The organism is Streptosporangium sp. OZ121 (assembly GCF_051918885.1).
In the GTDB taxonomy this organism is placed as follows: domain Bacteria; phylum Actinomycetota; class Actinomycetes; order Streptosporangiales; family Streptosporangiaceae; genus Streptosporangium.
Map to the genome: position 1 here is coordinate 56307 of NZ_JBPXMC010000021.1, position 56152 is coordinate 112458.

Sequence of the window (56152 nt, forward strand, 5' to 3'; positions counted from 1 at the left end):
CTGAACCGGCCGAGATAGTGCGACGGGGGGAACTCCGAGACCCCGACCAGGTCGTTGCGGCGGTGCCAGGCGTTCTCGAACCGGCCGAGCCAGAAGGCGAACGAGCCGCCGCCGTGCGCGAAGCACAGGCGCAGCGTCTCCGGCACCCGGTCGAGGACTCCGCCCAGGATCAGGGCCAGCACCGACAGGTGCGTCTCGGCCGGCATGCCGACCAGCCACCGCGCCATCCAGCGCTCCAGCCGGGGACCGCCCGCCATGTCCCAGGGGTGGACGAAGACGGGCGCGCCCACCGAGGCGCAGTGCTGGAGGAACTGGACGATCCCCTCGTCGTCGAGGTCGCGGTCGCCGACGTGGTTGCCGATCTCGACGCCCGCGTGCCCGGCGGCCAGGCACCGGTCCAGCTCGGCGCAGGCCAGGTCGGGGTCCTGGAGCGGCACCTGGCAGAACGGCACCAGCCGCTCGGAGGCGCAGATCTCCAGCGCCAGGTCGTTGAACACCCTCGCGACCCGCACGGCCTCGGCCGCCGGGCGCTCGTAGGAGAAGAAGACCGGCGTCGGCGAGACGACCTGGACGTCCACCCCGTCGGCGTCCATCCGCTCCAGGCGGACCGAGGGACTCCAGCAGTCGTCGGCGATCCGGCGGAACTCTCGGTCCCCGAGCAGGATCACGGCCTCCCGCTCGGAGTCGATCCTGAGCCGGGGCGCCCCCGGCCAGCCGAGCTCCGGCCAGCCCCTGGGGACGTGGTGCGTGTGGACGTCGATGATCAACGACTATCCCTTGCCGGGGTGGACGGTGCCGCAGTTCTCGCAGGTGCGCGCCTTCTCGTCGTCGTAGAACGCCTGGAAGATCGGCGGCAGGTCGGTCACGATGTCGCGGACCTGGAGCTCGACCTCGTGGACCACGCCACTGCACTCCGGGCAGTACCAGAGGAACCGCTCCAGCACGCCCTCCGGCCTGATCCGCTCCACCACCAGGCCGACCGACCCCTCCTCGGGGCGCTGCGGCGAGTGCGGCGTGTTCGCCGGGAGCAGCCACATCTGGCCCTCGCGCACGTGCACGGTCTCCGGCCCCTCGGGGGTCATCACGTTGACGTGCATGTTGCCGCGGATCTGGTAGAAGAGCTCCTCGTACGGGTCGATGTGGAAGTCGGTCCGCGCGTTCGGGCCGCCGACGACCATGACGATGAAGTCGCCGGCGCCCTCGAAGACCATCTTGTTGCCCACCGGTGGCTTGAGCAGGTGGGCGTGCTCGTCGATCCACGTGGTGAGGTCGATGGGCGGGATCACGGGCGCTCCTCCGGTCGGTGTGCCACGGCCTGAATCTCGATGAGCAGGTGCGGGTGGGGCAGTTGGTGGACGGCCACGGTGGTGCGCGCCGGGCCGGTCTCGTCGAAGTACTCCGCGTAGACCGCGTTGTACCCGCCGAAGTCGTTGATGTTCACCAGGTAGGTGGTGATCTGCACGAGATCGCTCAGGTCGGCCCCGGCCGCCCGGAGGATGTCGCCGATGTTCTCTATCACGGCCCTGGTCTGCTCGGCGATGTCGAGCGCCACCGTGCCGAACTCGTCGGCCTCGGCTCCGGCGATCGTGTTGTCGGGCCTGCGCGAGCTGGTCCCGGACACGTACAGGAAGTCTCCCGCCCGTTTGACGTGCGGGAACCTGCCCCGCGGCGTGGCCTTCCCCGCGATGACGAGCCCGTCGCTCATGATCCCTCCCCCGAAATCCTCGAAGTCCCTGGAGCCCCCGAAGCCCCCGAGGTCCCCGGAACCTCAGGAGCGGGTTCCGGTGCGGAGGCGGTGAACGAGACCGAGCCCAGGTGCTGGATCTCGGCCCGCACCCGCGCGCCGGGCCTGAGCGGCTCGGCCGGCGTGGCGGCACCGGCGAGGAGGACCCAGCCCGGCTCCAGGACCGTCCCCGCCCGGAGAGCCAGGCGCGCGGCCTCCGCGAGGGCCCGGCGCGGGTCGCCCAGGATCGCGCCGGTCGACCCGGCGTGGACCACGCGCCCGTCGATCTCCAGGACGACGCCCAGGTTCCAGCGCGACGAGTCGTACGGCTGCCAGGGGCCGACGGCGTACCCGGCGGCCGAGGTGTTGTCGGCGATCACGTCGGGCAGCGAGAACCTGAAGTCCTCGTAGCGCGAGTCGATGACCTCGACGCCGGTCGCGACGGCCGCGATGGCGCCCGGCGCGAGCGCGTCGCCCGGCGACGCGATGCGCCGCCCGACGAGGTAGACGACCTCCGGCTCCACCCTCGGATGGATGTATCTCGACATATCGGCATACGAGCCGTCGAGGATGGCCGACGACTCCGGAACCCGGCCGAAGATGACGTCGCGCACGCCCATCTGGCGGCGCTTGCCCTCGCTGGTGAAGCCCAGCTTCACCCCGGCGAGCCGGTCCCCCCGCTCCAGGCGGAGCCGGATCAGTTCCTCCTGGACCCGGTAGGCGTCGGCCACGCCGTAGTCCTGCTCGGGCCTCGGCACCGCGCGACCGGTGCGGGCGGCCTCATCCAGGACGGCGGCGAGCTTGTGGAGGTCGGTCATGACCGCTCCCCCTCTCGCGCCAGGCCCGGTCGCTCCCCCGCCCCCGCCAGGTCCGGTCGCGCCTCCGCCCGTGCCAGGTCCGGCTGCTCCCCTGCCCGTGCCAGGTCCGGCTGCTTCCCCGCCCCCGCCAGGTCCAGCGCGATGTCCACGATCATGTCCTCCTGGCCGCCCACCATCCGGCGGCGGCCCGCCTCGGTCAGGATGGTCCGGGTGTCGACCCCGTACCGCGCCGAGGCCGCCTCGGCGTGCCGCAGGAAGCTGGAGTAGACCCCCGCGTAGCCGAGCGTCAGCGTCTCCCTGTCCACCCGGACCGGCCGGTCCTGCAGCGGCCTGACCAGGTCGTCGGCCGCGTCCATCAGGGCGTGCAGGTCGCAGCCGTGCTCCCAGCCCATCAGGTCGGCCACCGCGGCGAACACCTCGATCGGGCAGTTGCCCGCGCCCGCGCCCATCCCGGCGAGGGAGGCGTCCACCCGGTAGGTGCCGTTCTCCACCGCGACGACCGAGTTGGCCACGCCCAGACCCAGGTTGTGGTGGGCGTGGATGCCGATCTCCGTACCCTCGCCGAGCACCGAGCGGTAGGCCCTGACCCGCTCCCTCACCCCGTCCATGGTCAACCGGCCGCCGGAGTCGGTCACGTAGACGCAGTGGGCGCCGTACGACTCCATGAGCGCGGCCTGCCGGGCCAGTTCCTCGGCCGGAGCCATGTGGGACATCATCAGGAACCCGGCCACGTCCATCCCGAGCTCGCGCGCGGTGGAGATGTGCTGGGCGGAGATGTCGGCCTCGGTGCAGTGGGTGGCGACCCTGACCGAGGTGACGCCGAGGGCGTGGGCGCGCCTGAGGTCGTGGATGGTGCCGATGCCGGGCAGCAGCAGGGTGGTCAGTCTCGCCCGCCGCACGACCCCGGCGACCGCCTCGATCCACTCGTCGTCGGTGTGCGCTCCCGCGCCGTAGTTGAAACTGCCCCCGGCGAGACCGTCGCCGTGCGCGATCTCGATGGCCGCCACCCCGGCGGCGTCGAGGGCCGCGGCGATCTCGGCGGCCTGGGCGGCGGTGTAGCGGTGCCGGACGGCGTGCATGCCGTCCCGCAGTGTCACGTCCTGCATGTACAGCCTCACGCGCCCACCTCCGCGTCCGTACGGGCGGCCCGGCCCGTACGGTCCCGGTCTTCCGCACGGCCCGCGTCCGCGGCCCGGTCCGGCGGCTCGGCCAGACGCTCGGCCGTGCGCAGCGCGGCGGAGGTCATGATGTCGAGGTTGCCCGCGTAGGCGGGCAGGTAGTGGGCGGCGCCCTCCACCTCCAGGAAGACGGTCACCTTGACGCCGCCGTCGCGGGTGCCGTCGGGCAGCGGTTCCCCGGCCGGGATCGTCTCGAACTGCACGTCCTGCTTGAGCCGGTAGCCGGGCACGTAGTCGTTGACCCGCGCCACCATCTCCAGCACGGCGCCCGCCACCTCCGCCACGGTCGTCTCGTCGCACTCGTCCACCAGGCAGTAGACCGTGTCACGCATGATCAGCGGCGGCTCGGCCGGGTTGAGGACGATGATCGCCTTGCCCCTCGCCGCCCCGCCGACCCGCTCGATCGCCCGGGAGGTCGTCTCGGTGAACTCGTCGATGTTGGCCCGGGTGCCGGGCCCCGCCGACCGGGAGGAGATCGAGGCGACGATCTCCGCGTACCGGACGGGCACCCTCGAGGCGACCGCCGCGACGATCGGGATGGTGGCCTGCCCGCCGCAGGTGACCATGTTGAGGTTCCGCTCGGCGAGGTGGGCGTCCAGGTTGACCGGGGGCACCACGTAGGGGCCGACGGCGGCGGGGGTGAGGTCGATGACGCGCTTGCCGTGCGCCCGGAGCACCCGGTCGTTGTGCCGGTGCGCGCCCGCGGAGGTCGCGTCGAGGACGAGGTCCACCTCGGCGAACCCGGGCAGCGCGACCAGACCCTCCACGCCCTCGTGGGTGGTGGCGATCCCCCTGCGGCGGGCGCGGGCCAGGCCGTCGGAGTCGGGGTCGATGCCCGCCATCGCGACGACCTCGACCTTCTCCGACAGCAGTGCCTTGAACATCAGGTCGGTGCCGATGTTCCCCGAACCGATGATGGCGATTTTCACGAGAGGACCGCCTTCCCGAGTCCCCCTGCGGTGTGAGCCGTCACGGCGGGGGCCTTCACGAGAACACCGTCCTGACCGAGCCGAGGCCCTCGATGTGGGCCTCGAACGCGTCGCCCGGCTCGACGTCGACCATCGGGCCGAGCGCGCCCGTGAGCACGACGTCCCCGGCGCGCAGCGGGAAGTCCGTGCCGCCCAGCGCGTCGGCCAGCCAGACCGCGGCGTTGAGCGGATGCCCGAGACAGGCCGCGCCCGCGCCGGTGGAGACCTCCTGGCCGCGCCGGTTCATGGTCATCCCGGCCAGGCGCAGGTCCAGGCCGCGCAGGCTCACCGGGGTGTTGCCGAGGACGAACGCGCCGCTGGAGGCGTTGTCGGCGATCGTGTCGACGAGCGTGATGTCCCACCCCGCGATGCGGCTGTCGACGATCTCGATCGCCGGCAGCGCGAAGTCGACCGCCCGGATGACGTCGGCGACCGTGAACGGGCCGCCCTCCAGGTCGTCCCCGAGGACCAGCGCGACCTCCGCCTCGACCCTGGGCTGCAGGAAACGGCCGGTCGGCACGGGCAGGCCGTCGAGATAGGCCATGTCGGCGAAGAGCATCCCGAAGTCCGGCCGGTCCACGCCGAGCTGGCGCTGGACCGCCGCGGAGGTCAGCCCGATCTTCCTGCCGACCAGCCTGCGGCCCTCGTCCAGCGCCCGCCTGGTGTTGATCTCCTGTACGGCGTACCCGGTCTCGGCGCTCCGGCTCGGCAGCGTCTCGCGCACCGGGGCGCACGGCTTGCCGCTCCTGGCCGCCTCCAGCAGCCGGTCGGCCGCCTCCGCGTGCACGTCGGTGGCCTCGCTCCACTCAGTCATGTCCAGGCTCCAGCTTGATGGTGATCGTGGTGGGCTCGGAGTAGAAGTCCAGCGAGCGCGTACCGCCCTCGCGGCCGATGCCGGACAGCTTCACCCCGCCGAAGGGGGTGCGCAGGTCACGCAGGTACCAGGTGTTGACCCAGACCAGCCCGGCCTCCAGCGACCTGGCGACCCGGTGGGCCCTGCTCAGGCGGGAGGTCCAGACGGTCGCCGCCAGGCCGTACTCGCTGTCGTTGGCCAGCCCGACCGCCTCGGCCTCGGTGTCGAACGGGGCGATGTGGCAGACCGGGCCGAAGATCTCCTCCCGGTTCACCCGCGAGCCGGGCGGCAGGCCGGTCAGCACGGTCGGCTCGACGTAGTAGCCGCCGTCGCGGTCGTCGCCGAAGCGCGGCACCCCGCCCCCGGCGCGGATCTCGGCGCCCTCGTGCTTGGCCAGCTCGTAATAGGAGAGCACCTTGTCCCGGTGCTCGGCGGAGATCATCGGCATCATCGTGGCGTCCTCGTCGGAGGGGCGGCCGAACCGCAGTTCCCCGGCGCGCGCGGCCAGCCGGGCGGTGAACTCCTCGAAGACGGGCCGCTGCACGTAGAGCCGCTCGGTGCACAGGCAGACCTGGCCGCCGTTGGTGAAGACCGACCGCACGCTCCCCTCGACGGCCGCGTCCAGGTCTGCGTCGGCGAAGACCAGCCCGGCGTTCTTGCCGCCCAGCTCGAACGAGACGGGCTTGACCCGGTCCGCGACCGCCTTCATGATCGTCGATCCGGTACGGCTCTCGCCGGTGAAGGTGACCGCGTCCACACCGGGGTGCTCCACCAGGAACTGGCCGGTGGAGCCGCCGCCGAAGCCGTTCACGACGTTGAGGACGCCGGCGGGCAGGCCGATCGACGCGGCGATCTCCGCGAGCACCGCGAGCGAGCCCGGCGTGTGCTCCGAGGGTTTGACCACGACGGTGTTGCCCGCGACGAGCGCGGGACCGAGCTTCCAGGTCGCCAGCAGGAACGGCAGGTTCCACGGCACGATCACCGCGACCACGCCGAGGGGCTTGCGGACGGTGTAGCTCAGCACGTCCGTCAGGTGGAACGCGTCCTCCGGGTGCTGGGCCGCGATCTCGGCGAACGACCGGAAGTTCGCGGCCCCGCGCGGGATGTCCAGGGTGCGGGTCTGGGTGACCGACTTGCCGGTGTCGGCGATCTCCGCCGCCACCAGGTCCTCGAACCGCTCCTCGATCGCGTCGGCGAGGCGGCGCATCCAGGCGGCGCGCTCCGCCACCGGCAGCGCCGCCCACGCGGGCAGGGCCGCGCGGGCGGCGGCCACCGCCCTGCCGACGATCTCCCGGTCCGCCTCGCGGACCTCGCGCACCGGCAGGCCGGTCACCGGATCATAGGTGCTGAACGTCGCGCCCTCGGCGACCGGCACCCCGCCGATGAAGTGGTTCACCTGGTCAGACAAGACTGCTCCTCGGTGATGTACTCCTTAAGGTCACTATGTACGGGTATAGAGCCGTGAGTGGCCCACAGGCAAGAATGTGTTCCGTGAAACGGAACCCCGACCGGCTGTCCGTGCTGGAGAAATCCTGGCTCGTACTCGACGCGTTCCGCCCCACGGGAGGACCGCTGCGCCTGGCCGACGTCGCCGAGCGCTGCCACCTGCCCAAGACCACCGCCTTCCGGCTGCTCACCGAACTGACCTCGATCGGCGCGATCACCCGCCGGCCGGACGGCTACTATCTCGGCCGCCGCCTCTTCGAACTCGGAAGCATCGTGCCCTTGGAGCGCGACCTGAGACACGCGGCGCTGCCCTTCATGCACGACCTTTACGAGGCGACCCACGAGACCGTCCACCTGGGCGTGCGCGACGGCCTCGACGTCGTCTACGTCGAGAAGATCCGCGGCCAGGAGACCTTCGCGCTGCCCTCACGCGTCGGCGGGCGCCTCCCCCTGACCTGTACCGGGATCGGCAAGGCCCTGCTGGCCTACTCCGGGCCCGATCTGATCGACGAGGTCCTCGGCCGCCCGCTGCGCCGGTTGACCCCGCACTCGATCGTCGACCCCCGCCGCCTGGAGGAGGCGATCGGCCAGATCCAGGCGGCGGGGCTGGCCTACGAGCGAGAGGAGGCGCAACTGGGCGGCGCGTGCATCGCGGCCCCGGTGTTCGGCGACGGCGTGGCCGTGGCCGCGCTGTCCGTCTCGGTGCCGCTGGCCCGCTTCCAGCCCACCCGGCTGGCCCCGGCCGTCAAGGCCGCCGCGCTGGGCATCTCCCGCGCCCTGGCCAGAACCATCTGACGGGCAGGCCGTACGTCCGCCCGCACATCTGTCCGCGTTCGACGGGTATGCGATTCATGCGATTCACTGCCCGCTCGTCTCACCGCCCGTCCGTCGCCCTACATCAGCCGGTCGCCGTACATCAGCCGGTCGCCGTACGCCAGCAGGAGGAACACGTGGAAGCTCGCACCGAGACGGTCACCGTCGCCGACGGCTCGTTCGACCTGCATCTGTGGTTGCCCCCGTCCGGCCGGGGGCCGGTCGTCCTGCTGGTCCAGGAGATCTACGGGGTGGGGCCGTACATCAGGAAGGTGGCCGAGGACCTGGCCGCGCTCGGGTACGTCGTCGGCGCCCCCGACCTGTTCTGGCGGATCCGGCCCAACTGGGTGTCCGGCCACGACGACGCAGGAACGGCCCTGTCGATCGAGATGGCCTCCACGTTCGACGTTCCCCACGGGGTGGCCGACTCGGCCGTGGCACTGGCGCATCTGCGCGGGCTCCCCGAGGCGGAGGGCGGGGCCGGGGTGGTCGGATTCTGCCTGGGAGGCTCGATCGGCTACCTGCTCGCGGCCACGGTCGAGGTGGACGCGGTCCTGTCGTTCTACGGATCCGCCGTACCCGACGCGGCGGGCATGCTGGAGAAGATCACCTGCCCGCTGCTGCTCGTGTTCGGCGGTTCCGACCCCTACATCCCTCGAGAGCGGGTCTCCGTGGTGGAGAAGGCCGCGGCCGGACGGCCGAACGTCGAGGTGTACGTCGCCGAGGAGGCCGGGCACGCCTTCCACAACCACGAGGCCCCGCAGTTCCACGACCCGGAGGCCGCGCGGGCCGCCTGGGACCGGGCCGTGCACTTCCTCGGACGCAACCTCGCCCCGGCCTCCCTGCCCTGAGACCGCCCTGAGGCCGCTCTGACGCCGCCCTGGGGTCTGCGCCGCCCCGAGGCGTTCGGCCTTCCAGGAGGATGCGCCGCCTCTTCCCGCACCCGCCTCTTCCCGCACCCGCCTCTTCCCGCAGCCGCCTCTTCCCGCTCCCGGATCTCCCGCTCCCGGAAGCCTTCTCGCCGCCGAGGGTGCGGACGGCCCTTGCTCGAAGGTCACCTTCCCGTAACCCCGAAGGCCGTCCGGCGGGACTGCGCGCGCCACATCATTGATCATTGCCTCATGCACCAGGCGTGGCGGCAGTGGGGGAACATCGTTCTGGCGGCCTTCCTCGCGGTCCCCGCGGTCGTCGTGGCCGTCCGCCTGCTGACCCTTCACCGTGCCCGCGCCGGTCACCCCTTCCCCGCGCGCACCGCCCTGGCCGACGTGGTCGCGGTGGCCGGGACAGCACCCTGGATCTGGATGATCCTCACCCCCGGGGTGGGGGTCTCGGGCGTCAGCCTCGTCCCGTTCGCGGACCTGTGGGCGATACTCCACGGACCGGGACAGGCGGCGTTCGTGCAGGTCGGAGGGAATCTCCTGGTCTTCGCCGCGCTCGGGGCCATGCTTCCCGTACGTTCGGCGCGGTTCGCGTCACTCGCCGGGATCGCGGCCGTGGCGGCCGGGGCGTCGCTCGCCGTGGAGGTCCTCCAGTACGCCCTGCGCCTGGGACGGGTGAGCTCCGTCGACGATGTGATCGTCAACGCGACGGGGGCCGTGCTGGCCGCGGTCGTCACGCGCCGGTGGTGGGCCGTCCGAATACCGGCTGGGACCGTTCCACGGTAACGGACCGAAGAAACTCTTGAAGATCGCCACACGGGCACGATCCTCCCAAAAGAAGCACGATATCAACCTCCGTATCTGTGCGATCGTGGACAAGGCGGGGCAAGTTCTCTGGAGACGCCAAACCCGGTTGGTGACAGAGGGTGATCGAACGTGCAGCAGTCCCCGGTACCTCCCGAGCCCCCGATCTATCGGCGCATCGCCGACGGGCTTCGCGAAGCGATCCTGTCCGGTGATCTCCGAGACGGGGATCGGCTTCCGGGCGAGAACGCCCTGATGGCGACGCACGGCATAGCCCGTGCCACCGCCAGGCAGGCACTGTCCGTACTAATCAACGAAGGACTGGCCGTCCCCAAACGCGGCTCAGGGGTGTACGTCAGGCAGTTCCGCCCCATCAGGCGGCACGGCTCCCGGCGACTCTCCCGTGACCGGTGGGGGCGCGGCGAGGCCATCTGGGACTCCGACACCAGGGGGCGCCCCTACACCGTGGACGAGGTGGACATCGACCGGGAGACCGCCGAGGACACCGTGGCCCGGGTGCTGGGCAGCCCCGAGGTGTGGGTCCGCAGGCGGCGCTACTCGGTGGACGATCGGCCGGTGCAGCTGTCGGTCTCCCACTTCCCCGCCTCTCTGGTGGAGGGAACCGCGATCACGAGAGAGGACACGGGCCCGGGGGGCGTCTACGCGCGCCTCGGCGAGCTCGGCCACGCCCCGGTGCACTTCACCGAGGAGATCAGGGCCCGCATGCCCCATCCCCATGAGACCGTCCAGCTTGACCTGCCCGCGGGCACCCCGGTCATCGTGATCGCCCGGGTCGCCCGCACCTCCGACGGCGTCGCCGTCGAGGTCAACGAGATGGTCCTCGACGCTGCCTCTTACGTACTTCAGTACGACTTCGACTCATAGATCAAGGCCATCCGTCAACCGATAGGTTGACCTGTCCCCTGCGATCATTGATTTCTCTAGAGAAGTGCCTCACCGTCAGAGGTGGAACGTCGCAAAGACGGGCCTGGGCGCGGGGAAGGTGCACAGATGTCTTTCGACCGGCATCTCGCTGAAATCGCCCGGGAGTTCCCCGACTGGACGATCTGGCGGAGCGACGCGGGCAGGTGGTGGGCCACTCGCCACCACCCGCTGACCTCCGCCCAGCGCGATGTCGGCTGCGCGATGACCATCGATGCGGACGATCCGGAAGGGCTGCGCGAGCAGTTACTCGACCAGCGGGAACGTTCCGGCGGCACGGAGCCCGGAGCGGACACCTGAAGACCGCCCGGTGCCGGGATGAGCGGATCCGATGCGGTCCCGGCGCCGGGCCCCCAATCGCGGAAGCCCCCGACCCTATCGGGGGCGGGGGCTTCCGCTTGGTCTTCGGACCGCTCCCGCCGCCCGTGACGCGCGGCGTCTCCACGGCCGCACGAACCCGCTTCACGGTCTTTGGGGGCGGGATCTCCTACTTCCTGGGGGTGGCGTACTTCTCCTCGTCCTTCCCGGCCTTCCCGGCCTTCCCCGCCGCCGGCCCGCGGTCGGCGACGACGTCGGCGTCGTCGTCGTACACCTCGACATGCATCTCGTCGAAACGGTCGTCGTCCCGGCCGTGCCGCTCGTCCGCGCCCCCGGCGGGGGCCTCGTCGTCCACGATCACCCGTACGGACTCCAGATCGGGCGAGTCGTCGAACCCGGCGTCGTCCCGCACGTCCTCGGGCGCGTCCTCGGATCCGGCGTGCCGGGCGGGCCCGGTCTGTCCCGAGGGCGCCCCGGCGCCGTCGTGCGCGACGGTGTCCGCCGCGCCGGGCGCGCCCTGGAAGCCGTCCGGAGCCCCGACGGGACCGGAACCGGGAGCGGGATCGGGAGCGGAATCGGCACCGGGGACGGGACCGGGGGCGGCGGCGGGGGCGGGGGCGAGGGCGGCCGGCGCGGGCTGGACGCGAGCCGGGGGCAGCACGGAGCCTTCGTCGATCAGGGCTCCGGCCGCGGCCTCGCGGTGGAGCAGGTCTCCCAGGACGGAGCTCATCTCGTGCAGGCGGCGCATGACCTCGTGGTGGGTGTCGGTGAGATAGACGACCCGGCGACCGGTGGTCTCGTCCAGGGCGGCGGCGCGCTGCTGGGCCGTCGACAGGGTGGAGTGCGCGTCGGTGTTGGCGGCGCGGACGGTCGCCTCCGCCTCGGCGCCGGCGGCGCTCAGGGTGGCTTCCGCCTCGGCGCGGGCCTCCTGGACCGTCCGCTCGGCCTCGTTCCTCGCCGAGGTGACCATCCGGTCGGCCTCGGTGCGGGCGCCGCGCAGGGTCTCCTCGGACTCGGTACGGGCCGCGTTGAGCGTCTCCTCGGCGTCGTTACCGGCCTGGGCGAGCATCTGCTCGGCGGCGGCTGTGGCCTCGGCGACCCGGCGCTCGGCCTCCTGCTGCGCGGCGTTCAGAATGCCCTCGGCCCGGCCCCGCGCGGAGTTGATCAGCCGCTCGGCCTCCGCGGCCGCGTCGTCACGGAGCTTGATCGCCTCCGCCTCGGCGACCTGCTTCTTGGAGGTGGCCTCCTCCTCGCCGAGTTTCAGGATCTGGCTGAGCCTCTGGCCGAGCTCGTCGTAGTCCTGCGGGGCGTCGGAGAGCCTCCTGCGGGCCTCGGCCAGCTCGATCCGGCCCTGCTCGGCCTGGTCGATCGCCCGCGCGAGCCGCTCCTCCAGGTCGCGGATCTGGTGGCGGTGGCGGTCCATGTATTCGTGAACCTGACGACGGCTGTAGCCGCGCAGGGCGACCTCGAACGAGTCTTCGTGCATCAGGTCGGGAAAGCTGTCGTGCTGGTTTGTCATGGCACTGCCCGTGGAGGTCGTGTGGCGGGAAAGGAGACGTCAGGAGACGACTTTCCTGCTTACTGCCCAAGTCCGCAACCGGAACGCCCGACCTGCTTGCGGAAATACCGGACAGATCACTCCCTCGTACCATCGTCATCATGAACGCCACCCCCTACATCGCCGCCCTCGACGGCGACGCGATCCCGCGGATCCATCCGGACGCCTACATCGCCCCCGGAGCGGTGGTCGTCGGGAGGGTACGGCTGGGCCGTGCCGCGAACGTCTGGTACGGCTCGGTCCTGCGCGGCGAGGACGAGGACGTCGAGGTCGGGGAGGAGTGCAACATCCAGGACCTGTGCTGCCTGCACGCCGACCCGGGCGAGCCGGCCGTACTGGAGCCCCGGGTGAGCCTCGGGCACAAGGCCATGGTGCACGGGGCGCACGTGGAGACCGGCGCGCTCGTGGGCATCGGCGCGATCGTGCTCGGCGGTGCCAGGATCGGCGCGGGATCGCTGATCGCGGCGGGTGCCCTGGTGGGGCCGGGAAAGCGGATCCCGGCGGGGGTGCTCGTCGCGGGCGTCCCCGGGAAGATCGTCCGTGAGCTCACCGACGACGACCGCGACTCGTTCGCCCGTACACCGGCCGGCTACATCGCCAAGGCGGCCCGCCACCGGGCCGCGACCGTCCTCCCGCCGGCCTGAACGGCCCGGACGACCTGAACGGCCTCGGCACCCGGACGCCTGAGGATCCGAAGCCCCGGACGCCCAGGTGTCCGGGCGTTTCCGGCTCTTCCGGCCCCGGACCGCGACCGCACGCCCCCGACGCGGCGGCGGGGAGGGCCTTACGATCGTGCCAGGCCCCATCGGGGGATCTCGGGGCCTGGCACGACCTTGACCGAAGGGAGGCAGGGGCATCCCGCCCGTGGCGCAGGCCAGGGGCCCTCGCCCCGGAATGCCGATGACCGGCATGTGGCAGTGGGACGGGTTCGCCGCCATCGAGAACGACGTGCGGACCATGGTCGCCGACCACCGGTGGGTGGCGCTGCCGCCGCTCGCGCGCGCCCAGGCCATCGCGCAGCGCACGCTGGCCACCCCGGACGGCGGGCGATGGCTGTTCGGCGCCCACGCCCGGTGGTACCGGCAGGATGCCGCCGACGGCCGCTGGTACCTGACCGCTCCCCCCGCCGACCGTGACTTCCGCGCCGCGGCGCACGTGGTCCACGTCACCTCGATGATCTTGCCGCACCTGGTGCCGACCGGCGCCGACCTCGTCGCCGACCGGGGATCGGTCCAGGGGTTCGTCGGCCCCGACGTGCCGTACGAGATCACCGAGCGGGTCCGCGAGCTGCTGGTCGCCCAGCGCGGCAGGCGCAGGGAGGACTTCCCGATCACCGGGCCGTTCGCCGAGCTCTTCGCCCGGGAGGTGGCCAGTCCCGTCGCCGCGATCTGGGGCACGCTCATGTGGTGCGCCTACGCCCCCGCCTTCGACGGCAACGAGGTGCTGCTGTCGATGTTCGGGGAGTTCCTGGCCCGCCCGCTGCCCGGTGACGAGTGGGTCCGCTGGCTGCCGCCCACCTCGCTGGGCGACCTGGTCGCGCTGTACGGCGAGCGGGTCAGGGCCGGGCACCCGGAGGCGGGCCTGCGGCTGGTCGCGTTGATGGCCGACACCGCCACCGTGGTGCGTGAGGACCCGAGGTTCAGGCCGAGGGCCGACGCCCTGCTGTCCATGGTCGAGCCGTTGCTGCGCCGGGCCTGCCGGGATCCCGTCGTGGCCCACCAGGGGGACGAGGCCGTACGGCACGCGTGGCTCTCGCGCTGCCCGCCCCACCTGACGCTGCCCGACACCTCGCCCGGCGAGTACTTCCAGCACGCGGTCTACGACCTGGTCCAGGCGCTGGGCTTCCTCGCCCCGATGGGCGCCGACCCCAGGGCGGTGGCCGCCTCGCTGCTCGCCGCCGATCTGTCGGACGTCGCGCCCAGGGCGGCCGACGGTGTCTACCCGTGGCTGGATCCCGAGCTGCGGCACATCCTCCACGTGGTGCTCACCGACGCCTCGCACCCGCTGCGAGGGTGCTGGCCGCGTTCCGGAGAGCTGCCCGCGGCGCTCCACCCGCCGGACCGTGCCGCGGCGGCGGCCCTGCTCGGTGCCGCCTACGCCACCGGGCTGGCGTGGTGCCGCCTCACGGGAACCGAGATACCGGAGCGGGGATTCGCGACGGCCTCCGCGGTCGTGCACCGGCTGACGCACGAGCGCGACGATCCCGTCCCCGGAGTATCGGGGACTTATCCCCGTCACTTCTGACACACGCCGGTATACCTAAACCACAAATACAGTTATTTCATCCTTACTCTCCCTATATCCTTCTAGCCCCCTACGCATCAGACAATTAGCTGAATTGTGATCTCCTAAACGGGAAATGATCCTCCTTGAGGATGTGCCGGGCGGGGCGAGGAATGGTCCCGATGGGCCATGGGCACCGATGTCCGCCCGCCGTAACCTCGAAGTGGGTGTGGGCTGCGGAAGGAAGGACGACGCGGTGGGGCACGACGACCTGGACTCTAGGGTCCACGACCGTGTCGCGTTGGACGAGATCGCGCTCTATGCCGAGGTGCTGTCCGCCGTCGCGATCAGCGAACGGCCCCTCACCTTGGTGGAGCTCGACAACGCGCTCGGATTGAGCGCTTCGGCTGTTTGCTGAAGCCTCGGGAAGAACCGTTTCCAAGACCTGGTCCCGGACCCTCCAACGGGGTCCGGGACGTGGTCGGAAAAGATAGTCATGTGACTAGTCACGAACGGACGAGACGGGCGATCGCGGCCGACGCCTCCTTGACCTTCTCCTGGGCCTCCGGCCCTCCGGCGTTGACGGCGTCGGCGACGCAGTGCCCGATGTGGTCCTCCAGCAGGCCCAGCGCCACCGCCTGGAGCGCCCGCGTGGCGGCCGAGACCTGGGTCAGCACGTCGATGCAGTAGGCATCCTCTTCGACCATCCGCTGCAGGCCCCTGATCTGTCCCTCGATGCGCCGCAACCGAGTCAGATAAGCCTGCTTGTCACCGCTGTACCCATGCATGTCCCAACGGTACCGGTGTCAGGCACGGCGGGACGTGGCCGCGATCAGTTTCTCCCAGCGGTCGGCCACCGAGGACGCGTCGTGGTCCGCCGCGACCTCCAGGGCGCCCGCGGCCAGCCCCCTGCGCCGTCCCTCGTCGTCGATGAGCGCGAGCAGCGCGGACGCGTACGCCTCGATCTCGTCCTCCCCCTCGGGCCCCTCGGGGACCAGCACCCCGTTCCGCCCGTCGGCCACGAACTCGCCCGGTCCCCGGGGGCCGTCGAACGCGATCACCGGCACCCCGCTGGCCATCGCCTCGATCACGGTCATCCCGAGCACCTCCGTCCTGGAGGTCGTCGCCACGATCGACGCCTTGGCGAACTCGCCGGTCAGGTCGGAGGTCGTCCCCATGAAGTAGACGTGGTTGTGCAGGTCGAGGTCGCCGACCAGGGCGCGCAGGCGCTTCTCCTCGGGGCCCCCGCCGTACAGGCGCAGCCGCCAGTCGGGGCGCTTGCCCGCGACGACGGCGAACGCGCGGATCAGCCGGTCGTGGGCCTTCACCGGCACCAGGCGCCCTCCCGCGGCGACGATGCGGTTGTCCATCCGCGAGCGCGGCCACGGCCCGGCGGGCAACGCGTCCGGGATCACGCCGACCGGGACGTTCCCGCCGAGCAGGTGGTCCCACTCCTGCCGGCTCGTCTCGGTGGCGGCGGCGACCGCGTCCAGGCGCGGGTAGAACTTCCTGATCGGCCCGGGCACCGGCGGCCGGCCCCACTCGCGGGCGATCCGCGTGACGTCGCGCGGCGCGTGCCTGGCCACCTGGACGCTCAGCCCCGGCCGGGTGCTGACGATCACGTCGGCCCGCAGCCCGCGCAGCCGCCGCCAGAGGGCGACCTCGGTGCGCATCTGGCCCCGCGGGAGCAGGTATCTGACCCCCGGCCGGCCGTCGACCACCCAGGAGAGCTTCACGCCGGACGCCACCGGGAAGAACGGTTTCTCCCGGTGGCGGCGGACGCTGATGATCTCTACCTCGTGACGTTCTGCCAGCTCCCCCGCGAGGTTGACGATCGAGCGGACGTCGCCGCGCATGCCGTACACGGAGGGGGTGAGCAGGCAGATCCTCACCCGCCGACCTCGATCCTGAGCTCGTCGTCCGCCGTGTAGCAGGGCCGGATCGGCACGCCGTCGATCTGCGTGGCGGGATAGTGCAGGCGGCGGCGCTTGCCGTCGACGTCGTCCAGCCGGGAGCCCAGCCGCAGCGGCGTGGCCACGCCGCGCACCTCCAGCGAGGGTTCCCAGGTGCCTGTCTGGTCGGGGGCGGCGGCGAGCACGTCGCACAGCGAGAGCGCGGCGTGGAAGCGCACACCCTGGACCGTTGCAATGGAGGTCAGCTCCGCGTCGGGCCGGCTGCGGCGCAGGGCGAGCTTCGCCTCGTGCCGCGCCTCGTCGTCGTCGAGGCCGGTGAAGGCCAGCAGCCCGGTGACCTCGAAGCGCCCCTCCCTGAACCAGACGGAACGGACCTCCGCCGCAGGCTGGGCGTCGTCGACCTTCAGGGCGAGGAAGCCGTTGCGGGTCCGGTAGGCGCGGTAGGCCAGCGTTCTGCGGCTCAGCGCGTACGCGTCGAGGTGGTCGAGGGAGAATCCGGGATCGACACTGCGCAGCCGCGTGCGCGCCGTGCCCTGTTGCAGGTAGGTGTCCCAGCGGCCGGGACCGAGTTCGAGCGGCGCGAGCGAGACCGCCAGCTCCGCCTCGCGCATCCGCACGTCCGGCGTGCCCAGCGGCACCCGGCTCTCGACCGAGGTGGCCCGGTTACGCAGGACCAGTTCGGTGCCGTCGGCCAGAGGTTCGTCGACGGCCAGCCGAAGTGAGAGAACATCGGCCAGGGTAACCTCGGCATCGCTGACGACGACGGGCATCGTCAAGCCCCCTCCCCGTTGAATGAGCTACGCGACGTTGAGGTTACCGTGATTTTCCCGTTATGTGGAGAAAGGTTTTCGGACCTGACATCCTTTTCCCGGTGACTTGACCGTATGTCAGAGGGAACATCGGGAAGATGTTCCCTCTGACCGGTCACCGGCCGGATGTCAGGACGCCTCGACGGGCTGGCCCTTGATCGACTTGATCAGCAGCTGGGAGACGTCGACGACCTCAAGCGTCTCCTTGGCCTCACCCGAGTTCTTCTTCTCGTTGATCGAGTCACCGAGCATGACCAGGCAGAACGGGCAGGCCGTGGAGATGGTGTCCGGCTCGGTGGTCAATGCCTCGTCCACGCGCTCGGTGTTGATGCGCTTGCCGAGCCGCTCCTCCATCCACATCCGCGCGCCGCCCGCGCCGCAGCAGAAGCCGCGGTCCTTGTGGCGGTGCATCTCCTGGGTCCTCACCCCGGGCACCTTGGCCATGATGTCGCGGGGCTGGGAGTAAACCTTGTTGTGGCGTCCGAGGAAGCACGGGTCGTGGTAGGTGATCTTCTCTTCGATCGGCGTGACCGGGACCAGCTTGCCCTCGTCCACGAGCTTGGCCAGCAGCTGGGTGTGGTGCACCACCTCGTAGGTGCCGCCGAGCTGGGGGTACTCGTTGGCGAGGGTGTTGAAGCAGTGCGGGCAGGTCGCGACGATCTTCTTGACCCCGGCCTCGTTCAGGGTCTCGATGTTCTGCTTGGCCAGCATGTCGAAGAGATACTCCATGCCCAGGCGGCGGGCCGGGTCACCGGTGCACGCCTCCATCGGGCCGAGCACCGCGAACTTGACGCCCGCGACGTGCAGCAGCTCCGCGACCGCCTTGGTGGTCTTCTTGGCCCGATCCTCCAGGGCCCCGGCGCAGCCGACCCAGAAGAGGTACTCGGTGTCGTCGGGCATCTTCTCGTCCACGAGCGTGACCTCGATGGGGTCGACCTCGCGACCGGCCAGCTCCTCGATCCAGTCGGCCCGCTTCGTCTCGGACATCCCCCACGGGTTGCCCTTGTTCTCCAGGTTCTTGACCATGACGCCGGCCTCGGACGGGAAGTTGGACTCCACCATCGCCTGGTAGCGGCGCATGTCGAGGATGTGGTCGATGTGCTCGATGTCGACCGGGCACTGCTCGACGCAGGCGCCGCAGTTGGTGCAGGACCACAGCACGTCGGGGTGGATGACGCCGTCCTCGCCGACCAGCGGCTTCTCCAGCAGGGCCAGCACGTCCTCGTGGAGGCCCGCGCGCTCCTCCTGGGTCGCCGTCAGGTACGGCGCGACCTTGAAGGCGTGGTCGCGCTGCTCCAGGATCAGCATCTTCGGCGACAGCGGCTTGTCGGTGTTCCAGGCCGGGCACTGGTCCTGGCAGCGTCCGCACTCGGTGCAGGTGTAGAAGTCGAGGAAGCCCTTCCAGGTGGTGTCCTCGATCTTGCCCCGGCCGAGCCTGTCGCCGTCGAGCTCCTCGTCCTCGAAGTCGACGACCTCGCCGTCGATCCGCATCGGCTGCGCCGGGCCGTTGCCGTCGGGACGGCGGGAGAACGCCACGTTCAGCGGCGCGGTGAAGATGTGCAGGTGCTTGGAGTTCACCACGATCACGAGGAACACCAGCATGACGCCGATGTGCAGGAGCAGGCCGACGTGTTCGAGCGTCTCGTTGGCCGAGGCCCCCAGCGGGCGCAGCAGGGCGGCCGCCGCGTCGGAGGCGAACGCCCCCGAGGCGTACGGCAGGTTGCCGGTGTTGGCGGCGGCGCCGCGGAAGAGGAACATCGTCCAGATCACGTTGAAGATCATGAAGAGGACGAGCCAGGCGCCGCCGAGGTGCGACCCGGAGAAGCGGGACCTGCGGCCCAGCTTCTTCGGCGAGTTCTTGATCCTGATGATCGCGAAGGCGAGAAGGCCGAGCAGGGCCGCGACCGCGATGAAGTCCTGCAGGAAGCCCAGGATCGCCCACGTCCCGACGAGCGGGATGTGGAAGTCGGGGGTGCCGGTGACGGCCCCCTGGATCAGCGCGCCGTACGCCTCCAGATAGACGGTCGCCAGGATGAAGAACGCCCACATGACGAAGAAGTGCGCGACGCCCGACGCCGTCCACTTCAGCAGCTTCCGCTGCCCGAAGACCTCGACCAGCTGGGCCTTGATCTCCTCACCAAGGTGAGTCCTGGCGTACGCGACGCGCTCGGGCGCGGCGGGCCCGACGGTGGCGAGCTTGTACAGGAACAACACGCGGCGCGCGGCAAGCGCGACCGCGACGGCTGTCATGACCAGCCCGATGATCGCTACCCAGAGCACGGGTCCTCCCACAGACGGCGTTGGCTGCCAGCGTACGACCGCCGGTCATCCACGATGACAAGGGGTCTCCACGAATCCTACCGACGAGTAACTTCGCTTCGTACCGGGACCCACGGCGACCGTGGTCACCCTATGGTCAAGACCGTTCCCAGAACAATGCTCTGTACGCCTCCGGGCGGCATCGAAGTGGCCGGGGAGACCCGCGGGACGTGACGTGAAGGTCGCGCGGGCGGGCGGGGAGGGCTATTCGGGCGGGCCGAGGTAGCCCTGGATCGTGGGTGTGAGCAGTTTCACCAGGTCCTCGATGTCCACCGAGGCCAGCGGCTCCAGCTTGAGGACGTAGCGCACCAGGACCACGCCGAACATCTGCGCGAACGCCGCCTCCATCCGGATCGGCGGGACGCCCAGCGCCTCCCCCACCCGGCCGAGGAGCGCCTGGCCGAGGAACTCGCGGATCGTGACGACCATCTGCTCGTTGGTCATCGCGGTGCGGACCAGCGCCAGCACCGGCTGGCGCGCCCCGGCGTCCGCGATGATCGTCAGGATGAGCCGGACCAGCCGCTCACCGGCCTGCTCGCGGGGCCCCGCCATGACCGCCGAGAGGACGACGTCGGGGGTGATCGGCAGATCCATCGCCTCGACGAACATCCCCTCCTTGCCGGAGAAGTAGTGGTGGACCAGCGCCGGGTCCACCCCCGCCTGCCGGGCGATGCCCCGGATGGTCGCCTTGTCGAACCCCTTCTCCGCGAAGGTCTCGCGCGCCGCCGCGAGGATCTGCCCCCGCGTGTCGGCCGACCCCGGCCTGCGCCCGGGACGCCTCCTGGCCTCCGCGGCGGACCCGCTCCCGGACCCGCTCCCTTCCCCGGACGCGGTCCCGTTCCCGTTTCCGGGCGGAGTGCTCGCGGCGGGCTCGCTCATGCGGGGGTGGAGGCCGTGAGGTGCAGCCGGGCGAAGGCCAGCGCCTCCGCGAGGTCGTCGATCCGCTCGGAGCGGCTGGTCGCCTTGCGCGTGTTGATCTCCAGCACGACCAGCCCGGAGTATCCGTTGCCCGCCATCCGCTCCAGGATCGGCGCGCACGGCTGGCCGCCCCGCCCGGGAACCAGGTGCTCGTCCTTGTTCGGCACCCCCAGGCCGTCGGCCAGGTGCAGGTGGGCGAGCCGGTCACCGAGCTTGGTGAACATCTCCAGGGCGTCGGACCCGGACACCGCCGTGTGCGACAGGTCCAGCGTGACCTGCGGGAAGTCGTAGTCGACCGGGTTCCAGTCGGGCGCGTAGGGGACGACCTCGTTGCCCCTGGCCTTCAGCGGGAACATGTTCTCCACCGCGAAGACCACGTCGGTCTCGTCACGCATCCTGGCCAGGCCGATCTCGAAGTCACGCGCGTAGTCGCGCTGCCAGCGGAACGGGGGGTGCACCACGACCGTCCTGGCGCCGACCCGCTCGGCGGCGCGCTGCGCGCGCTGGAGCTTGGCCCACGGGTCCTTGCCCCACACGCGCTGCGTCACCAGCAGGCACGGCGCGTGGATGGCCAGGATCGGCAGCTGGTAGTGGTCCGACAACCGCTCCAGGACGTCGACGTCCTGGCTCACGGGGTCGGCGCCCACCATGATCTCCACACCGTCGTACCCCAGGCGCGCGGCCAGCTCGAAGGCGTCGGGAGTGCGTTCGGGATACACCGACGCTGTGGACAGCGCGATCTTCGCGCTGGATACACGGACGCTCATACCGCTTCCTCGTCTCCGGCTCGGAGCGCACACTCGCGAACACCGCCGGGCCGACCGGCCCCCTCGCTCAAGTCGCTCACCTTTGCCAGCCTAAGCGGGTCCGGAGAGCGGTGCTGTCCGCCACCACCGACGCGACCGAGATCACACCATTACGGTGAAGGCATGCCGAGGTTCTTGAGGGGCGCCATCCCCAGCCCCAACATCTGGAACACCCCCCAGACCTACGAGCTGGAGAACCGGGCGGTGGACCCGGAAGGGCGCGCCGAGGCCGCGATGTCGGCCATCCGGTCGTGGACCGGGGCGACGGTCCTCGACATCGGCTGCGGCACCGGTTACCACCTGCCCGCGCTCGCCGCCACCGCCGCCCGCGTGATCGGCGCGGAGCCGCACGAGGACCTCGTCCAGCTGGCCAGGCGCCGCTGCCGTACCCTGCGGAACGTCGAGATCCACGCCGCCACCGCCCAGGCCCTCCCGCTGCCCGGCGCCTCCGTGGACGTGGCCATCGCCCGCTGGGCGTACTTCTTCGGCCCCGGGTGCGAGCCCGGCCTGGCCGAGCTCTCCCGGGTGATGCGGCGCGGCGGCGCGGCCTTCGTGATCGACATCGACACCACCCGCGGCGCCTTCGGCCGCTGGTTCGGCCAGTCCGTCCCCGCGTACTCGGCCAGGTCCGTCGAGAACTTCTGGAACCGCCAGGGCTGGCAGACGAACAAGCTCGACCTGCGCATGTCCTTCGAGCACCGCGCCGATCTGGAGGCGGTGCTCCGCATCGAGTTCACCCCCGCGGTCGCCGACCGGGCCATCGCCGAGACCCCCGGCCTGGAGATCGCCTACCCCAACCTGCTGCGCTGGAAGCTGTTCTGAACCTCCCCCGGCCGCCCGCGACACGGTCGTACGGGCGGTGACCTCCGCGGGCCGGCCGGGAACAACGGGACGGGCGCTTGACCTTGACGTTGATGTCAAGGTTTATCGTCGTGTCATGGGAGGGCCGGATGCGGATCGGTGAGCTGGCGCGGCGGGCGGGTGTCAGCACCCGGGCGCTGCGCTACTACGAGCAACAGGGGCTGATCACGGCCCGGCGCTCGGCCAACGGCTACCGGGAGTACGGGGAAGCGGATCTCAGACTCGTCTCCGAGATCCGTTCGCTGCTCGCCGTCGGATTCACCCTGGACGACGCCCGCCCGTTCGTGGACTGCCTGCGGGCCGGTCACGAATCCGGGGGGTCGTGCCCGGAGTCCGTGGCCGTCTACCAGCGCAAGCTGGCGGAGATCGACGACGAGATCCGCGCGCTCCTCACCCGGAGGGCGGAGGTGGCGGCGCAGCTGACCACGGCCTGCCCAGGATGCGTACTGAGGAAAGTGGGAAAATCATGATCACATTGACCGCGGAGAACTTCGACGAGCAGGTGCTGCGGAGCGACAAGCCCGTCCTGGTCGACTTCTGGGCCGAATGGTGCGGGCCGTGCAAGATGATCGCGCCGGTCCTGGCGGAGATCGAGGCCGAGTACGGCGACCGCGTCACGATCGCCAAGCTCAACGCCGACGACTACCCCGAGATCACGGCGAGGTACGGCGTCCTCGGCCTGCCGACGCTCAACCTCTACAAGGGCGGCGAGGTCGTGCGGCAGATCAAGGGCGCCAAGCCCAAGCGCCTGCTCCTGGCCGACCTCGAAGGCCACATCTGACCGAGCGCGCGCCGTCCCTCCCTGCGACTTTCACCCGGTACGGCATGCCGTACCGGGTGAAAGTTGTCGGGCCCTGCCGGTAACGTGCGGCCATGGCGAAGAAGGCTGGTGGCTACCGCTGTGCCGAGTGCGGGTGGCAGACGGCCAAGTGGGTGGGGCGCTGCGGCGAGTGCCAGGCCTGGGGCACGGTCGAGGAGGAGACGGCGCCCGCGGGCGCGCGGGTGGCCTCCGCCGGGGCGGTGTCGGCGCCGGCGGTGCCGATCGGCCAGGTCAAGGCCGAGGTGGCGCACGCGCGCGGCACCGGGGTGCCCGAGCTCGACCGGGTCCTCGGCGGCGGCCTCGTCCCCGGGGCCGTGGTGCTGCTCGCCGGCGAGCCCGGTATCGGCAAGTCGACCCTCCTGCTGGAGGCGGCGGCCAAGATCGCCCGGCAGCAGACGGTCCTCTACATCACGGGCGAGGAGTCGGCCGCCCAGGTGCGGATCAGGGCCGACCGGATCGGCGCGATCCAGGACCGCCTCTACCTGGCCGCCGAGACCGACCTGGGCGCGCTGGTCTCGCACGTCGAGAAGGTCCGGCCCGACCTGCTCATCGTCGACTCGGTGCAGACGATCGGCTCCACCCAGGCGACCGGCGTGCCGGGCGGGGTGACCCAGGTCAGGGAGGTCGCGGGAAACCTGGTGCGGCTGGCCAAGGAGCGCGGCATGGCCACCGTGCTGGTCGGCCACGTCACCAAGGAGGGCTCGATCGCCGGCCCCCGGACCCTGGAGCACCTGGTCGACGTCGTGCTCCACTTCGAGGGCGACCGGCACTCCCGGCTCCGCCTGGTCCGCGCGATCAAGAACCGGTACGGCCCGGTCGACGAGGTCGGCTGCTTCGATCTTCACGAGAGCGGCATCGAGGGCATCGCCGACGCCAGCGGCCTGTTCGTCTCCCACCGCACCGACCCGGTGCCCGGCACGTGCGTCACGGTCACCCTGGAGGGCACCCGGCCGCTGCCGGCCGAGGTCCAGGCGCTGGTCGCCAGGACCGAGGCACAGCAGCCGCGCCGCTCCTCCTCGGGGCTCGACACCTACCGGGTGACGATGGTCCTGGCCGTGCTGGAGCGGCGGCTCAACGCCAAGCTGGGCGGGTGCGACGTCTTCACCGCCACCGTCGGGGGGATCAAGCTCAGCGATCCCGCGGTCGACCTGTCGGTGATGCTGGCGGTCGCCAGCGCGGCCGGCGACAAGGCGCTGCCCTCCGGCCTGGTGGTGCTCGGCGAGGTGGGCCTGGCCGGAGAGCTGCGCCCGGTGCGCGACGTGCGGCGCCGCCTGTCGGAGGCCGCCCGGCTGGGCTTCACCCGGGCGCTGGTCCCCGCGGGCTCCCTCGACACGGGCAAGAAGCGCAACGGCGACCACTCCCTGGTCCCCATGGCCGGACGCGGCGCGCCCTTCGCGCCCGGATTCGACGTCGTCGAGGCGGAGAACGTCTGGGATGCCCTCACCCACGTCACCTGAGCACCCGTCACCTGAGCCGCGCCCCGCCCCCGTGGCCGTCACAGGCGCCGTACGGCGCATGGGCCGCAGACCCGCACCGGCCCCGCCGGCACGCCTCACGGGCACCGCGCGGGCCACCGGAGCCGCGGCCTGCGGCCCCGCGGCGGCGCGGCGCGTCACGGGAGCCGCACGGCGCGTGGCATCCGCCGATTCCGGGCCGCGCGGAGCCTTCGCCGGTAAGCTGACCGTTATACGCAGACCACGGGGGTCATGTGGCAGCAACCTACAAAGGACTCGACGAACGCCGCAGAGCCGTCCTGGCCGCGGTCGCACCGGGCACCGCTCTGCGCGACGGGCTGGAGCGCATTCTCCGCGGGCACACGGGTGGCCTGATCGTGCTGGGATACGACGGCACGGTCGAGGAGATATGCAGCGGCGGCTTCGAGCTGGACGTCGAATTCTCCGCGACGCGGCTGCGAGAGCTGGCCAAGATGGACGGCGCCATCGTCCTCAACTCCGGCGACCTGCGGATCGTGCGGGCGGCCGTGCACCTGATGCCCGATCCGTCCATCCCCACCGACGAGTCCGGCACCCGGCACCGCACCGCCCAGCGCGTGGCCCTGCAGACGTCGCTGCCGGTCATCTCCCTCAGCAAGTCCATGCGCATCATCGCCCTCTACCTCGACGGCATCCGCTACGTGGTGGAGGAGTCGGCGGTCATCCTGTCCAAGTCCAACCAGGCCCTGGCCACGCTGGAGCGCTACAAGCTCCGCCTGGACGAGGTCTCCGGCACGCTCTCGGCGCTGGAGATCGAGGATCTGGTGACGGTACGTGACATCGCGGTGGTCGCCCAGCGGCTGGAGATGGTCAGGCGCATCTCCGAGGAGATCGCCGGTTACGTGGTCGAGCTCGGCACCGACGGCCGGCTGCTCTCCCTGCAGCTGGACGAGCTCGTGGCCGGCACGGAGAGCGACCGCGAGCTGATCGTGCGCGACTACCTGCCCGTGGCGGGCCGCCGACCGCGCAAGTTCGCCGAGGCGCTGCACGAGCTCGACCAGCTCTCCTCCGCCGAGCTGCTCGATCTCTCGGTCGTCGCCCAGATCCTCGGCCACTCGGGCAACGACGCCCTGGAGACCCCGGTGAGTCCCCGGGGTTACCGCCTGCTGGCCAAGGTCCCGCGCCTGCCGAACACGGTGGTCGACCGCCTCGTCGACCAGTTCGCCAGCCTGCAGAAGCTCCTGGCGGCCAGCATCGGCGAGCTCCAGGAGGTGGGCGGGGTGGGTGAGGCCAGGGCCCGCCACATCCGCGAGGGCCTGTCCCGGCTGGCGGAGTCGTCCATCCTGGAACGCTACGTCTGAGGTCCCCGCTCCGGCGGGGACCCTCGGGCGGCTAGCGGAGGTGGAAGACGGCCTTGCGGCTCCTCAGGCCCGGGGCGTGGACCACCGCGACGTAGGTGCCGGGCAGGGCGGCCGCGCGGTCGGCGGCGCAGTCGTCACCGGAGCGGCGACGGTCCCACACCAGCTCCTTGACGTACGGGATGCCACGTTCGAGCTCGCGGACCCTGGTGGCCTCCCCGCTGACGCAGTCGGAGGACGACCACACGCGGTCGTCGCCGGAGGTGATGCGCACCTCCATGGCGCGCGGCCCGACGTCGGCGGTGCACATCACCTTGCCGACGTTGACGAGGGTGAGGACGAACCGGGGCCGGATGCCCGCCGGGTAGACCGTCCCCTGGCCCTCCATGCTCAGCACGAGCTGCGGGGAGACGCAGGCCTCGCCGGGCCGCCTGGGCCTGGCGGACGCCTTGGCCGCCCCCGACGAGGGCGTCGGGCTCGCGGACGGCGTGGGGATGACCGTCACGGTCGGCAGGACGGCCAGCAGCGGGTCGGGTGTCTCCTGCCGGGCGGCCGAGTTCCGCTCCCTGACGTCGTCCGGCCCGCTCGTCGACGAGCAGGCCCACGCCACGACGGCGACCACCACGAGCACACCGACGAGCGCGGCCATCCGGCGCCGCCAGTAGATGTCGACTCCGATGTCGCTACGGAACGTGTCGGGATCCATACGCTCAGTATGGTTAGTCCTCGCGGGCCACAGCGGGCGACCCGCCGCTTCCGGCCTGTTTCGGCCGCCGGGCGCGGGGCGGGGACGGGTGAAGGCAGGTGAAGACGGGCCAAGGGTGCCCGAGGCCGCACTATCGTCGAAAGGTGCCCGAGTCGAACCGCTTACTCGAACCCGTCCTCGACTGGTACGCCGGCAACGCCCGCGACCTTCCCTGGCGGACGCCCGGCGCCTCCCCCTGGTCGATCCTGGTCAGCGAGATCATGCTGCAGCAGACGCCGGTGGTCAGGGTGCTGCCCGTCTGGACCGAGTGGATGGAACGCTGGCCCACGCCCGCCTCGCTCGCCCGCGAGTCCCCCGGCGAGGCCGTACGCCACTGGGGCCGCCTCGGCTACCCCCGACGGGCACTGAACCTGCACGCGTGCGCCCGCGCGATCACCGACCGGCACGGCGGCGAGGTCCCCACCGACCACGACGCGCTGCTGGCGCTTCCCGGCGTCGGCGAGTACACCGCCGCCGCGGTCGCCAGCTTCGCCTTCCAGGGCCGTCACGCGGTCCTCGACACCAACGTGCGGCGGGTCCTGGCGCGGGCCGTCGGCGGCCAGGAGTATCCGCCGAAGGCCACCACGCCCGCCGAGCGCCGGCTCGCCGCCTCGCTGCTCCCCGACGCCGACCGCGCCCCCGTCTGGGCGGTCGCCGTCATGGAGCTGGGCGCCCTGGTCTGCACCGCCCGCGCCGCCCGCTGCGCCGACTGCCCGATCAGCGACCTGTGCGCCTGGCGCCTGGCGGGCAAACCGGCCTACGACGGTCCGGCGCGCAAGGGCCAGACGTACGCGGGCACGGACCGCCAGTGCCGCGGCCGCCTCCTCGCGGTGCTGCGCCAGGCCCACGGCGCCGTACCCAAGGAGGCTCTCGACGTGGTCTGGGACGACGCCCCGCAGCGCGAGCGCGCCCTCGACGGCCTGGTGGCGGACGGCCTGGCGGAGGTCCTCGACGACGGCGCCTACCGCCTTCCGGGCTGAACGGTCCGGCGGCGGACGGCCTGACCGAGATCCCCGACGACGGCGCCTACCGCCACCCGGGCCGAGACGGCGCGGCCCCTCTCCCGGCCGGACCCGGCGAGTCTCCTGACCGGGCCCGGCGAGCGCGGGAGGTCAGGCGGCGAGGCGCAGGCCGAGGGCGGTGAGGCTGGTGCGAGCCCAGTCGAGCTCCTCGGCGATCATGTTGACCAGGGCGCCGGGGCCCCTGGTCCTCAGGGGCACGGCCAGATCGTGGGTCTCCACCTCGATGTGCGCGGTGCCGTTCACCGCGCCGGAGAGCATCGCGGTGAGGGTGTCCTCCAGCACCGGACGGGTGCTGGGCAGCTCCTGACAGGCGGCGGCCATGTGGTTGTGCACGTGGCCGAGCTTCACCACCGGGGCTCCGGTGTCGGCCAGGCCCCGCAGGGCCGCTCCGGGCTCCTCAGAGCCGCCCGCGAGGTAACAGGCGTCCAGGCAGATCCCCAGATGCTCGGAGTCGATGCCTCCCACCCGGTCGAGGGCCTGCTTGGTGGTCTCCAGCACGCATCCGGGCCACGGCTCGAAGCCGACCCTGATCGTCTTGCCGGTGACGCTGTGCAGCCCGCGCAGCTCGCGGGCGAGGCGCTCCAGCCGCCGCGAGGCGATCGAGTGCAGGTCGGCCGGCCAGTCGCGGCGCCAGCCGATGGGGATGGTGGAGATGCTCCCGAAACGGACGTCCTGCGGGAGCAGGAAGGCCAGGATCTTGGCCAGGGCCATCGTGTAGCGGTAACGCTCGGGCTTGGCCCAGTCGGGGCCGGGGACCTCCTGGTTCCTGCCGCCGGTGCCGTTGAGGCTGACGACCTCAAGGCCGCGCTCCTCGAGGGAGCGGCGCAGGCGCACCAGCTCGATCCTGTCGGCGGTGAGATGGTCGGCGACGCTCGGGGAGAGCCAGAGGCCTACCCCCATGCGCTCCACCCCGAGGCGCTTGCGCACCGGCACCGCGTACCGCGTCAGGTGCGCGATGAGGTTCTCCAGATCCTCGGCGGGGTGCACACCCGCGTTGTAGGCCAGGTGAACGAGCGTCCCGTCCTCGTGCCGTAAACGCATGCGTGCCTCCAAGGCGTGCTTTCCGTGTAAGCGTCCCGGTGGCCCCGCGCCGGTCGTCGACGCCTGCCGGGAACTCGACCCGGTGGTCCGAAGCATCCCGCGCGGGCACCGACCTCCGCGTCACTCCCGGAGCTGATTTCTCGGTACGTCGCTGGGCTGACCTCGATACCGCTCCCAACGCAGTCCGTACAACGTTGAGATCATCTGGGTGGGATCGACCGAACTCGCTCTACAGAGTGTAGTACTACCTGTCGTGGCGAGATACCGTCTTCGGTAACAAATAAGCAGACCCCGCCGTGAGTCTCCTCACTGCGGGGTCTGCTCCCTGCTTGATCAGGCCATGCCCGGCCGGTCCTAGTTCTGGATCGGCTCCGCGATGGCGGCGGCCGAGTCGGGAACCTGGTCGACCGGCGCGTTCTCACCGATGAAGGTGAACTTCGCGTTCTCGCCCTCGCCCTCGATGCCGATCTTCACGATCTGGCCGGGACGGAGCTCGCCGTACAGGATCTTCTCGGACAGGGTGTCCTCCAGCTCGCGCTGGATCGTACGGCGGAGCGGGCGGGCGCCCATCACCGGGTCGTAGCCACGGTCGGCCAGCAGCTGCTTGGCCTCCTGCGTGAGCTCCATCCCCATGTCGCGATCCTTCAGACGCAGGCCCACCTGGGCCAGCATCAGGTCGACGATGCGGATGATCTCCTTCGGCGTGAGCTGGTGGAAGACCACGATGTCGTCGACACGGTTGAGGAACTCCGGCCGGAAGTGCTGCTTGAGCTCCTCCTGGACCTTGGACTTCATCCGGTCGTAGTTGGACTCGGCGTCGTTGTTCTTCGCGAAGCCGACGCCCTGACCCTTGGAGATGTCGCGGGTGCCGAGGTTCGTCGTCATGATGATGACGGTGTTCTTGAAGTCGACCACCCGGCCCTGGGCGTCGGTCAGGCGGCCGTCTTCCAGGATCTGCAGCAGCGAGTTGAAGATGTCGGGGTGGGCCTTCTCGATCTCGTCGAACAGGACGACCGAGAACGGCTTGCGCCGCACCTTCTCCGTCAGCTGCCCGCCCTCCTCGTACCCGACGTAGCCGGGAGGCGAGCCGAACAGGCGGGAGACGGTGTGCTTCTCCATGAACTCCGACATGTCCAGCATGATCAGCGCGTCCTCGTCCCCGAACAGGAACTCGGCCAGCGCCTTGGACAGCTCGGTCTTACCGACACCGGACGGGCCGGCGAAGATGAACGAGCCACCCGGACGGCGCGGGTCCTTCAGACCGGCGCGCGTACGGCGGATCGAGCGGGACAGACCCTTGATGGCGTCGTCCTGACCGATGATCCGCTTGTGCAGCTCGTCCTCCATGCGGAGCAGTCGCTGGGACTCCTCCTCGGTGAGCTTGAAGACCGGGATGCCGGTGGCGGTCGCCAGGACCTCGGCGATGAGCTCCTCGGTGACCTCGGCGACGACGTCCATGTCGCCGGCCTTCCACTCCTTCTCGCGGCGCTCGCGCTTGAGCTGGAGCTGCTTCTCCTGATCACGCAGCGCGGCGGCCTTCTCGAAGTCCTGCGCGTCTATCGCGGACTCCTTGTCGCGCCGCACGTTGGCGATCTTCTCGTCGTACTCGCGGAGGTCCGGCGGCGCGGTCATGCGGCGGATGCGCATGCGCGAGCCGGCCTCGTCGATGAGGTCGATCGCCTTGTCGGGCAGGAACCGGTCGCTGATGTAGCGGTCGGCCAGCTGGGCCGCGGCCACCAGGGCGCCGTCCGTGATGGAGACGCGGTGGTGTGCCTCGTAACGGTCGCGCAGGCCCTTGAGGATCTCGATCGTGTGGCTGAGGCTGGGCTCGGCCACCTGGATCGGCTGGAAGCGCCGCTCGAGCGCCGCGTCCTTCTCCAGGTGCTTGCGGTACTCGTCGAGGGTGGTGGCTCCGATGGTCTGCAGCTCGCCTCGGGCCAGCATCGGCTTCAGGATGCTGGCGGCGTCGATCGCGCCCTCTGCGGCACCCGCGCCGACGAGCGTGTGGAGCTCGTCGATGAACAGGATGATGTCGCCTCGGGTGCGGATCTCCTTGAGGACCTTCTTCAGCCGCTCCTCGAAGTCACCGCGGTAGCGGGAACCCGCCACCAGGGCGCCCAGGTCGAGGGTGTAGAGCTGCTTGTCCTTGAGCGTCTCCGGCACCTCGCCCTTGACGATCTTCTGGGACAGGCCCTCCACGACGGCGGTCTTGCCGACGCCGGGCTCGCCCACCAGGACCGGGTTGTTCTTGGTCCGGCGGGACAGGACCTGCATGACCCGCTCGATTTCCTTCTCCCGGCCGATGACCGGGTCGAGCTTGCCCTCGCGGGCGGCCTGGGTCAGGTTGCGACCGAACTGGTCCAGCACAAGGGAGGTCGACGGCGCGGCCTCGGTCGGACCGCCCGCGGCGGCCGGCTCCTTGCCCTGGTAGCCGTGGAGCAACTGGATGACCTGCTGCCGGACCCGGTTGAGGTCGGCCCCCAGCTTCACCAGCACCTGGGCGGCGACGCCCTCGCCCTCACGGATGAGGCCGAGCAGGATGTGCTCGGTGCCGATGTAGTTGTGTCCTAGTTGCAGGGCTTCGCGGAGCGACAGCTCAAGGACCTTCTTGGCACGCGGGGTGAACGGAATGTGCCCCGACGGCGCAGACTGACCCTGGCCGATGATCTCCTCGACCTGCTGACGCACACCTTCAAGACTGATGCCGAGGCTCTCCAGAGCCTTGGCGGCAACGCCTTCACCTTCATGGATCAAGCCAAGAAGAATGTGCTCCGTACCGATGTAGTTGTGGTTGAGCATCCGGGCCTCTTCTTGGGCCAGGACGACAACCCGCCGTGCGCGGTCGGTGAACCTCTCGAACATCTCGTCGCTCCTCACAGAGCGGTCAGGCAGGTCCGGGATATCCGAGCCCTGTCATCCCGCATGGTAGCCCCGACCCGGCGACCGCTCTATGCAGAAGACGTTCCCCGAGAGCAGGGCGTTCACCCTCCATCCAACTACTTACGAGGGGTGGGATGTTCCCGCTACGCCGCAAGCGAACGACGTTTGTCTGTCGGCGAAACGCATCATGCGGTCATGGCCGCCACCGGACCCCACCGTGACCGCCATAACCGCATGATTCACTCGATCCGCTGAACCGATCTAGTGAGCCGCTTCGTACTGCTCGACGATCTTGGAGGCGATTCGACCGCGCTCGCTGACATTGAGGCCGTGAGACTTCGCCCACGCCCGGATGTCGGCGCTCTTCTCTCGCGTAAGCGCCCGCGCTCCGCCTGCACGGCGGCGACGGGGAGCCAGGGCGCCGGACCGACGGGCGCTCTGCACGAAAGGCGACAGGGAGTCACGGAGCTTCTTCGCGTTAACGTCACTGAGGTCAATCTCATAGCTGGTGCCGTCAATCGCGAAGGCGACAGTCTCATTGGCCTCGCCCCCATCGAGGTCGTCGATGAGAATCTCCTGGATCTGCTTGGCCATCTACACAATCCTTTCGCGGGTATTGTTTCATTCGCAAGCTAAACATATACCCGCGATCGAAGAGCGGCAATTCCAGGAGCCCGGCGATTCTCACAGGCTACCGAGACTCGCAGTCGAGCCTCCCGTGGATCAGCTCTTCTGCGACTCCGGGCCGGGTCGTTTTGCCGGACGCCGACCGGCGGCTTCACTCCGAAGTAGCTTGACGACTCCGAAGATGAAGGCCCCGCCGACGATCGCCGGGGGTATCAACGCGGACAATACGTCGTACATTCGTCCTCGCTCCGCACCGTGGTGGCTTTCTGGGGACCATGGAAATGTGGCGACGACTCCCGGGCCGTGCAGGCACGCCCGATCGGTCTGGAACCGCCCACAGATGACCATAGCGCCACTGGCCGGCGACACGCGTCAGCAGGGGCGACCATGTCCGTCTCTCTCCAGCCTAATGCTTCTCTCCAGCCGCCTTACCGGTTGCGGTCGTAAAGCCGTGAGGAAAAACCGACAGGGCGATCAGGTGATCATCACCGTCTCCGTAATACCAATGCCCGCCGGGTTCCCGGCCGCCGCGCCGTCGACCTCCTCGCGCCGAAACCCCTGCTGAGAGGGCCGGCCCGCCGGGACGAACGGCACCGTGCCATGGAGCCGGAGATCACCTCGAGCGGGTTCATCACGGGAATGCCCGCCGTCGGCGGAACACCAGGACGGAGAGCCGCTCGCTTCATCACCCCGGTGTGAGCCGATGTGACGCAAGCGTATGGAACAAGACGGATCTTCAACACTTTCTCGCCAAGAGTACGACCCGCTCTGGCACGGAGTACATAGTCGTAGACCGTATAACCACCAAACACGATGGACCCTCGGACAACCCCGCCAACACCACGCGTCCCTGATCCGGATCCGTAAGAAGGCCTTCACCGGCTGTCCCGAACGCGCCGCGGAAGGCGAAGAAGAGAATCCGGCACGGGATCGCCGAGGATGCCGGAGGCACGACGGGTCGACCATTCGGTGAGTAGTGCGCGAACCCCCGACGGCGGCGGGTCCGGCATTGACGCCTCATAGGAGACCTACGGGCGCCGGTGAGCCCGTTGTGGGCACCGTACGCGAATATTCCGACGAGCGGGGCGAGACTCGGCCATAAGTTCCCCCGCCTTGCTCAGGGCGCGGCAAATGGTTTTGCTCTTCCGTGACCCGGACCCCGAGACCCATACGGGGTCCCTAAGGCCCCTCGTTTTCTCGCCTGTACGTGAAAACGGGGCCGGCGGTTCAACCGCCGGCCCCGTTATTCGGAGAACTACTTGATCTTGACGACGACCGTCCCCGCCACCTTGTCGTGCAGGGTCTGCTTCAACGGCTTGTCCCACAGCTGCCACAGGATGTTCACGAGGTAGAAGATGTAGGCGACGTAGCCCAGCACCGGGATCCCGGACAGGCCGTAGGGCCCCCAGAGCACGCCGGCGCGCTTGAGCGCCGCGTTGGAGCTGAGCCCACCGGGCGGCAGGGCGCCGCCGACCGGCACGACCTTGATGCCCATGACCATCTTGCCGACCGTCTGCCCGCCCCGGCTGAGCATGAAGAACTCGTAGGCCACGTACAGGGCGCCGGCGATCAGCGCGCTGAGGAAGGCCGCCAGGGCATAGCCGGTCCCCCCCGAGGTGACACCCGTCTCCAGGTTGAAGGCGAAGGGCGTCACGACGATGGAGTTGATCAACCAGGTGATGATGAAGAACGGGATCGCCAGGATGACCCCGTCGACGATCCTCGCCACCAGGCGCTGCCACCACTCGGCGAGCGGGGCCGGGGCCCCGGGAGGACCGCCGTACGGCTGGCCGTAGCCCTGCTGCCCGTACGCGGGCTGCTGGTGGCCGTAGCCCTGCTGCCCGTAGTCGGGCTGCTGCCCGTAACCGGGCTGCTGGCCGTACTGCTGCTGCCCGTAGTCGGGCTGCTGGCCGTAACCGGGCTGGGGCTGCTGCTGGCCGTAGCCGGGCTGCTGCCCGTACGCGCCGGTCCCGCCCTGCTGGCCGTACTGCTGCTGCCCGTAGTCGGGCTGCTGGCCGTAACCGGGCTGGGGCTGCTGCTGGCCGTAGCCGGGCTGCTGCCCGTACGCGCCGGTCCCGCCCTGCTGGCCGTACCCCTGCTGCTGGCCGTAGCCCTGCTGCTCGTGGGAGGACTGCTGGCCGTACGCGGGCTGCTGCCCGTACGCGCCGGTCCCGCCCTGCTGGCCGTACCCCTGCTGCTGGCCGTAGCCCTGCTGCCCGTAGTCGGGCTGCTGACCATAACCCTGCTGCTGGCCGTAGCCGGGCTGCTGGCCGTACCCCTGCTGCCCGTAGCCCTGCTGACCGTATCCGGGCTGGCTCTGCCCTGGGCCGGTGTTCGGCTGTGAGGCCTCCGACCGATACCCCACGACTGTCACGTCGGGGTCGAGTTCGCCAGGGGCTCGACCCGCGTTGTGCTGTCCGTAATCCGGCTGCCCCGACGGTGTGCGATCGCGGTCGGGATCATCCTGTGGATACGGCGGCTGTCCGGTGCTCACCGCGTCACCTCACTTAGACTGCGCATGTGGCAAATGTCAGACGCACATGCATGCTGCTGCACAAGGTATCGACATAGGTATCAACAGTCACCTTTCCGATCAGTCAGCTCCAAAGTCACCAGAGTCGGGCTCACGTGTCAGGTGCAGCAGCATCCGGGTGTTTCCCAAGGTGTTGGGCTTGACGTGTTCCAGATCGAGGAACTCCGCCACACCCTCGTCATAGGAGGCGAGAAGTTCGGCGTAGACCTCCGGGGCGACGGGCGTGCCCTGGATTTCCCGGAATCCGTGCCGGCCGAAGAAGTCGACCTCGAAGGTCAGGCAGAAGACCCGGCGCAGGCCCAGCTCGGCGGCCGTGCGAATGAGCGCGGAGACGATCCGGTGGCCGATTCCCATCCCCCTGCGGGCCGGATCGACGGCGACGGTGCGGATCTCGGCCAGATCCTCCCAGAGGACATGGAGTGCCCCGCAGCCGATCACCTCCCCTTCCCCGTCGGTGGCGACCCAGAACTCCTGGACGTCCTCGTACAGGGTGACGGTGGCCTTCTCCAGCAGGCGCGGGCCGACACCGCCGTAGGTGTCGACGAGCCGCCTGATGGCCCGCACGTCCGGGGTGCGGGCGCGGCGGACCGTGACTTCGGGGACTTCGGGGACCTCGGGGCCCGCCCCCGGGCCGGGCGAACCCCGCTCCGCCCCCGCGGATTCGGCGCGCCGCTCCCCGTCGCCGGAGGCGCGAATGGCCGGCACGGGAGAATGCTCAGCAAGCTGCTCCATGACCGTTCAGCGTACGTCCTCACGGGTCTTCAATTACGGCTCATCCTTAACTCGCAGCTCACAGACCGCACATGACCCTTGGCGATCGCATTACCACTCTCGGTGTGCGGCACCTCTCGTGTGCCACAACTCACCTTTGGCACGGTCCCGGACCTGGGAAGACCTCGGCCACACCCGTCGCACGGGAAGCAAAGGCAGCGTAATGGCCATGTTGATCATTTTGAGGTGTGATCTTTTCGTGACACCTCAGTTGCGAAACCTCTACTGAATTCGCAGTTCTGGTTGAGCAGGAACCACAGGTGCACTAATCTCCGTGCTCGATGTCAGAGACGTAAAAAGCCTGACCCGCCGAATCCCTCACAGGGGAACCGGGGACCCACCACGTCCCCCGGGGTGAATCCGAGTGCCACCGGCGCACCCGGTAGGGCTGCCTCCGGCCCGAACCCGTCAGCTAACCCGGTAGGCGGCCGAGAGAGGAGCCCGTTGGTGAAGCGCACGCGCGACCGCGGAGGAAAGCACGCGGGCCACGAGACCCGCTGCCGAGAACGCGCGCCGCGAGGGCTGCGCCGTCGCATGGCGGTCGTCGGCCTGGCATTCGCCACCCTGACCCTCGGCACCCCGCTGGTGGCGGCCGCCGCGGACCCCGAGCCCAGCCTCCAGCAGCTGGCCAAGCAGGCCGAGAAGCTGCACGAGGAGATCGGCATCCTCGCGGAGCGCTACAACGGCGAGCGGGTCAAGCTCAAGCAGGCCCAGCGGGCCGCCGAGAGCGCCAAGAAGACCCTCGCGTCGAGCGAGTCCGAGCTGGCGGCCCGTCGCACCAAGGCCACCCTCCTGGCACAGAGCACCTACATGTCGGGCGGCCTGAACTCCGGGCTCGCCTTCACCCAGGCCACCGACCCCGACACCTTCCTCGACCAGGCCACCACCAACTACGCGCTCCAGCAGCAGCAGAGCGAGGAGGTCGCCCAGGTGAGCCGGGCGATCGAGGCCGCCGAGCGGGCCCAGGCCAGCGCCAAGGCCAGGACGGCGGAGGTCAAGAAGATCCTGGCGGAGATCGACGGCAACCGGACCAAGATCGAGCGGTTGGTCGACCGGGTCGAGAGCGACCTGTTCAGCGAGGTGCGCACCAGGGCCGTCAGCAACAGGGGCGCCCGGGTGAAGACGAACGTGCCCATCGTCGGCAGCGGCAAGGCCGCGGAGGCCACCCGCTGGGCGCTCACCCAGCAGCTGAAGCCGTACGTCTGGGGCGCCGAGGGGCCCAACTCCTTCGACTGCTCCGGACTGGTCATGTGGGCCTACCAGAAGGTCGGCATCAGCCTGCCGCACTACACCGGCGACCAGTGGACCGCGGGCACCCACGTCTCCAGGAAAGAGCTGCGCCCCGGCGACCTGGTCTTCTTCTACAGCGACCTGCACCACGTCGGGATCTACATCGGCGCGGGCCTGATGGTCCACGCCCCCCGGACGGGTGACGTCGTCCACATCACCACGATCGACAACCGGCCCTTCGTCGGAGGCGTCCGCATCGCCGCCTGAACCGGCGTCGACGACCGGGGCCGCCGCACGGCCACCGGGTCCCGGGCGTGCCCCGGATCCCGTGCAGGGGTCCGCGGGCGTGTCCGGCCCGCACGCGTGTCCGGCCCGACCTGCCGGACACGCGGCGGTGCGTCAGATCAGGCGGCGGCGGGCCGCCCAGGCCACGGCCTCGATCGCCGTGGCGACGCCGATGCGGTCGCAGATGCCCCTGAGCCTGCGCCTGACCGTCCGGCCGCTGATGTCGAGGCGACGCCCCACCCGATCGACCGTGACACCCTTGGCGAGCTCGGCCAGCAGCACGAGGTCGTCGTCGCTGAGACCGATATCGCTCATGCCCAGGGGGCTGTCGCCATGGCGTGAATCCACTTCTGGATATGCCATCAAGAGTCACTCCCCCCACTCTGGAAACCGGGTGCGAGACGCCGGAAATGAATACCGTCCGCCAGGAACGGTAAACGCCTTGTTCAAAGGTCGTCAAGTTCCACTCTTCATAGCGTGCGTCCAGTATTGACATAGCAGGCGCTACGTGAAGTACTCATGATATGTCAGTGCCTTTGCGGCTATGTCACGATCGAGCCCAGGCACGAGCCGGCAGGCATCCCTGGCTGCGGCGACCGAGGTCCTGGCAGAACAAGATTTCGCCGGAACCGCCGCCCCGCCGGGCACCTCGAAGCCGTCCGCTCGGGGATCCGGCCCGTCCGCATTTCTCGGAAAAAATTGATCTCTTCCCGACGAGCATGTCCTCACCACCTTGACGGCACACCACGGATAACGCGGAAATATGAGGGTCAAGAGCGGAGCTTTGCGGCATTCGCGAAGTGCCACGTGGCGACGACGGAACATCCGGGCGATATTGGACCTACTGGAAATGGATTTCTGCACCATACGGAAATGCGTCCGATATTGCGCGGGACCATGGACCCCACGGCCGTTTCCACCGGCCGGGTTCGCCCGGGGACCTCGGCCGCCTCCGCGGGGAACCACCCTGATCCGTGAAGGTCCGTGAGGGTCCGTGAGGATCTATGCGGGCGCTTCGCCCCGGCGCCTCGGGGCGCTCGCGCGGGGAACGGGCCGGAGACGATCGGGGAACCGCTCCGCCGCGCCCCGGCCGCGCGGCTCCTGCTCCGGCTCGCGTCCACCGGCGCGTGACGGCCCGGGACGCCGGTCGGCGGAGGGGACGGTGACGGCGCCGCCCGGCGCGGCCGACCAGGATCTCAGGCCCTTTCCGAGCCCGGCGTCCCACGCGATCCCGGCCGGACCCCGCCCCTGTCCCGAGCGGTGGCCGGGGCCGCCGTCCGGCCTCGTCCCCGGCGCGCGCACGGCCGGGAACCCGCCGCGCACGGCCGGGAACCCGCCGTCGCCGCCCGGGAATCCTCCGCCGCCGCTCGCCGTCGTCAGGAGGCGACGCCGCCCCTCGTGGCGGTGGCACCGGGCCGCGCCGCCCGGCCCGGTGCACCGTACGGGGAGAACGTCCTCACCCGCCGCCCGCCGGGTTCAGCCGGTCGGCTTGACCAGCGGGAACAGGATGGTCTCGCGGATGTTCTTGCCGGTGAAGGCCATGACGAGGCGGTCGATGCCGAGCCCCATGCCGCCGGTGGGCGGCATCGCATATTCCAGGGCCGTGAGGAAGTCCTCGTCAAGCTGCATGGCCTCGACGTCGCCGCCCGCGGCGAGCAGGGACTGCTCGGTGAGGCGGCGGCGCTGCTCGACCGGGTCGACCAGCTCCGAGTAGCCGGTGCCCAGCTCGGTGCCGAAGCCGATCAGGTCCCACTTCTCGGTGAGGAGCGGGTCGTCCCGGTGGGTGCGGGCCAGCGGGGAGGTCTCCAGCGGGTAGTCCATGACGAACGTGGGCTGGACGAGCGTGTGCTCGACGAGGGCCTCGAAGATCTCCTGGACGAGCTTGCCCTGACCCCACTTGGCGTCCCAGTGGATCTCCCGCGCGTCCGCGAGCTTGCGGACGCGCTCCAGGGGCGTCTCGGTGGTGACCTCCTCGCCCAGCGCCTCGGAGACCGACCCGTACAGGGTGATCCGCGGCCACTTCGCCAGACCGAGGTCGATCTCCTGGCCCTGGTGGACGACCACGGAGTGGCCGAGGGCGGCCAGCACGGCCCTCTGGATCATCCGCTGGGTCAGGTCGGCGATGTCGTTGTAGTCGAGATACGTGCCGTACGCCTCCAGCATCGTGAACTCGGGGTTGTGGGTGGAGTCCGCGCCCTCGTTGCGGAAGTTGCGGTTGATCTCGAAGACCTTCTCCAGGCCGCCGACCACCAGCCGCTTGAGGTAGAGCTCGATCGCGATGCGGAGGTAGAGCTCCATGTCGTACGCGTTGATGTGGGTCTTGAAGGGCCTGGCCGTGGCCCCGCCGTGGATCGGCTGGAGCATCGGCGTCTCGACCTCCAGGTAGCCCTCCTCGTGCCAGAAGTCGCGGACGGCCCGGACCACGGCGCTGCGGGTGCGGGCCATCTTCCTGGCCTCGTCGTTGACGATGAGGTCGACGTAGCGCTGGCGGACCCGCGCCTCGGGGTCGGTGAGCCCGGCGTGCTTCTCCGGCAGCGGGCGCAGGCACTTCGACGTGATCGCCCAGCGGTCGGCGAGGATGGACAGCTCGCCCCTGCGGGAGGTGATGACCTCGCCCTCGATGCCCACGTGGTCGCCGAGGTCGACGTCGCGCTTCCACGCGGCCAGGGACTCCTCGCCCACCCTGTCCAGGGAGACCATGACCTGGAGGTCGCCTGAGCCGTCGCGGAGGGTGGCGAAGCAGAGCTTGCCGCCGGTCCTGGACAGCATCACCCGGCCGGTGACGCCCACTTTGTCGCCCGTCGCGGTGTCAGCGGAGAGATCAGCGTATTTCTGGCGGATCTCGGCGTTGGTCGCGGTGCGCGGGAAGTTCACCGGGTAGGGGTCGACGTTCTCGGAACGGAGGCGGTCGAGCTTCTCCCGGCGCACGCGCATCTGCTCGGGCAGATCCTCGGCGGGATTCGTCACGTCATCGGTCACAGTTCCAAAGGGTACCGATGTGGCGAACCTCGTGAGTTCGCCGGTCGTGCGGCGCGGAAGCCCGTCCTGCGGCGCGGAAGCCCGTCGCGCGGCGCGGGAACCGGTCGCGCGGCACGGGGGAGGGACGCCTCCTCCGTGCCGCGGCGCCCTCAGGGGGCGTTGCGGTGGTAGATCAGCCGCAGGCCGATCAGCGTGAGCCAGGGTTCGTGCATGTCGATCGAGCGCGCCTCGCTGACCACGAGCGGCGCCGCGCTGCCGGTGGCGACCACGGTGACGTCGTCGGGGTCGACGGCGAGCTCGGCCGCCATCCGCTCGACGATACCGTCGACCTGACCGGCGAAGCCGTAGATGATGCCGGCCTGGAGCGCCTCGACGGTGTTCTTCGCGATCACCGAGCGGGGGCGGATCAGCTCCACCTTGTGCAGCTGCGCCCCGGCCGCGGCGAGCGCGTCCACCGAGATCTCGATCCCGGGGGCGGTCACCGCGCCGACGTACTCCCCCTTGGCGGAGACGGCGTCGAAGGAGGTGGCGGTCCCGAAGTCGACGATGACGCACGGCCCGCCGTACAGCTGGATGGCCGCCAGCGCGTTGACGATGCGGTCGCTGCCGACCTCCTTCGGGTTGTCCATCCGGACCGGCACCCCGGTGCGGACGCCGGGCTCGACGATCACCGCGTTCACGTCGCCGTAGTAGCGGCGGCACATCTCGCGCATCTCGTTGAGCACCGAGGGGACGGTGGAGCAGATCACGATGCCGTTGACGTCGGCGCCCTTGAGCAGCGGCGACTGCCCGAGCAGCCCCTGGAGCACGACGGCGATCTCGTCCGCCGTGCGCCGGGCGTCCGTGGCGATCCGCCAGTGCTCGATGACGTCCTCGCCCTCGAAGAGCCCGAGAACGGTGTGAGTGTTGCCGACGTCGATGGCAAGCAGCATCAATTCCCCCGAAGGTCCAAGGCGATGTCCAGCGCCGGCGCCGAGTGCGTGAGCGCGCCCACGGCAAGGTAGTCAACACCTGTTTCGGCCACGTCACGAGCGACCTGGAGGGTCAGTCCCCCGCTGGACTCCAGCCGTGCCCTGCCGGCGACCAGCCGTACGGCCCGCGCCAGCTCCTCGACGGTGAAATTGTCCAACAGGATCTCCTCCGCTCCCTCGGCCAGCACCGGCTCGATCTGGTCGATCCGGTCGACCTCGACCTCGATCGGCAGGCCGGGGTAGGCGTCGCGGACCGCACGGAACGCCTCGGCGACCCCGCCCGAGGCCACCACGTGATTGTCCTTGATCAGCGCGGCGTCCGAAAGCGACATCCGGTGATTGGTTCCGCCGCCGCACCGGACGGCGTACTTCTCCAGGGCGCGCAGTCCGGGCAGCGTCTTGCGGCTGTCCCTGATCCGGGCCCCGGTCCCCTCGACGGCCAGGACCCAGCGGCCGGTGAGGGTCGCGATGCCGGACAGGTGGGTGAGCAGGTTGAGCGCGGTGCGCTCGGCGGTCAGCAGGTCCCGGGTGGGACCGGTGACGGTCATCAGCACGTCGCCCCTGGCGACACGCTCGCCGTCCTTGACCTTGCGCTCGGTCACCAGCCGGCCCTGGCCGAGGTGGGCGAACGCGCCCTCGGCCACGACCAGCCCCGCGACCACGCCGTCCTCGCGGGCCACCACGTCGGCGGTGGCGGTCTGGTCGGCGGGGATGGTGGCGAGGCTGGTGACGTCGCCCGCCTCCTGCAGGTCCTCGGCCGCGGCGGCCTCCAGGATCGCGGTCACCGCCGCCGGGTCCAGGCCCGCCTCGACCAGGTCGTTCTCCACCTGGGGCGGCAGGGCGGTCGCGCGCCGCCCGTGCGGTACGTATGTCATGGCGGGTCCCTCCGCTGTCAGGGTGGTGTCGAGGTGGCCCAGCCACCAGTCGTCGTCGCGCTCGGGAAAGTCCTCACGCCAGTGCGAGCCCCGGGTCTCCCGGCGTTCGCGGGCGGCCGCCACGAGCGCGGAGGCGACCGTCAGCAGGTTGGTGGTCTCCCAGGACTCGGTGCACGGCTCCACCGCCACCGGGGTCCACCTGAGGTTCAGCAGGGCCCTGGCGACCTCGCCCAGGGACTCCTCGCCGCGCAGCACGCTCGCCCCCCGGCTCATGTGCCCCTGGATCCTGGTCCGGGCCCTGGGGTCGATCAGGCCGGTGGGCCGGTCGTCGGGGGCCGGCTCGCCCGCGACCGGCCGCGTCGCGCTCTTGCCGCGGGCGGCCCGTACCGCGTGGATGTCGGCGGCGATGCGCCCGGCGAAGACCAGGCCTTCGAGCAGGGAGTTGGAGGCCAGCCGGTTGGCGCCGTGCACGCCGGTGCACGCGACCTCGCCGCACGCGTACAGGCCGGGCACGCTGGTACGGCCGCGCAGGTCGGCGCGGACGCCGCCGCTGGCGTAGTGGGCGGCGGGCGCGACGGGGACGAGCTGGGTGACCGGGTCGATGCCGTGCTCCAGGCAGACCGCGTGGATCGTCGGGAAGCGGGTGCGCCACTTCTCCTCGCCGAAGTGGCGGGCGTCGAGATAGACGTGGTCGGCGCCGGTGGCGCGCATCCGCCGCATGATCGCCTTGGCCACGACGTCGCGGGGGGCGAGGTCGGCGAGCTCGTGGACGCCCTCCATGAACCGGGTGCCGTCCGCGTCGACCAGTACGGCTCCCTCGCCCCTGACCGCCTCGGAGATCAGCGGCTGCTGGCCGGTGGAGTGCTCGCCGAGCCAGAGGACGGTCGGGTGGAACTGGACGAACTCCAGGTCCCTGACGACGGCGCCCGCGCGCAGCGCGAGCGCCACCCCGTCGCCGGTGGAGACGACGGGGTTGGTGGTGGCGGCGTAGACCTGTCCCATGCCGCCGGTGGCCAGCACCACGGCCCCCGCCGTGACCGCGCCCACCCCGTCGCGCTCGCCCTCGCCCATGACGTGCAGGGTCACTCCCGCGGTACGGCCCTCGGCGTCCTTGAGGAGGTCGAGGACGAGCGCGTGCTCGATCACCTCGATCCCCGACTCCGCGACGGCCTGGACGAGTGCCCGCTGCACCTCGGCCCCGGTGGCGTCGCCGCCCGCGTGCACGATGCGGTCGCGCCGGTGGCCGCCCTCCCTGGTGAGCTGGAGCGCCCCCGAGGCGTCGGTGTCGAACCGGGCGCCCACCGCGATCAGGCCGCGCAGCGCGCCGGGCCCCTCGGTCACCAGGGTCCGGACGGCCTCCTCGTCGCAGAGTCCGACTCCTGCGACGAGCGTGTCCGACAGGTGTTCCTCAGGGGTGTCCCGCGGGTCGAGCACGGCGGCGATGCCGCCCTGTGCCCAGCGGGTCGAGCCGGACGAGAGGACGTCCTTGGTGACGACCAGGACCTTCGCCCCGGGGTCGAGGGCGACGTACCGCAGCGCCAGGGTGAGGCCGGCGACGCCGGAGCCCACCACGACCACGTCCGCCCGGACCGTCCAGCCCGGAGGCGGGGCGGTCAACCTCTGGGGAATGGCCGGGATGCTCATAGCCGCCTCCTCGCGGGGTTCATTAGAGGCCGTTGATTTCGTCAGTGTGACGATAACGCGAGCTTCGCGGCGGCTGTTCCCCGGGGTGGGACATTTCGCCCGAACCTTGAAATCACCGCAGCTCGGGGACGCACACGGCGGCTCGCCACCGGCCGCTCACCGGTTACCGCCCGCCACCGGCCGCTCACCGGTCATCGGCCGCCGCCGGCCACTCGTCGGCCACCGCCCGCCGCCCGCTGGCCACCGGCCACCGGCCACCGGCTCCTGCCGGCGGGCGGCCGGGGGTCAGCGGATGTCGAGCGTGACGTTGTCGATCAGCCTGGTGGACCCCACCCTGGCGGCCACCGCGAGGATCGCCTCACCCGCGTGGCCGTCGCCGACCTCCGCGAAGGTCGCGGGGTCGACCAGGACCAGGTAGTCGAGCGCCAGCGAAGGCTCGGCCTCCAGGACGGCGAGCGCGGCCCGGCGGATCTCCGCGGGCGCGCGCCGCCCGGCCCCCGCCGTCAGGGCGCGCGACAGGGCCAGGGCCGTCACCCGGTCGTCCGGTGACAGGTAGCGGTTGCGGCTGGACAGCGCCAGGCCGTCCGGCTCGCGGACCGTGGGCCCGCCGACGATCGAGACCGGCAGGTTCAGGTCGGCGACCATCCTGCGGATCACCGCGAGCTGCTGGGCGTCCTTCTGCCCGAACACCGCCACGTCCGGCTGGACCAGGTTGAACAGCTTCAGCACCACGGTCAGCACGCCGTCGAGGTGACCGGGCCTGAACTCCCCCTCGACGACCGCGCCCATCCCGCCCGCGGAGACCCCGACCTGCCTGTCCGGCAGGTACATGTCCTCGGCCGAGGGGGCGAACACCACGCTCACCCCCTCGGCCTCGCAGACCTCGAGGTCGGCGTCGAACGTACGGGGATAGCGGGAGAAGTCCTCGGTGGGCCCGAACTGGAGCGGGTTCACGAAGATGCTCACCGCCACGTGCGCGGCCCTCTCACGGGCCAGCCGGATGAGCGAGCGGTGCCCCTCGTGCAGCGCGCCCATGGTCGGCACGAGCGCCAGCGCGCTCCCCCCGCCGGAGCCGGGGGAGGCGCCCGCGCCGATCCCCAGTGCCTCGCGGGCCTTGAGCAGCCCTGCGCGGTCGTCCGCCACGATCACTGGAACCTCCCGGGGGTGCTCCGGCTCCCGGGCCGGAGAGGAATGACGGTCGTCGGAATCCGCCGGTTCCCTTCGCCGGGCGGATTCGGCTCACCGGATCAGCTAACCCGATCGGGTCACCGGGGCGGGCACCGGGTCGGCACGGGAGCCCTCGGGGCCGCGCGTCGCCCAGGCCGATTTCGTACGCACCCGGGTCCCTCAGGGCGCACTCGCCTCCCCCAGGCCGATCCAGGTACGCCCCGGGCCCCTCAGGGCCGTACGGCGCCTCCCAGGGCGATCTCGTACGCCTTCGTGCCCCTCAGGTCCATATGTTGCCGCCCAGGGCGTCCAGGAGTCGCTCGGCGGCCTCGGGCTTGAGCAGCCCGGCCGCCAGTGCCCGGTCGGCGGTGAGCCTGGCGAGCGCCACGTAGGCGTCCGCCGCCTCGGGGGCGGCGAGGATCAGCGCGTCCACGTGCCTGCGGACGGTTCCGGCGTCGCCGCGCACCACCGGGCCGGTGAGCCCGGCGATGCCGAGCCTCAGCACGTTCTCCAGGGCCGCGCCGAGCAGCGGGCCGAGCATCCGGCCCGGCTGCTCCACGCCGATCTTCTCCAGCAGCTCCGAGGACTCCGCGATGAGCGTCACCATGTGGTTGGCCGCCTGGGCCAGGGCCGCGTGGTAGAGCGGCCGGTCCTCGTCGGCGATCCAGACCGGCTCGCCCTCCATCTCGATGACGAGGGCCTCGGCCACCGGGCGGAGCGGGTCGGGAGCGGTCACCCCGTACGAGATCCCGGTGAGGCGGCGCAGGTCGTCGTCGCGGCCGGTGAAGGTCATCACGGGATGCAGCGCCAGCGGCAGCGCCCCCGCCTTGATCGCCGGGTTCAGCACGGCCAGGCCGTACGCGCCGCTGGTGTGGGCCACCAGCTTGCCGCGCAGATCGGTGCCGGTCTCGACCAGGCCGGAGACCAGGCCGGGCAGCACGTCGTCGGGGACCGTCAGCAGGACGAGGTCCGCGCCGGCCACCACGTCCTCCGGCCGGGTGGGAACGAGCCCGAGCCGCTCGACCGCCCGCTCCCTCGAGGCGTCGGAGACACCGCTCGCCGCGACCACCCGGTGCCCCGCCCTGACGAGCGCGGCGCCGAGCGCCGAACCGACCCTGCCCGCTCCAACCACTCCGACGGCCAGCCGTGCCGGGCGATCGACTGCGTCCATGACGTCCCGTCCTTCGACCATGTGGGGCTCCGTGCCCGATTGACCAGCGTAACGGGCCATGCCGTCGCAACCGTGGCAAGACGCGGGTTCGTAGCGGTCGGTAGCGGAGGCGAGGCTCTCCCCGAGGGCTCCCGGCCGGGCGAACCGGGAGCGTACCGGGCCCGCCGGAGAGCCCGCAGGCCCGGCTCACGCGGCGATCCAGCCCGCGGCGCGCCGACGCGGCGTCGACAACGATCGCGCGAACCGGTGACAGAATGTAGTCATGCATTCACTCGAAGCGTCAGCGCGAGTCGATCTCGTTCCCCCGCCCCGGCGGGTAGCGTCTGAGAGCGTGTGGCTCACCTGGCGTGCCGCGATGGAGCATGCGCTCTACGGCGAAAGCGGCTTCTATCTCCGGGAGCGCCCCTCCAGCCATTTCCGGACATCGGTCGGCGCCTCCCCCGTCTTCGCCGAGGCCGTGCTGCGCGAGCTGGCCGCGATCGACGAGGCGCTCGGCGGCCCCGACGTGCTCGACCTGGTCGACATCGGCGCCGGTGAGGGCGAGCTGGCGGCGGGTGTGCTCGCCGCGGCGCCGCCCGCGCTCCGGTCGAGACTGCGGGTGACCGCGGTCGACCTGGCGCCCCGGCCGGCGGCGCTGCCCGAGGAGATCGTCTGGTCGAGGGCCGCGCCGGACGGGATCCACGGGCTGGTGATCGCCAACGAGTGGCTCGACAACGTGCCGGTCGACATCGCGGAGCAGACGGCCGACGGGCCCCGGCTGGTCATGGTCAACGTCACCGACGGTGAGGAACGCCTCGGCGGCAGGCCCTCGGAGGCGGATCTCGCCTGGCTGGACCGATGGTGGCCGATGCGGGCCGTCGGGGAACGGGCCGAGATCGGCAGGCCGCGCGACAGGGCCTGGGCGTCGGTGATCGTACGGCTGGCGCGCGGCAGGGCGATCGCGATCGACTACTCCCACGCCCTGGACGACCGGCCGCCGTACGGCACGCTGGCCGGCTACCGGGACGGGGCGATGGTCGCGCCCGTGCCCGACGGCTCGTGCGACATCACCGCCCACGTGGCGCTCGACGCCTGCGCGGCCTCCGGCGAGAGCGCCGGAGCCGTCACGACGGCGCTGACCACGCAGCGCGAGGCGTTGCGCGCCCTCGGGATCACCGGAGGCCGCCCGCCGGTCGAGCAGGCCAGGAACGACCCGCGCGGCTACCTGCAGGCCCTCGCGAGGGCCTCGGAGGAGGCGGAGCTCATCGCCGCGGGCGGCCTCGGCGGGTTCGGCTGGCTGTCGCAGAGCCGTCACTGACCCGCCGGACCGACGTCGTTCCCGCGGGGCCACGGTGCGGGCGGCGGAGCCGGCGGGGCGCCGCCCGGCCGCCGTGCCCTCGTCCACGGACGGCACGGGCCGGGCACACCCGTGGCCCGTCCGCGTCGCCCGCTCCGGCTGCTTCGTCCGAGGCCGGTTCAGACCCGCGCCTCCAGGTCCGAGGCCGGTTCAGACCCGCACGTCCAGGGAGGTGAGACCGCGGATGACGTAGCCCGGTCCCCAGACGGGCTCGGCGGCGAGTTCCATCTTCGGGGCCTTGCGCAGCAGGGCGCCGAAGGACTCGATCAGCTCGACCCTGGCCAGCGGTGCCCCGAGGCAGAAGTGGATCCCTGCGCCGAAGGAGATGTGCGGGTTGTCGGCCCGGCCCACGTCCAGGCGGGCGGGGTCGGCGAAGACCTCGGGATCGCGGTTGGCCGAGCCGAACAGCAGCGCCACCTCGGTGCCGCGCGGGATGTCGACCCCGCCCACCGAGATGTCCTCCAGCACCCAGCGCTCGAACATCTGCAGCGGGGTGTCCCAGCGCATCAGCTCCTCGACCGCCGTGGGCAGCAGGGTGTGGTCGGCGCGGAGCCGGTCCAGCTCGGCCGGGTTGCGGAACAACGACCACCAGCCGTTGCCGGTGACGTTGACGGTGGCCTCGTGCCCGGCGTTGAGCAGCAGCACGCAGGTGCCGACCAGCTCCTCCTCGGTGAGCCTGTCACCCTCGTCGGCCACCAGGGCGAGCGCGCTGATCAGGTCGTCGCCGGGGTCGGCCCTGCGGGCGCGGGCCAGCTCGACGAGATAGGCGGAGAACTCCTCGGCCGCCCGTACGGCCGTGTGCTGGGCCTCGACCGACGGCTGGAGCTCGTACATGCCGCAGATGTCGGCCGACCAGGGCCGCAGCAGGTGCCGGTCGGCCTCGGGGACGCCCAGCATCTCGGCGATCACGGTGACCGGGAGCGGCTCGGCGACCTCGGCGATCAGGTCTCCGCCGCCGCGCTCGACGAAGTCGTCCACCAGTTCCCCTGCCATCCGGGCGACCTTGGGGCGGAGCGCCTCGACCATGCGGGGGGTGAACGCCTTCGACACCAGCCGCCGGAGCCTGGTGTGCACCGGCGGCTCGACATCGAGCATTCCCGCCCTGATCACCCGCCAGAACGGGTCCTGGAACTCTGGGTCGTCCGGCCTGCCGAACTCCTGGTGCGAGGCCACGTGCAGGTAGGAGCGGCCGAGCCTGCGGTCTCGCAGCAGCGCGTTGACGTCGGCGTGCCTGGCCACCAGCCACTGGCCGGTCGGTTCGAAGAAGCTGACCGGCCGCTCCCGCCTCAGCTCGTCGTAGACGTCATAGGGGTGGGCGACGAATTCCGGATTCCAGGGATCAAAGCGCACGTAAGCATCGTAATCCCCGGTCCAGGATCAGGTCTGCTCGTCCGGCTTCCCCCTCTCGACCGGCTCGTCCGCCCGGCCCGCCGGGGTCTCCGCGCCCACCGGGGCCTCCGTGCCCTCCGGCGTCTCCGGGCCGGCCTCGCCGTCGGCCTCGTAGCGGGAACGCAGCTCGACCGGCTTCCGCCCCGCCTTGCCGCGCATCCGGATGTTCAGCAGCTCCACCAGCAGCGAGAACGCCATCGCGAAGTAGATGTAGCCCTTCGAGATGTGCTGCTCGAACCCCTCGGCGATGAGCACGACGCCGACCAGCACCAGGAAGGACAGGGCGAGCATCTTGATGCTCGGGTGCCGGTCCACGAAGCGGCTGATCGGCCCGGAGGCGACCAGCATCACGATGACCGAGACGATGACGGCCGCGACCATGACGCCCAGCTCGTCGACCATGCCGACCGCGGTGATCACCGAGTCGAGCGAGAAGACGACGTCGAGGATCATGATCTGGATGATCACCGAGGTGAAGGAGGAGGCGACCTTGCCCTCGGAGTGGTGGGCCTCTCCCTCCAGGCTGCCGTGCATCTCGTGGACGCTCTTGCCCAGCAGGAACAGGCCGCCGAGTATCAGGATCAGATCGCGCCCCGATATCCCCTGCCCGAAGACCTCGAACATCGGTTCGGTGAGCCTCACCACCCACGACAACGCCAGCAGCAGCAGGAGGCGGCTGAGCAGGGCGACGGCGAGGCCGAGCTTGCGGGCCTTGTCGCGCTGCTCGGGCGGGAGCTTGCCCACCAGGATCGAGATGAAGATGATGTTGTCGATTCCCAGGACGATCTCCAGGGCGACAAGGGTGAAGAACCCTATCCATATCTCCGGGCTGGTCACCCAGTCCATTGCTTCCTCCTTCGTCGGCCGGCGCCCGAACGCACCGCCGGCCCAGCTGCCCGAGTGCTTCTTCGACTGACTGCCTGGACGACCGGGGAACGCCGGGAGTTCCTTCCCCCTCATCACGCTTCGCTGTCAAATCCGCCGGGCGTTCCCGAGGACGCCCGCTCCGGCTCCGATATCGGGTTGATCACGTTTCGGACTTGCGGGGCACCGCGAGGTGTCGGTTATAGTTCCCCCGTAGGTCATGAGTGCCAGTGACAAGCCCCGGCTCGCTGGCCGGCAACCCTCGCGTCCGCGGCGGGGTGCCCCGGGTGAGGACCTGGTCCGGCACGAGGTGTGCCGGGCAAGCGCGGGCTCCAGGCACCTGTGTCATGGGTTGGGGTCCGATGACCTCGAAGGAGCCCTGGCATGTCCACCCTGACGATCTTCACCCCCGCGAGCCCCGCCCCCGTCGTCCCGGCCACCGCCGCCGCTCCGGTGACCGTCCCCGAGACCTACGCGTCCGGTGACCGCCCGATCCCGGCCGTGCTCGGCTCGGACCTGGAGGTCCCGGTCAGGGGCGGCAGGCTCGTCCGCTACGCCAACCTCGACTACGCCGCGAGCGCCCCCTGTCTGGAGCCGGTCAGCGCCGCCGTCGCCGCCGCGCTCCCGGCCTACTCCAGCGTCCACCGCGGCGCCGGGTACGCGTCCCAGCTGACCACGGCCCGCTACGAGCAGGCCAGGCACACGGTGCGCGCCTTCGTCGGCGCCCGTCCCGACGACTCGGTGATCTTCACCCGCAACACCACGGACGCGACCAACCTGCTGGCCCGCAGCCTGCCCGAGGGCACCACCGCCGTGGTCTTCGACACCGAGCACCACGCCTCGCTGCTGCCCTGGGAGCGGGTCGTGCGGCTGGCGGCCCCCGCCTTCCCCGGCGAGGCCGTCCGCGCCGCCGACGACGCCCTCGCCTCGATCGACGGCCCCAAGCTGCTGGTCGTGACCGCCGCCTCCAACGTCACCGGGGAGCTCTGGCCGATCGCCGCGCTGGCCCACATCGCCCACCGCCACGGGGCCCGCGTCCTCGTCGACGCCGCGCAGCTCGTCCCGCACCGCCGCCTCAACCTGACGGCGCTCGACCTGGACTACGTGGTCTTCTCCGGCCACAAGCTCTACGCGCCGTTCGGCACCGGCGCGCTGATCGGCCGTTCCGACTGGCTGGCCGAGGCCGAGCCGTACCTGCGGGGCGGCGGCGCGGTGAAGGCCGTGAACGACGACGGCACCGAGTGGCACGACGACCCCGAGGCCCGGCACGAGGCGGGAACCCCGAACGTGCTGGGCGCCGTCGCGCTCGCCGCGGCCTGCGACGCCCTGACCGCCACCGGCTGGACCCCGCTGGTCCGCGAGGAGGAGCACCTCCTCGAGCGCCTGCGCGCGGGTCTCGCCTCCGTCCCCGGCGTGCACGAGCTGTCCCTGTGGGGCCCGGACCACCCGCGCGTCGGCATCGTCTCCTTCGTGGTGGACGGCTTCACCGCCCGCGAGGTCGCCGAGGTCCTGTCCGGCGACTACGGCATCGGCGTCCGCGACGGCAAGTTCTGCGCCCACCCCTTCGTACGGCACCTGCTGGGCGCCAAGGACGGCGGCTGCGACGACGTCACCGCCTCCGCCGTCCGCGCCTCCATCGGCATCGGTACCACCTCCGAGCACGTCGACCGGTTGATCGACGCCCTGCGGGATCTTGCCTCGCGCGGCTGACGTGACAGCATGGCCCTATGACTGAAGGCGCGCCCCGCGAGCTGAGCGTGGGAATGGGGGCGGGGGCCGAGGCCGTGCGGGGGGCGCACGGCAAGGAGCTCGCGACCGAGGACATGATCCTCAACATCGGCCCGCAGCACCCGTCCACGCACGGCGTGCTGCGGCTGCGGCTCACCCTGGACGGGGAACGGATCAGCTCGGCCGAGCCGATCGTGGGCTACATGCACCGGGGCGCGGAGAAGCTCTTCGAGGTGCGCGACTACCGGCAGATCATCGTGCTGGCCAACCGGCACGACTGGCTGTCGGCGTTCGCCAACGAGCTGGGCGTCGTGCTCGCGGTGGAACGGATGCTCGGCATGGAGGTGCCGGTCAGGGCGGTCTGGACGCGCACGCTGATGGCCGAGCTCAACCGGGTGCTCAGCCACCTGATGTTCCTCGGCTCCTACCCGCTGGAACTCGGCGCGATCACCCCGGTCTTCTACGCGTTCCGGGAGCGCGAGACCCTCCAGGCCGTGATGGAGGAGATCTCCGGCGGGCGCATGCACTACATGTTCAACCGGGTCGGCGGCCTGAAGGAGGAGATCCCCGAGGGGTGGACGGGCCGGGTCGCCCAGGCCGTGGCCGACGTGCGGCGACGGCTGCCCGACATCGAGAACCTGATCGTCGGGAACGAGATCTTCCTCGCCCGCACGCGCGGGGTCGGCGTCCTCGACCGCGAGACGATCATGCAGTACGGCGTGAGCGGCCCCATCGCCCGCGCCTCCGGCGTCGACGTCGACCTGCGCAGGGACGAGCCGTACCTCGCCTACGGCGAGCTGCCGGTGAAGGTCGTCACCCGGTCGGCGGGAGACTGCCACGCCCGCTTCGAGGTGCTGCTGGAACAGGTGAAGGTCTCCCTCGACCTGGCCGACGCCTGCGTGGAACGGCTTCTCGACCTGCCCCCGGGGCCGGTCAACCAGCGCCTGCCCAAGGTGCTGAAGGTTCCCGAGGGCCACACCTACGCCTGGACGGAGAGCCCGCTCGGCCTGAACGGCTACTACCTGGTCTCGCGCGGCGAGAAGACGCCGTGGCGGATGAAGCTCCGCTCGGCCTCCTTCAACAACGTCCAGGTGCTGCGCGAGATGCTCCCCGGCCACCTGGTCGCGGACATGGTGGCCATCCTGGGCTCGATGTTCTTCGTCGTCGGCGACATCGACAAGTGACGAGTGACGAGTGACGAGTGACGAGTGACGAGTGACGAGTAAGGCACGGTTGGAACCGCATGACCGAACCCGGTGAGGATCAGGAGAGGGCGACTCCCCCCGCCCCCTCGGCGCTCCCCACACCCCCGGCGTCCCCCGCACCCCCCGCCGCTCCCGTTCCGGGAGCCTCCGGGCCCGCCGCGACCGGAACCGCCGGGACTCCCGCCGCCGCGACCACCACGACCACCTCGACCTCGGGGCCCGTACCGCCCGAGGTCCCTCCGGTCGAGGGCGGGCCACGGCGGGACCGGTACATCGACTGGCTGCGCGCGTTCAGCCTGATCGTCGTGGTCGTCTGGCACTGGGCGTTCACGATCCTGCAGTGGGGCCCCGACGGCCCCTCCCCGACGAGCCCGCTGGGCTTCACCTCGGGGCTGTGGATCCTGACGTGGCTGCTGCAGGTGCTGCCGCTCTTCTTCTACGTGGGTGGATACGTCCACCTGCTGTCGTGGAACCGGGCCTGCGAGCGCGGGGTGGGCATCGGCACCTTCGTGTCGCGGCGCATCCGGAGCCTCGCGATCCCCGCGCTGGCGCTGGCCGGGACCTGGATCGTGTTCGGCGCGCTCGTGGCGTGGGCGTTCGGGATCGAGTGGATGGACCGCGTGGTCCTGCTCGTCATCAGCCCGCTCTGGTTCATCGGCGTCTACCTCGTGCTGATCGCCCTGCTCCCGATCTCGCTCTGGCTGCACCGGCACTACGACGTGCTGGCCCTGATCTGGCTGGCGGGGGCGGCGCTCGTCGTCGACGTGCTACGGCTGCGCTACGGGTACGAGGCCGCGGGCTGGCTCAACATGATCATTGTCTGGGGACTGGCCCACCAGGCGGGTTTCTTCTACGACAGGGTGGTGGCGCTTCCCCGCCGCTTCGACGTCGCCATCCTGTGGACCGGGTTGTTCGCCCTCTTCGGCCTGGTCTACTCGGGCATCTACCCGGGTTCGATGGTGGGCGTTCCCGGCGACAAGCTCTCCAACATGGCGCCGCCCACCTTCGTCATCGTGGCGCTCCTGATCTTCCAGATCGGCCTGGTGGAGGTGCTGAGGCCGTCCATGGAACGCCTGCTCGAACGTCCCAGGTGGCAGCGCGTGAACGAGACGGTCAACCGCTTCGCGCTCCCGCTGTTCCTGTTCCACACGACCGGCATGGCGATCTGGGTGGCGCTGACCTGGTGGCTGGCGGGCGGCGGGCCCGGCATCGGGGTGCGGCCGGACCTGTTCTGGTGGCTGGAGCGCCCCCTGGCCGTCGCCGGGGCTCTGGTCTGCACGCTCCCGGTCATCATGCTCTTCGGACGCAAGTGGACGGCGAGACGACGCTAGCGTGGCCCCGCGGGAACGGAGGCCGGCGTCGCGCCCGGGCGGCGGACGGCCGGGGCGGGACCTACGCCGGGGCCGGCGCCTCAGCGATCGTCGTCCGCGGAGTCCTTGGGCACCTTGCAGCAGTGCTCCAGGTACAGGGCCGAGCAGATCAGCAGCACGCACACCAGCATCGACCCACCGGTGATGAAGAAGTCGCGGCGGGGGACCTCCTGCTCCAGCAGCTCCACCGTGTAGAGGGTGAACCCGGCGAAGATCCCGCCGAAGATCGCCCCGCCGTACGCGGAGGCCTTGGCCAGGGCGGCCAGGCGGGCCACGGCCAGGGGCTCGACGGGCTTGGTGTCGGGCTTGCGCTCGATCCTGGCCTTCGTCATCCACCCGCTGTAGAACTCGCCGATCGCCAGCAGCAGCACCGTCGGGATCGCCGTCCACGGCACGGTCGGCAGATCCGAGTAGAGCGGTCTGAGGAGCGCCCAGGTGAGGATCGCGAACACGAGGAAGATCCCGATGAGGACACCGGGGCGGGTGGGCTTCACACGGGCCTCTGGAGGGTCAGCTCGGGGCACGGCCGTACGTAGCCCTGGTCGAGACCGGCCAGCAGGTCGGCCACCCGGCGCCCGGACAGGACGGCGCCGGGGTCGGCCCGCACCCAGGGGACCAGCACGAACGCGCGCTCGTGCGCCCTGGGGTGCGGCAGGGTGAGGTCGGGGTCGTCCATGACGACGTCCCCCACGGTGATCAGGTCGACGTCCAGGGTGCGCGCTCCCCAGCGCTCCACCCGGACCCTGCCGAAGGCGTTCTCCACACCTTGAGCACGATCGAGGAGCGCCCGAGGTTCCAGCGCGCTCTCGGCGATCACCACCGCGTTGAGATAGGCGCCCTGTTCCGGACCGCCGACCGGGTCGGTCTCGTAGACCGGCGAGACCGCGACGAACGTGAGCTCCGGCTTCTCGAACAGGGCGTCGAGCGCCCCCCGCAGGGTGCCGAACCGGTCGCCCAGATTGCTGCCGAGCGCCAGGACCACCCTCATGCCCGGCCCCGGGTGATCGTCACGATCACGTCGTCGAACGGCAGCGGGATCGGCGCGGCGGGCTTGTGCACGCTCACCTCCGCCGCCTGGACGAGCTCGCGGGCCAGGCAGACGTCGGCCAGGCGCTGGGCGAGGGTCTCGATCAGGTCGACCGGCTCGCCTCCCACGACCCGCGCCAGGTCCTCGGCGAGCTCGCCGTAGTGGACGGTCCTGGTGAGGTCGTCACCGGCCGCCGCCGGCGCCGTGTCGAGGAACAGGGTGACGTCGACGACGAACTCCTGGCCGAGTTCCCGCTCCGCCGCCAGCACGCCGTGCCGCCCGCGCACCCGCAGTCCCCTGAGGCTGATCCGGTCGCCGGCCGTCCTGCCGGACCCGCCGGAGGGCAGGCCGTACGCCACGGCCCCGGACGAGCCCAGGGCCAGGTTCTCCAGCGGATCCAGCGGACGGCCGCCGATCGGACCGCCGGCCGGCTCGTCGGCCGGATCTCCGATCAGGTCGTTGACGCCGTCGTCGATCCGCAGGGGCCGCCCCCCGGCCACCGGGTGACCGCCACTCCCGCCGGACCGTTCACCGGTGCGCTCGCTCACGCGGCTTCCTCTTCCTCGTCCTCGTCGTCCCCCTGCAGCACGGGTGAGCCGTGGTGCAGCCAGAGCCGCCACCCCGCCGACGTCCGCACGAAGGTGTTGCTCGCGACCACCTTGCCCGCCGCGAAGCTGGAATCACCTTCGTCGCCCGCGGTGAGGATGTTCTCCTCACAGGTGAGGATGGCGACGTCGCCCAGGACCATGACGCGGACGTCGGTCAGCACGAACTGGATGTAGGGCGTGTTGGCCATGATGAGCGCCCACGAGCGCAGCACCTCCTGCCGGCCGTTCACGATCGGCCAGCCGGGGTGGACGCAGCTCACCTGCTCGCCCTCGATGTCCTCGGCCCAGATCTCGGTCATCCGGTCGAGGTCGGCGTCCTCGATGGCGGTGTAGAACGCCTGGTTGACCGTCTCGACGGCGGTGGTGTCGACGCTCATGATCTCGCTCCCTGAACTGCGGCAGCCACACGGACGGCGTCCGCGTTCGGACGGACGTCGTGCACGCGCACACACCAGGCCCCCGCCTGCGCGGCGAGCGCGGTCACGGCGAGCGTGGCATCGTCACTACGACTGAAAGGGCGCGGCACGCCCTCCGGGTCGGCCAGGAGGCGACCCAGGAAGCGTTTCCGCGAGGCCCCGACGAGCAGCGGGTAACCCAGCTCTCCGAGCCTGTCGATGCCCGCGATCAGCGCCCAGTTGTGTTCGGGGTTCTTGGAGAAGCCCAGCCCCGGGTCGAGCACGATCTGCTCCTCCGCCACCCCCTCGGCCAGCACCGAGGCGACCCGCTTGGCGAGCTCCTCGCGCACCTCGGTCACCACGTCGCCGTACACGGCCCTGCGGTCCATGGCGTGGCTGTGCCCCCGCCAGTGCATCACCACGTACGGCACGCCCGAGGCGGCCACGACCCTCGGCATCTCCGGGTCGGCCAGCCCTCCGCTGACGTCGTTGACCAGTTTCGCCCCGGCCCGCACGGCCATCTGGGCGAC

52 protein-coding genes and 2 riboswitches (2 of these 54 only partly in view) are annotated in these 56152 nt (G+C 70.9%); of the genes, 18 read left to right on the forward strand and 34 right to left on the reverse strand.

Translation table 11 applies throughout. The features are described from left to right. The 8 genes in view from ACTOQ1_RS29995 to ACTOQ1_RS30030 are tightly spaced (at most 55 nt apart) and all read right to left on the reverse strand, a layout consistent with a single transcriptional unit that may run on beyond the window. On the reverse strand, positions 1–767 hold the 5' portion of the coding sequence (locus ACTOQ1_RS29995; RefSeq protein WP_440071321.1) for an amidohydrolase family protein. It extends 205 nt beyond the left edge of the window; the window shows 767 of its 972 coding nt (coding positions 1–767); it begins with the start codon at positions 765–767; its stop codon lies beyond the left edge, outside the window. A 3-nt stretch (positions 768–770) separates the two neighbouring features. Continuing rightward, a complete protein-coding gene (locus ACTOQ1_RS30000) occupies positions 771–1286 on the reverse strand; it encodes a 3-hydroxyanthranilate 3,4-dioxygenase (RefSeq protein WP_440071322.1) in 516 nt (171 codons plus the stop codon). Next, complete coding sequence (locus ACTOQ1_RS30005; protein ID WP_440071323.1) at positions 1283–1705, reverse strand: RidA family protein; 423 nt, start codon at positions 1703–1705, stop codon at positions 1283–1285. Before ACTOQ1_RS30005 ends, ACTOQ1_RS30000 begins: the two co-directional genes overlap by 4 nt. Further along, positions 1702–2541 carry a 2-keto-4-pentenoate hydratase gene (locus ACTOQ1_RS30010; RefSeq protein WP_440071324.1) on the reverse strand — a complete coding sequence of 280 codons (840 nt, stop codon included), beginning with the start codon at positions 2539–2541 and terminating at the stop codon, positions 1702–1704. The genes ACTOQ1_RS30005 and ACTOQ1_RS30010 overlap by 4 nt, the downstream gene beginning before the upstream one ends. Continuing rightward, entirely contained in the window at positions 2538–3659 is a 1122-nt protein-coding gene (dmpG, locus tag ACTOQ1_RS30015; protein ID WP_440071325.1) for a 4-hydroxy-2-oxovalerate aldolase, read from the reverse strand. The genes ACTOQ1_RS30010 and dmpG overlap by 4 nt, the downstream gene beginning before the upstream one ends. Next, positions 3656–4648, reverse strand: coding sequence for an acetaldehyde dehydrogenase (acetylating) (locus ACTOQ1_RS30020; RefSeq protein WP_440071326.1), 993 nt, complete (start codon positions 4646–4648; stop codon positions 3656–3658). The genes dmpG and ACTOQ1_RS30020 overlap by 4 nt, the downstream gene beginning before the upstream one ends. A gap of 55 nt (positions 4649–4703) precedes the next feature. After that, a complete protein-coding gene (locus ACTOQ1_RS30025; RefSeq protein WP_362695199.1) occupies positions 4704–5501 on the reverse strand; it encodes a 2-keto-4-pentenoate hydratase in 798 nt (265 codons plus the stop codon). Then, on the reverse strand, positions 5494–6948 hold the full coding sequence (locus ACTOQ1_RS30030) for a 2-hydroxymuconic semialdehyde dehydrogenase (RefSeq protein ID WP_440071327.1): 1455 nt from the start codon (positions 6946–6948) through the stop codon (positions 5494–5496). Before ACTOQ1_RS30030 ends, ACTOQ1_RS30025 begins: the two co-directional genes overlap by 8 nt. Before the next feature lie 74 nt (positions 6949–7022). Between ACTOQ1_RS30030 and ACTOQ1_RS30035 the strand changes: the two genes are divergently transcribed. The 5 genes from ACTOQ1_RS30035 to ACTOQ1_RS30055 all read left to right on the forward strand — a co-directional run bounded on the left by ACTOQ1_RS30035 (position 7023) and on the right by ACTOQ1_RS30055 (position 10723). Further along, entirely contained in the window at positions 7023–7781 is a 759-nt protein-coding gene (locus tag ACTOQ1_RS30035) for an IclR family transcriptional regulator (protein ID WP_440071328.1), read from the forward strand. 155 nt (positions 7782–7936) lie between these two features. Next, positions 7937–8650: a dienelactone hydrolase family protein gene (locus tag ACTOQ1_RS30040; protein WP_440071329.1), complete on the forward strand. Its 714-nt coding sequence runs from the start codon at positions 7937–7939 to the stop codon at positions 8648–8650. Positions 8651–8920: 270 nt separating this feature from the next. After that, on the forward strand, positions 8921–9463 hold the full coding sequence (locus tag ACTOQ1_RS30045) for a VanZ family protein (RefSeq protein WP_440071330.1): 543 nt from the start codon (positions 8921–8923) through the stop codon (positions 9461–9463). A 150-nt stretch (positions 9464–9613) separates the two neighbouring features. After that, positions 9614–10366: a GntR family transcriptional regulator gene (locus ACTOQ1_RS30050; protein ID WP_440071331.1), complete on the forward strand. Its 753-nt coding sequence runs from the start codon at positions 9614–9616 to the stop codon at positions 10364–10366. Between the two features lie 126 nt (positions 10367–10492). After that, positions 10493–10723, forward strand: coding sequence for a hypothetical protein (locus ACTOQ1_RS30055; protein WP_440071332.1), 231 nt, complete (start codon positions 10493–10495; stop codon positions 10721–10723). 187 nt (positions 10724–10910) lie between these two features. Here the strand turns inward: ACTOQ1_RS30055 and ACTOQ1_RS30060 are convergent, their stop codons facing one another. Continuing rightward, positions 10911–12260 (reverse strand): hypothetical protein, encoded by a 1350-nt coding sequence (locus ACTOQ1_RS30060; protein ID WP_440071333.1) that lies wholly within the window; start codon positions 12258–12260, stop codon positions 10911–10913. A 140-nt stretch (positions 12261–12400) separates the two neighbouring features. Between ACTOQ1_RS30060 and ACTOQ1_RS30065 the strand changes: the two genes are divergently transcribed. Both ACTOQ1_RS30065 and ACTOQ1_RS30070 read left to right on the forward strand, forming a co-directional pair. After that, positions 12401–12943, forward strand: a complete 543-nt coding sequence (locus tag ACTOQ1_RS30065; RefSeq protein WP_440071334.1) for a gamma carbonic anhydrase family protein — start codon at positions 12401–12403, stop codon at positions 12941–12943. Between the two features lie 256 nt (positions 12944–13199). Beyond that, positions 13200–14543: a hypothetical protein gene (locus ACTOQ1_RS30070; protein ID WP_440071335.1), complete on the forward strand. Its 1344-nt coding sequence runs from the start codon at positions 13200–13202 to the stop codon at positions 14541–14543. Between the two features lie 485 nt (positions 14544–15028). Here ACTOQ1_RS30070 and ACTOQ1_RS30075 read toward each other — a convergent pair whose 3' ends face one another. The 6 genes from ACTOQ1_RS30075 to ACTOQ1_RS30100 all read right to left on the reverse strand — a co-directional run bounded on the left by ACTOQ1_RS30075 (position 15029) and on the right by ACTOQ1_RS30100 (position 21248). Next, a complete protein-coding gene (locus tag ACTOQ1_RS30075; protein WP_362695229.1) occupies positions 15029–15310 on the reverse strand; it encodes a metal-sensitive transcriptional regulator in 282 nt (93 codons plus the stop codon). Between the two features lie 18 nt (positions 15311–15328). Further along, the gene (locus ACTOQ1_RS30080; protein WP_440071336.1) at positions 15329–16414 is read right to left on the reverse strand and encodes a glycosyltransferase; all 1086 of its coding nucleotides are present in this window, start codon (positions 16412–16414) and stop codon (positions 15329–15331) included. After that, positions 16411–17205: a hypothetical protein gene (locus ACTOQ1_RS30085; protein WP_440071405.1), complete on the reverse strand. Its 795-nt coding sequence runs from the start codon at positions 17203–17205 to the stop codon at positions 16411–16413. The genes ACTOQ1_RS30080 and ACTOQ1_RS30085 overlap by 4 nt, the downstream gene beginning before the upstream one ends. A 168-nt stretch (positions 17206–17373) precedes the next feature. After that, positions 17374–19524, reverse strand: coding sequence for a (Fe-S)-binding protein (locus ACTOQ1_RS30090; RefSeq protein ID WP_440071337.1), 2151 nt, complete (start codon positions 19522–19524; stop codon positions 17374–17376). Between the two features lie 243 nt (positions 19525–19767). After that, the gene (locus ACTOQ1_RS30095; RefSeq protein ID WP_440071338.1) at positions 19768–20442 is read right to left on the reverse strand and encodes a TetR/AcrR family transcriptional regulator; all 675 of its coding nucleotides are present in this window, start codon (positions 20440–20442) and stop codon (positions 19768–19770) included. Further along, positions 20439–21248, reverse strand: coding sequence for a sugar phosphate isomerase/epimerase family protein (locus tag ACTOQ1_RS30100; protein WP_440071339.1), 810 nt, complete (start codon positions 21246–21248; stop codon positions 20439–20441). The genes ACTOQ1_RS30095 and ACTOQ1_RS30100 overlap by 4 nt, the downstream gene beginning before the upstream one ends. Before the next feature lie 162 nt (positions 21249–21410). On the opposite strand from ACTOQ1_RS30100, the gene ACTOQ1_RS30105 reads away from it, so the two are divergent. From ACTOQ1_RS30105 to disA, 5 genes are all read left to right on the forward strand, one after another. Then, complete coding sequence (locus ACTOQ1_RS30105; RefSeq protein ID WP_440071340.1) at positions 21411–22109, forward strand: class I SAM-dependent methyltransferase; 699 nt, start codon at positions 21411–21413, stop codon at positions 22107–22109. 128 nt (positions 22110–22237) lie between these two features. Next, positions 22238–22618, forward strand: coding sequence for a MerR family transcriptional regulator (locus ACTOQ1_RS30110; protein WP_440071406.1), 381 nt, complete (start codon positions 22238–22240; stop codon positions 22616–22618). Continuing rightward, a complete protein-coding gene (gene trxA / locus ACTOQ1_RS30115; RefSeq protein WP_440071341.1) occupies positions 22615–22929 on the forward strand; it encodes a thioredoxin in 315 nt (104 codons plus the stop codon). The genes ACTOQ1_RS30110 and trxA overlap by 4 nt, the downstream gene beginning before the upstream one ends. A 92-nt stretch (positions 22930–23021) precedes the next feature. Beyond that, a complete protein-coding gene (gene radA, locus ACTOQ1_RS30120; RefSeq protein ID WP_440071342.1) occupies positions 23022–24425 on the forward strand; it encodes a DNA repair protein RadA in 1404 nt (467 codons plus the stop codon). Positions 24426–24676: 251 nt separating this feature from the next. Then, positions 24677–25762: a DNA integrity scanning diadenylate cyclase DisA gene (gene disA / locus ACTOQ1_RS30125; protein ID WP_389917837.1), complete on the forward strand. Its 1086-nt coding sequence runs from the start codon at positions 24677–24679 to the stop codon at positions 25760–25762. A gap of 31 nt (positions 25763–25793) precedes the next feature. On the opposite strand, the gene ACTOQ1_RS30130 is transcribed toward disA, so the two are convergent. Beyond that, positions 25794–26465 carry a hypothetical protein gene (locus ACTOQ1_RS30130; protein WP_440071343.1) on the reverse strand — a complete coding sequence of 224 codons (672 nt, stop codon included), beginning with the start codon at positions 26463–26465 and terminating at the stop codon, positions 25794–25796. Between the two features lie 98 nt (positions 26466–26563). Between ACTOQ1_RS30130 and ACTOQ1_RS30135 the strand changes: the two genes are divergently transcribed. Continuing rightward, positions 26564–27484, forward strand: coding sequence for an A/G-specific adenine glycosylase (locus tag ACTOQ1_RS30135; protein ID WP_440071344.1), 921 nt, complete (start codon positions 26564–26566; stop codon positions 27482–27484). Between the two features lie 132 nt (positions 27485–27616). On the opposite strand, the gene ACTOQ1_RS30140 is transcribed toward ACTOQ1_RS30135, so the two are convergent. The 5 genes from ACTOQ1_RS30140 to ACTOQ1_RS30160 all read right to left on the reverse strand — a co-directional run bounded on the left by ACTOQ1_RS30140 (position 27617) and on the right by ACTOQ1_RS30160 (position 35339). Then, positions 27617–28567, reverse strand: a complete 951-nt coding sequence (locus ACTOQ1_RS30140) for a TIM barrel protein (protein ID WP_362695265.1) — start codon at positions 28565–28567, stop codon at positions 27617–27619. Between the two features lie 354 nt (positions 28568–28921). Beyond that, positions 28922–31429: an ATP-dependent Clp protease ATP-binding subunit gene (locus ACTOQ1_RS30145; protein WP_344744009.1), complete on the reverse strand. Its 2508-nt coding sequence runs from the start codon at positions 31427–31429 to the stop codon at positions 28922–28924. A 279-nt stretch (positions 31430–31708) separates the two neighbouring features. Further along, positions 31709–32041 carry a histone-like nucleoid-structuring protein Lsr2 gene (locus ACTOQ1_RS30150; RefSeq protein ID WP_012895497.1) on the reverse strand — a complete coding sequence of 111 codons (333 nt, stop codon included), beginning with the start codon at positions 32039–32041 and terminating at the stop codon, positions 31709–31711. Between the two features lie 1288 nt (positions 32042–33329). Next, entirely contained in the window at positions 33330–34439 is a 1110-nt protein-coding gene (locus ACTOQ1_RS30155; protein ID WP_440071345.1) for an RDD family protein, read from the reverse strand. 228 nt (positions 34440–34667) lie between these two features. Then, positions 34668–35339, reverse strand: a complete 672-nt coding sequence (locus ACTOQ1_RS30160; RefSeq protein ID WP_440071346.1) for an amino-acid N-acetyltransferase — start codon at positions 35337–35339, stop codon at positions 34668–34670. A 336-nt stretch (positions 35340–35675) separates the two neighbouring features. Continuing rightward, a riboswitch (cyclic di-AMP (ydaO/yuaA leader) is annotated at positions 35676–35820 on the forward strand. A gap of 5 nt (positions 35821–35825) precedes the next feature. On the opposite strand from ACTOQ1_RS30160, the gene ACTOQ1_RS30165 reads away from it, so the two are divergent. Then, entirely contained in the window at positions 35826–36875 is a 1050-nt protein-coding gene (locus ACTOQ1_RS30165) for an NlpC/P60 family protein (RefSeq protein ID WP_440071347.1), read from the forward strand. A 132-nt stretch (positions 36876–37007) separates the two neighbouring features. Here the strand turns inward: ACTOQ1_RS30165 and ACTOQ1_RS30170 are convergent, their stop codons facing one another. The 6 genes from ACTOQ1_RS30170 to ACTOQ1_RS30195 all read right to left on the reverse strand — a co-directional run bounded on the left by ACTOQ1_RS30170 (position 37008) and on the right by ACTOQ1_RS30195 (position 45700). Then, on the reverse strand, positions 37008–37208 hold the full coding sequence (locus ACTOQ1_RS30170) for a LuxR C-terminal-related transcriptional regulator (RefSeq protein WP_030905642.1): 201 nt from the start codon (positions 37206–37208) through the stop codon (positions 37008–37010). Between the two features lie 1161 nt (positions 37209–38369). After that, the gene (lysX, locus tag ACTOQ1_RS30175; RefSeq protein ID WP_440071407.1) at positions 38370–39827 is read right to left on the reverse strand and encodes a bifunctional lysylphosphatidylglycerol synthetase/lysine--tRNA ligase LysX; all 1458 of its coding nucleotides are present in this window, start codon (positions 39825–39827) and stop codon (positions 38370–38372) included. A gap of 194 nt (positions 39828–40021) precedes the next feature. Continuing rightward, complete coding sequence (locus ACTOQ1_RS30180; protein ID WP_350972521.1) at positions 40022–40804, reverse strand: type III pantothenate kinase; 783 nt, start codon at positions 40802–40804, stop codon at positions 40022–40024. After that, complete coding sequence (locus ACTOQ1_RS30185; protein ID WP_440071348.1) at positions 40804–43362, reverse strand: L-aspartate oxidase; 2559 nt, start codon at positions 43360–43362, stop codon at positions 40804–40806. Before ACTOQ1_RS30185 ends, ACTOQ1_RS30180 begins: the two co-directional genes overlap by 1 nt. A gap of 285 nt (positions 43363–43647) precedes the next feature. After that, the gene (panC, locus tag ACTOQ1_RS30190) at positions 43648–44463 is read right to left on the reverse strand and encodes a pantoate--beta-alanine ligase (protein ID WP_440071408.1); all 816 of its coding nucleotides are present in this window, start codon (positions 44461–44463) and stop codon (positions 43648–43650) included. A gap of 346 nt (positions 44464–44809) precedes the next feature. After that, on the reverse strand, positions 44810–45700 hold the full coding sequence (locus ACTOQ1_RS30195) for a Rossmann-like and DUF2520 domain-containing protein (protein ID WP_362695283.1): 891 nt from the start codon (positions 45698–45700) through the stop codon (positions 44810–44812). Positions 45701–46031: 331 nt separating this feature from the next. On the opposite strand from ACTOQ1_RS30195, the gene ACTOQ1_RS30200 reads away from it, so the two are divergent. Next, entirely contained in the window at positions 46032–46997 is a 966-nt protein-coding gene (locus ACTOQ1_RS30200; protein WP_440071349.1) for an SAM-dependent methyltransferase, read from the forward strand. A 189-nt stretch (positions 46998–47186) separates the two neighbouring features. Here the strand turns inward: ACTOQ1_RS30200 and ACTOQ1_RS30205 are convergent, their stop codons facing one another. Further along, a complete protein-coding gene (locus ACTOQ1_RS30205) occupies positions 47187–48386 on the reverse strand; it encodes a cytochrome P450 (protein ID WP_440071350.1) in 1200 nt (399 codons plus the stop codon). Positions 48387–48413: 27 nt separating this feature from the next. Beyond that, complete coding sequence (locus ACTOQ1_RS30210; RefSeq protein WP_440071351.1) at positions 48414–49271, reverse strand: TerC family protein; 858 nt, start codon at positions 49269–49271, stop codon at positions 48414–48416. Between the two features lie 234 nt (positions 49272–49505). Then, a riboswitch (SAM riboswitch) is annotated at positions 49506–49621 on the forward strand. Between the two features lie 52 nt (positions 49622–49673). Here ACTOQ1_RS30210 and ACTOQ1_RS30215 point away from each other — a divergent pair. Genes ACTOQ1_RS30215 through ACTOQ1_RS30225 form a run of 3 tightly spaced genes read left to right on the forward strand, consistent with a single transcriptional unit; the run spans position 49674 to position 53553 of the window. Further along, entirely contained in the window at positions 49674–50999 is a 1326-nt protein-coding gene (locus ACTOQ1_RS30215; RefSeq protein WP_440071352.1) for an aminotransferase class V-fold PLP-dependent enzyme, read from the forward strand. A 17-nt stretch (positions 51000–51016) separates the two neighbouring features. Next, positions 51017–52201: an NADH-quinone oxidoreductase subunit D gene (locus ACTOQ1_RS30220; protein WP_440071353.1), complete on the forward strand. Its 1185-nt coding sequence runs from the start codon at positions 51017–51019 to the stop codon at positions 52199–52201. Between the two features lie 59 nt (positions 52202–52260). After that, complete coding sequence (locus tag ACTOQ1_RS30225; RefSeq protein ID WP_440071354.1) at positions 52261–53553, forward strand: acyltransferase family protein; 1293 nt, start codon at positions 52261–52263, stop codon at positions 53551–53553. A gap of 80 nt (positions 53554–53633) precedes the next feature. Here ACTOQ1_RS30225 and ACTOQ1_RS30230 read toward each other — a convergent pair whose 3' ends face one another. From ACTOQ1_RS30230 to folP, 5 genes are all read right to left on the reverse strand, one after another. Then, a complete protein-coding gene (locus tag ACTOQ1_RS30230; protein WP_440071355.1) occupies positions 53634–54086 on the reverse strand; it encodes a DUF3180 domain-containing protein in 453 nt (150 codons plus the stop codon). Further along, positions 54083–54580 (reverse strand): 2-amino-4-hydroxy-6-hydroxymethyldihydropteridine diphosphokinase, encoded by a 498-nt coding sequence (gene folK / locus ACTOQ1_RS30235; protein ID WP_440071356.1) that lies wholly within the window; start codon positions 54578–54580, stop codon positions 54083–54085. Before folK ends, ACTOQ1_RS30230 begins: the two co-directional genes overlap by 4 nt. Continuing rightward, positions 54577–54966 (reverse strand): dihydroneopterin aldolase, encoded by a 390-nt coding sequence (gene folB, locus ACTOQ1_RS30240; RefSeq protein ID WP_440071409.1) that lies wholly within the window; start codon positions 54964–54966, stop codon positions 54577–54579. The genes folK and folB overlap by 4 nt, the downstream gene beginning before the upstream one ends. Before the next feature lie 197 nt (positions 54967–55163). Then, on the reverse strand, positions 55164–55604 hold the full coding sequence (locus tag ACTOQ1_RS30245) for a nuclear transport factor 2 family protein (protein ID WP_350972537.1): 441 nt from the start codon (positions 55602–55604) through the stop codon (positions 55164–55166). Continuing rightward, positions 55601–56152: the 3' portion of a dihydropteroate synthase gene (gene folP / locus ACTOQ1_RS30250; RefSeq protein WP_440071357.1), read on the reverse strand. 300 nt of this gene lie beyond the right edge of the window; 552 of the gene's 852 nt are visible here — the last part of the coding sequence; the start codon falls outside the window, past its right edge — the gene reads right to left on this strand; its stop codon occupies positions 55601–55603. Before folP ends, ACTOQ1_RS30245 begins: the two co-directional genes overlap by 4 nt.

What these genes read in the sequence shown, in the direction of transcription:
- ACTOQ1_RS30005 (WP_440071323.1), bottom strand. Translation starts at nt 1,705, where the DNA reads ATGAGCGACGGGCTCGTCATCGCGGGGAAGGCCACGCCGCGGGGCAGG.
- ACTOQ1_RS30010 (WP_440071324.1), bottom strand. Translation starts at nt 2,541, where the DNA reads ATGACCGACCTCCACAAGCTCGCCGCCGTCCTGGATGAGGCCGCCCGC.
- ACTOQ1_RS30025 (WP_362695199.1), bottom strand. Translation starts at nt 5,501, where the DNA reads ATGACTGAGTGGAGCGAGGCCACCGACGTGCACGCGGAGGCGGCCGAC.
- ACTOQ1_RS30035 (WP_440071328.1), top strand. Translation starts at nt 7,023, where the DNA reads ATGTGTTCCGTGAAACGGAACCCCGACCGGCTGTCCGTGCTGGAGAAA.
- ACTOQ1_RS30045 (WP_440071330.1), top strand. Translation starts at nt 8,921, where the DNA reads ATGCACCAGGCGTGGCGGCAGTGGGGGAACATCGTTCTGGCGGCCTTC.
- ACTOQ1_RS30055 (WP_440071332.1), top strand. Translation starts at nt 10,493, where the DNA reads ATGTCTTTCGACCGGCATCTCGCTGAAATCGCCCGGGAGTTCCCCGAC.
- ACTOQ1_RS30060 (WP_440071333.1), bottom strand. Translation starts at nt 12,260, where the DNA reads ATGACAAACCAGCACGACAGCTTTCCCGACCTGATGCACGAAGACTCG.
- ACTOQ1_RS30065 (WP_440071334.1), top strand. Translation starts at nt 12,401, where the DNA reads ATGAACGCCACCCCCTACATCGCCGCCCTCGACGGCGACGCGATCCCG.
- ACTOQ1_RS30070 (WP_440071335.1), top strand. Translation starts at nt 13,200, where the DNA reads ATGACCGGCATGTGGCAGTGGGACGGGTTCGCCGCCATCGAGAACGAC.
- ACTOQ1_RS30075 (WP_362695229.1), bottom strand. Translation starts at nt 15,310, where the DNA reads ATGCATGGGTACAGCGGTGACAAGCAGGCTTATCTGACTCGGTTGCGG.
- ACTOQ1_RS30085 (WP_440071405.1), bottom strand. Translation starts at nt 17,205, where the DNA reads ATGCCCGTCGTCGTCAGCGATGCCGAGGTTACCCTGGCCGATGTTCTC.
- ACTOQ1_RS30095 (WP_440071338.1), bottom strand. Translation starts at nt 20,442, where the DNA reads ATGAGCGAGCCCGCCGCGAGCACTCCGCCCGGAAACGGGAACGGGACC.
- ACTOQ1_RS30100 (WP_440071339.1), bottom strand. Translation starts at nt 21,248, where the DNA reads ATGAGCGTCCGTGTATCCAGCGCGAAGATCGCGCTGTCCACAGCGTCG.
- ACTOQ1_RS30105 (WP_440071340.1), top strand. Translation starts at nt 21,411, where the DNA reads ATGCCGAGGTTCTTGAGGGGCGCCATCCCCAGCCCCAACATCTGGAAC.
- ACTOQ1_RS30110 (WP_440071406.1), top strand. Translation starts at nt 22,238, where the DNA reads ATGCGGATCGGTGAGCTGGCGCGGCGGGCGGGTGTCAGCACCCGGGCG.
- trxA (WP_440071341.1), top strand. Translation starts at nt 22,615, where the DNA reads ATGATCACATTGACCGCGGAGAACTTCGACGAGCAGGTGCTGCGGAGC.
- radA (WP_440071342.1), top strand. Translation starts at nt 23,022, where the DNA reads ATGGCGAAGAAGGCTGGTGGCTACCGCTGTGCCGAGTGCGGGTGGCAG.
- ACTOQ1_RS30130 (WP_440071343.1), bottom strand. Translation starts at nt 26,465, where the DNA reads ATGGATCCCGACACGTTCCGTAGCGACATCGGAGTCGACATCTACTGG.
- ACTOQ1_RS30140 (WP_362695265.1), bottom strand. Translation starts at nt 28,567, where the DNA reads ATGCGTTTACGGCACGAGGACGGGACGCTCGTTCACCTGGCCTACAAC.
- ACTOQ1_RS30145 (WP_344744009.1), bottom strand. Translation starts at nt 31,429, where the DNA reads ATGTTCGAGAGGTTCACCGACCGCGCACGGCGGGTTGTCGTCCTGGCC.
- ACTOQ1_RS30150 (WP_012895497.1), bottom strand. Translation starts at nt 32,041, where the DNA reads ATGGCCAAGCAGATCCAGGAGATTCTCATCGACGACCTCGATGGGGGC.
- ACTOQ1_RS30160 (WP_440071346.1), bottom strand. Translation starts at nt 35,339, where the DNA reads ATGGAGCAGCTTGCTGAGCATTCTCCCGTGCCGGCCATTCGCGCCTCC.
- ACTOQ1_RS30170 (WP_030905642.1), bottom strand. Translation starts at nt 37,208, where the DNA reads ATGAGCGATATCGGTCTCAGCGACGACGACCTCGTGCTGCTGGCCGAG.
- lysX (WP_440071407.1), bottom strand. Translation starts at nt 39,827, where the DNA reads ATGCGCGTGCGCCGGGAGAAGCTCGACCGCCTCCGTTCCGAGAACGTC.
- ACTOQ1_RS30180 (WP_350972521.1), bottom strand. Translation starts at nt 40,804, where the DNA reads ATGCTGCTTGCCATCGACGTCGGCAACACTCACACCGTTCTCGGGCTC.
- ACTOQ1_RS30185 (WP_440071348.1), bottom strand. Translation starts at nt 43,362, where the DNA reads ATGAGCATCCCGGCCATTCCCCAGAGGTTGACCGCCCCGCCTCCGGGC.
- ACTOQ1_RS30195 (WP_362695283.1), bottom strand. Translation starts at nt 45,700, where the DNA reads ATGGACGCAGTCGATCGCCCGGCACGGCTGGCCGTCGGAGTGGTTGGA.
- ACTOQ1_RS30210 (WP_440071351.1), bottom strand. Translation starts at nt 49,271, where the DNA reads ATGGACTGGGTGACCAGCCCGGAGATATGGATAGGGTTCTTCACCCTT.
- ACTOQ1_RS30215 (WP_440071352.1), top strand. Translation starts at nt 49,674, where the DNA reads ATGTCCACCCTGACGATCTTCACCCCCGCGAGCCCCGCCCCCGTCGTC.
- ACTOQ1_RS30220 (WP_440071353.1), top strand. Translation starts at nt 51,017, where the DNA reads ATGACTGAAGGCGCGCCCCGCGAGCTGAGCGTGGGAATGGGGGCGGGG.
- ACTOQ1_RS30225 (WP_440071354.1), top strand. Translation starts at nt 52,261, where the DNA reads ATGACCGAACCCGGTGAGGATCAGGAGAGGGCGACTCCCCCCGCCCCC.
- folK (WP_440071356.1), bottom strand. Translation starts at nt 54,580, where the DNA reads ATGAGGGTGGTCCTGGCGCTCGGCAGCAATCTGGGCGACCGGTTCGGC.
- ACTOQ1_RS30245 (WP_350972537.1), bottom strand. Translation starts at nt 55,604, where the DNA reads ATGAGCGTCGACACCACCGCCGTCGAGACGGTCAACCAGGCGTTCTAC.